The organism is Alteromonas sp. Mac1, from assembly GCF_001562125.1.
In the GTDB taxonomy this organism is placed as follows: Bacteria; Pseudomonadota; Gammaproteobacteria; order Enterobacterales; family Alteromonadaceae; genus Alteromonas; species Alteromonas stellipolaris.
Window position 1 is genome coordinate 2,112,471 of record NZ_CP013932.1, and the last position, 57,671, is coordinate 2,170,141.

The 57,671-nt window shown below is 43.3% G+C and carries 44 protein-coding genes (2 of these 44 cut by a window edge); 25 read left to right on the top strand and 19 right to left on the bottom strand.

Features of this window, described 5'->3' with window-relative positions; translation table 11 throughout:
* The 5 genes from AV939_RS09005 to ffh form a co-directional block, all read right to left on the bottom strand.
* Nucleotides 1–802, bottom strand: the 5' portion of a protein-coding gene (locus AV939_RS09005) for a hypothetical protein (protein ID WP_013784909.1). It extends 419 nt beyond the left edge of the window; 802 of the gene's 1,221 nt are visible here — the first part of the coding sequence; it begins with the start codon at nucleotides 800–802; its stop codon lies off the left edge, out of view.
* Nucleotides 799–1,434: a condensin complex protein MksE gene (locus AV939_RS09010; protein ID WP_013784910.1), complete on the bottom strand. Its 636-nt coding sequence runs from the start codon at nucleotides 1,432–1,434 to the stop codon at nucleotides 799–801. The genes AV939_RS09005 and AV939_RS09010 overlap by 4 nt, the downstream gene beginning before the upstream one ends.
* Nucleotides 1,431–5,171: an ATP-binding protein gene (locus AV939_RS09015; RefSeq protein ID WP_057793013.1), complete on the bottom strand. Its 3,741-nt coding sequence runs from the start codon at nucleotides 5,169–5,171 to the stop codon at nucleotides 1,431–1,433. Before AV939_RS09015 ends, AV939_RS09010 begins: the two co-directional genes overlap by 4 nt.
* A gap of 254 nt (nucleotides 5,172–5,425) precedes the next feature.
* A complete protein-coding gene (locus AV939_RS09020; protein ID WP_057793015.1) occupies nucleotides 5,426–5,836 on the bottom strand; it encodes a hypothetical protein in 411 nt (136 codons plus the stop codon).
* Between the two features lie 240 nt (nucleotides 5,837–6,076).
* Nucleotides 6,077–7,504 (bottom strand): signal recognition particle protein, encoded by a 1,428-nt coding sequence (gene ffh / locus AV939_RS09025; protein WP_057793017.1) that lies wholly within the window; start codon nucleotides 7,502–7,504, stop codon nucleotides 6,077–6,079.
* A 322-nt stretch (nucleotides 7,505–7,826) separates the two neighbouring features.
* Here ffh and AV939_RS09030 point away from each other — a divergent pair, with 322 nt between their 5' ends.
* Together AV939_RS09030 and AV939_RS09035 are read left to right on the top strand one after the other, a co-directional pair.
* Nucleotides 7,827–8,618 (top strand): cytochrome C assembly family protein, encoded by a 792-nt coding sequence (locus AV939_RS09030; RefSeq protein ID WP_057793019.1) that lies wholly within the window; start codon nucleotides 7,827–7,829, stop codon nucleotides 8,616–8,618.
* A 128-nt stretch (nucleotides 8,619–8,746) separates the two neighbouring features.
* Nucleotides 8,747–10,039 (top strand): HlyC/CorC family transporter, encoded by a 1,293-nt coding sequence (locus AV939_RS09035; RefSeq protein WP_057793021.1) that lies wholly within the window; start codon nucleotides 8,747–8,749, stop codon nucleotides 10,037–10,039.
* On the opposite strand, the gene AV939_RS09040 is transcribed toward AV939_RS09035, so the two are convergent.
* Together AV939_RS09040 and sixA are read right to left on the bottom strand one after the other, a co-directional pair.
* Nucleotides 10,036–10,224, bottom strand: a complete 189-nt coding sequence (locus AV939_RS09040) for a hypothetical protein (RefSeq protein ID WP_057793023.1) — start codon at nucleotides 10,222–10,224, stop codon at nucleotides 10,036–10,038. The two genes, AV939_RS09035 and AV939_RS09040, sit on opposite strands and share 4 nt — an antisense overlap.
* A gap of 165 nt (nucleotides 10,225–10,389) precedes the next feature.
* The gene (sixA, locus tag AV939_RS09045) at nucleotides 10,390–10,902 is read right to left on the bottom strand and encodes a phosphohistidine phosphatase SixA (protein WP_231751183.1); all 513 of its coding nucleotides are present in this window, start codon (nucleotides 10,900–10,902) and stop codon (nucleotides 10,390–10,392) included.
* 169 nt (nucleotides 10,903–11,071) lie between these two features.
* Between sixA and AV939_RS09050 the strand changes: the two genes are divergently transcribed.
* The 3 genes from AV939_RS09050 (at nucleotide 11,072) to AV939_RS20265 (ending at nucleotide 18,873) form a co-directional block, all read left to right on the top strand.
* Nucleotides 11,072–13,819 (top strand): insulinase family protein, encoded by a 2,748-nt coding sequence (locus AV939_RS09050; protein WP_057793027.1) that lies wholly within the window; start codon nucleotides 11,072–11,074, stop codon nucleotides 13,817–13,819.
* A gap of 156 nt (nucleotides 13,820–13,975) precedes the next feature.
* Complete coding sequence (locus tag AV939_RS09055) at nucleotides 13,976–18,517, top strand: EAL domain-containing protein (RefSeq protein WP_061997583.1); 4,542 nt, start codon at nucleotides 13,976–13,978, stop codon at nucleotides 18,515–18,517.
* 191 nt (nucleotides 18,518–18,708) lie between these two features.
* Nucleotides 18,709–18,873: a hypothetical protein gene (locus AV939_RS20265; RefSeq protein ID WP_167347518.1), complete on the top strand. Its 165-nt coding sequence runs from the start codon at nucleotides 18,709–18,711 to the stop codon at nucleotides 18,871–18,873.
* Between the two features lie 188 nt (nucleotides 18,874–19,061).
* On the opposite strand, the gene AV939_RS09060 is transcribed toward AV939_RS20265, so the two are convergent.
* The 3 genes from AV939_RS09060 to fadI all read right to left on the bottom strand — a co-directional run bounded on the left by AV939_RS09060 (nucleotide 19,062) and on the right by fadI (nucleotide 22,933).
* Entirely contained in the window at nucleotides 19,062–19,259 is a 198-nt protein-coding gene (locus AV939_RS09060) for a hypothetical protein (RefSeq protein WP_061997584.1), read from the bottom strand.
* A gap of 205 nt (nucleotides 19,260–19,464) precedes the next feature.
* A complete protein-coding gene (gene fadJ / locus AV939_RS09065; RefSeq protein ID WP_061997585.1) occupies nucleotides 19,465–21,603 on the bottom strand; it encodes a fatty acid oxidation complex subunit alpha FadJ in 2,139 nt (712 codons plus the stop codon).
* Nucleotides 21,604–21,622: 19 nt separating this feature from the next.
* The gene (gene fadI, locus AV939_RS09070; RefSeq protein ID WP_013784923.1) at nucleotides 21,623–22,933 is read right to left on the bottom strand and encodes an acetyl-CoA C-acyltransferase FadI; all 1,311 of its coding nucleotides are present in this window, start codon (nucleotides 22,931–22,933) and stop codon (nucleotides 21,623–21,625) included.
* 305 nt (nucleotides 22,934–23,238) lie between these two features.
* Between fadI and AV939_RS09075 the strand changes: the two genes are divergently transcribed.
* The 17 genes from AV939_RS09075 (at nucleotide 23,239) to AV939_RS09155 (ending at nucleotide 44,574) form a co-directional block, all read left to right on the top strand.
* A complete protein-coding gene (locus AV939_RS09075; protein WP_057793039.1) occupies nucleotides 23,239–24,195 on the top strand; it encodes an AAA family ATPase in 957 nt (318 codons plus the stop codon).
* A gap of 3 nt (nucleotides 24,196–24,198) precedes the next feature.
* Nucleotides 24,199–25,161 (top strand): DUF58 domain-containing protein, encoded by a 963-nt coding sequence (locus tag AV939_RS09080; protein WP_057793041.1) that lies wholly within the window; start codon nucleotides 24,199–24,201, stop codon nucleotides 25,159–25,161.
* Complete coding sequence (locus AV939_RS09085) at nucleotides 25,161–25,733, top strand: DUF4381 domain-containing protein (protein ID WP_057793044.1); 573 nt, start codon at nucleotides 25,161–25,163, stop codon at nucleotides 25,731–25,733. Before AV939_RS09080 ends, AV939_RS09085 begins: the two co-directional genes overlap by 1 nt.
* The gene (locus tag AV939_RS09090) at nucleotides 25,726–26,760 is read left to right on the top strand and encodes a vWA domain-containing protein (RefSeq protein ID WP_061997586.1); all 1,035 of its coding nucleotides are present in this window, start codon (nucleotides 25,726–25,728) and stop codon (nucleotides 26,758–26,760) included. The genes AV939_RS09085 and AV939_RS09090 overlap by 8 nt, the downstream gene beginning before the upstream one ends.
* Nucleotides 26,760–28,757 (top strand): VWA domain-containing protein, encoded by a 1,998-nt coding sequence (locus AV939_RS09095; RefSeq protein ID WP_061997587.1) that lies wholly within the window; start codon nucleotides 26,760–26,762, stop codon nucleotides 28,755–28,757. The genes AV939_RS09090 and AV939_RS09095 overlap by 1 nt, the downstream gene beginning before the upstream one ends.
* A complete protein-coding gene (locus tag AV939_RS09100) occupies nucleotides 28,758–30,515 on the top strand; it encodes a BatD family protein (protein ID WP_061997588.1) in 1,758 nt (585 codons plus the stop codon).
* A gap of 153 nt (nucleotides 30,516–30,668) precedes the next feature.
* Nucleotides 30,669–32,522 carry a DUF885 domain-containing protein gene (locus AV939_RS09105; RefSeq protein ID WP_061997589.1) on the top strand — a complete coding sequence of 618 codons (1,854 nt, stop codon included), beginning with the start codon at nucleotides 30,669–30,671 and terminating at the stop codon, nucleotides 32,520–32,522.
* A gap of 172 nt (nucleotides 32,523–32,694) precedes the next feature.
* Nucleotides 32,695–33,252 carry a sigma-70 family RNA polymerase sigma factor gene (locus tag AV939_RS09110; protein WP_057793054.1) on the top strand — a complete coding sequence of 186 codons (558 nt, stop codon included), beginning with the start codon at nucleotides 32,695–32,697 and terminating at the stop codon, nucleotides 33,250–33,252.
* On the top strand, nucleotides 33,245–33,949 hold the full coding sequence (locus AV939_RS09115) for a DUF3379 family protein (protein WP_057793056.1): 705 nt from the start codon (nucleotides 33,245–33,247) through the stop codon (nucleotides 33,947–33,949). The genes AV939_RS09110 and AV939_RS09115 overlap by 8 nt, the downstream gene beginning before the upstream one ends.
* Before the next feature lie 255 nt (nucleotides 33,950–34,204).
* Complete coding sequence (locus tag AV939_RS09120; RefSeq protein ID WP_057793058.1) at nucleotides 34,205–36,214, top strand: GGDEF domain-containing protein; 2,010 nt, start codon at nucleotides 34,205–34,207, stop codon at nucleotides 36,212–36,214.
* Between the two features lie 150 nt (nucleotides 36,215–36,364).
* Nucleotides 36,365–37,873: a sodium/proline symporter PutP gene (gene putP / locus AV939_RS09125; protein ID WP_057793060.1), complete on the top strand. Its 1,509-nt coding sequence runs from the start codon at nucleotides 36,365–36,367 to the stop codon at nucleotides 37,871–37,873.
* Nucleotides 37,874–38,159: 286 nt separating this feature from the next.
* Nucleotides 38,160–39,074, top strand: coding sequence for a sulfate adenylyltransferase subunit CysD (gene cysD / locus AV939_RS09130; protein ID WP_013784935.1), 915 nt, complete (start codon nucleotides 38,160–38,162; stop codon nucleotides 39,072–39,074).
* A complete protein-coding gene (gene cysC / locus AV939_RS09135; protein ID WP_057793062.1) occupies nucleotides 39,074–39,670 on the top strand; it encodes an adenylyl-sulfate kinase in 597 nt (198 codons plus the stop codon). Before cysD ends, cysC begins: the two co-directional genes overlap by 1 nt.
* A 17-nt stretch (nucleotides 39,671–39,687) precedes the next feature.
* Nucleotides 39,688–40,470 (top strand): 3'(2'),5'-bisphosphate nucleotidase CysQ, encoded by a 783-nt coding sequence (gene cysQ / locus AV939_RS09140; RefSeq protein ID WP_057796271.1) that lies wholly within the window; start codon nucleotides 39,688–39,690, stop codon nucleotides 40,468–40,470.
* A 1-nt stretch (nucleotide 40,471) separates the two neighbouring features.
* On the top strand, nucleotides 40,472–41,887 hold the full coding sequence (cysN, locus tag AV939_RS09145; RefSeq protein WP_013784938.1) for a sulfate adenylyltransferase subunit CysN: 1,416 nt from the start codon (nucleotides 40,472–40,474) through the stop codon (nucleotides 41,885–41,887).
* Between the two features lie 19 nt (nucleotides 41,888–41,906).
* Nucleotides 41,907–43,637, top strand: coding sequence for an SLC13 family permease (locus tag AV939_RS09150; protein WP_057793064.1), 1,731 nt, complete (start codon nucleotides 41,907–41,909; stop codon nucleotides 43,635–43,637).
* Nucleotides 43,638–43,872: 235 nt separating this feature from the next.
* Complete coding sequence (locus AV939_RS09155; protein WP_057793066.1) at nucleotides 43,873–44,574, top strand: YIP1 family protein; 702 nt, start codon at nucleotides 43,873–43,875, stop codon at nucleotides 44,572–44,574.
* A 56-nt stretch (nucleotides 44,575–44,630) separates the two neighbouring features.
* On the opposite strand, the gene AV939_RS09160 is transcribed toward AV939_RS09155, so the two are convergent.
* Nucleotides 44,631–45,515 carry a DUF3025 domain-containing protein gene (locus tag AV939_RS09160; protein ID WP_057793068.1) on the bottom strand — a complete coding sequence of 295 codons (885 nt, stop codon included), beginning with the start codon at nucleotides 45,513–45,515 and terminating at the stop codon, nucleotides 44,631–44,633.
* A 69-nt stretch (nucleotides 45,516–45,584) separates the two neighbouring features.
* Between AV939_RS09160 and AV939_RS09165 the strand changes: the two genes are divergently transcribed.
* A complete protein-coding gene (locus tag AV939_RS09165; protein WP_063457191.1) occupies nucleotides 45,585–47,273 on the top strand; it encodes a M28 family metallopeptidase in 1,689 nt (562 codons plus the stop codon).
* Nucleotides 47,274–47,368: 95 nt separating this feature from the next.
* Here AV939_RS09165 and AV939_RS09170 read toward each other — a convergent pair whose 3' ends face one another.
* Nucleotides 47,369–48,151 carry an RMD1 family protein gene (locus tag AV939_RS09170; protein WP_013784943.1) on the bottom strand — a complete coding sequence of 261 codons (783 nt, stop codon included), beginning with the start codon at nucleotides 48,149–48,151 and terminating at the stop codon, nucleotides 47,369–47,371.
* Between the two features lie 391 nt (nucleotides 48,152–48,542).
* Here AV939_RS09170 and asnB point away from each other — a divergent pair, with 391 nt between their 5' ends.
* Complete coding sequence (gene asnB, locus AV939_RS09175; RefSeq protein WP_057793070.1) at nucleotides 48,543–50,216, top strand: asparagine synthase B; 1,674 nt, start codon at nucleotides 48,543–48,545, stop codon at nucleotides 50,214–50,216.
* A gap of 118 nt (nucleotides 50,217–50,334) precedes the next feature.
* Here asnB and AV939_RS09180 read toward each other — a convergent pair whose 3' ends face one another.
* Together AV939_RS09180 and queE are read right to left on the bottom strand one after the other, a co-directional pair.
* Nucleotides 50,335–51,195, bottom strand: a complete 861-nt coding sequence (locus tag AV939_RS09180; RefSeq protein WP_057793072.1) for a hypothetical protein — start codon at nucleotides 51,193–51,195, stop codon at nucleotides 50,335–50,337.
* A gap of 31 nt (nucleotides 51,196–51,226) precedes the next feature.
* Nucleotides 51,227–51,877 (bottom strand): 7-carboxy-7-deazaguanine synthase QueE, encoded by a 651-nt coding sequence (gene queE, locus AV939_RS09185; RefSeq protein ID WP_057796275.1) that lies wholly within the window; start codon nucleotides 51,875–51,877, stop codon nucleotides 51,227–51,229.
* Nucleotides 51,878–51,994: 117 nt separating this feature from the next.
* Between queE and queC the strand changes: the two genes are divergently transcribed.
* Nucleotides 51,995–52,651 carry a 7-cyano-7-deazaguanine synthase QueC gene (gene queC, locus AV939_RS09190; RefSeq protein ID WP_013784947.1) on the top strand — a complete coding sequence of 219 codons (657 nt, stop codon included), beginning with the start codon at nucleotides 51,995–51,997 and terminating at the stop codon, nucleotides 52,649–52,651.
* A 16-nt stretch (nucleotides 52,652–52,667) separates the two neighbouring features.
* Here queC and AV939_RS09195 read toward each other — a convergent pair whose 3' ends face one another.
* The 5 genes from AV939_RS09195 to AV939_RS09215 all read right to left on the bottom strand — a co-directional run.
* On the bottom strand, nucleotides 52,668–53,075 hold the full coding sequence (locus AV939_RS09195) for a hypothetical protein (RefSeq protein ID WP_061997590.1): 408 nt from the start codon (nucleotides 53,073–53,075) through the stop codon (nucleotides 52,668–52,670).
* Nucleotides 53,072–53,410: a hypothetical protein gene (locus AV939_RS09200; protein ID WP_231518478.1), complete on the bottom strand. Its 339-nt coding sequence runs from the start codon at nucleotides 53,408–53,410 to the stop codon at nucleotides 53,072–53,074. The genes AV939_RS09195 and AV939_RS09200 overlap by 4 nt, the downstream gene beginning before the upstream one ends.
* 104 nt (nucleotides 53,411–53,514) lie before the next feature.
* Nucleotides 53,515–54,441, bottom strand: a complete 927-nt coding sequence (locus AV939_RS09205; protein WP_057793076.1) for a LysR family transcriptional regulator — start codon at nucleotides 54,439–54,441, stop codon at nucleotides 53,515–53,517.
* A gap of 171 nt (nucleotides 54,442–54,612) precedes the next feature.
* Nucleotides 54,613–56,628, bottom strand: coding sequence for an excinuclease ABC subunit UvrB (gene uvrB, locus AV939_RS09210; RefSeq protein ID WP_057793078.1), 2,016 nt, complete (start codon nucleotides 56,626–56,628; stop codon nucleotides 54,613–54,615).
* A 28-nt stretch (nucleotides 56,629–56,656) separates the two neighbouring features.
* On the bottom strand, nucleotides 56,657–57,671 hold the 3' portion of the coding sequence (locus tag AV939_RS09215; RefSeq protein WP_082604948.1) for an MATE family efflux transporter. It continues 275 nt past the right edge of the window; only the last 1,015 of its 1,290 coding nucleotides appear in the window; its start codon lies off the right edge, out of view — the gene reads right to left on this strand; it ends in the stop codon at nucleotides 56,657–56,659.

Below are 57,671 nucleotides of genomic sequence, written 5' to 3' on the forward strand. Positions count from 1 at the left end.
TCACGCTGCTTGATTGATTAAACAGTACTGGCACTTGCGTCAAGTTAGTGTAGTTACCCGGCGCAAAGTCAGGGTGTTGCTCCATGTGTAGCAAGTAGCCCTTAAGCAAGCGAGTACGACCTTGGAATTCTCGAAACCGGCCAAGTAAATCTATCAAACGCGCTTGCACCACCGAGAGTTCTTGCGCGGCTTTTGAAAAGCGCTGCTGCAAAGACACCACCAGCAAATGGCGAAGTTCGCGGTTTGAACCCGCTATTTCACTTAATTCATCGAAGCGGAAACATTCCAGCTGTGATAGCAAGTCAGTCACCTGCCCTTGCGCTAGTTCATTTTCACGAATTTTCGCATCTACCGACGACACATAACCAAACTCATTAGTAATGCGCCCGAACAACACACGTACGCTGTTCGATAAAGACTCTGACAGTTGATACACATGCTCGGTTAAATCGCTCATGTGCGCAGCGGATTCGTTGTATTTATTGTAATGCAGGGCTTCTTTATAATGCTCTGCTAAGGTTTTTAAACTCGCGAGCGACGCACCGATATTGGCATTAATGGTGCGGTTTCTTTCATCTTGTAAGCTACCTTCTAGTAACGTACGAACTGCACTTTTAAGTCGTAATTCACTTTGCGATTCAGGGCGCCACAGCACACCAAGCTGCACCAATTGCTCTAATACCTTAGGGCTGTGGTTTTGCTCATCAACCGTGCCGTTTATATAAACCTGCATGATAAGGTCGCTGTGCTTACCCAATGCATTTAGTAAGCGAGCACCTGTTTGAATAAGCGCTTGGCTCATAACAAACTACCCTGGGTAATAGCAGCATCAGCTTGCTCAGATAAACTTAACGCTTCTGTTTCATCAATAAAACGCAGCATTTCATACAAGTGCTCTACTTTACCGGTGGCAAGGTAAATCTGCTTTTCTGGGTTTGGCTTGGTTAAGTAACCCATTTCGGTTAAGCGTTTAAATACCTGCTTTAACTGGCCATCTAAATTCACGCTGGTAGAACCAAACATGCGGTAACGAGAAATTTTCTCTAGTTGCTCGGCATACGCAGGGGTATCTTCAATAGTAGTTTGCAGTTCGTTTAAGCGAATAGCGTTGCCCATAGTCACCGGCATATCAGACTCATTGGCTTGTTGTACTAACAACAACCATTCCACCAGCGGCACTAAGTTCGACGCAGTATCCTGAAACTGTTGGGTTAGAATTTTGCGCTCTGCCTCACCAATGGTTAAGTAACTGGCAAAAAAAACATCGCCTTCAGCTGTGCTTGAAAGTGTGCGGTTTAGCAATGCTAAATGAGGCTCTAATTGCTGAGCTTTCTCACGGTTTTTCAAAAAGCGCCATGCTTCTTCGTCAGTAACCTGACAAATAAAAGTCCCTTGCAATAGTGCGCTTAACACGCGGCCTTGTTCCGTCATCATGATAATGTCTCCTGGCTAGCGGCATTCCCTTTATCTTGTGCTTTTTTAGCCTGTAGGCGAGCAGCAATACCACTGGTTCTCGGCTGAACTACCTGCAACTGGCGGGTGACTTTGTCAATAAGGTAGCGATTCTCAAACAAAGTCAGTACTTCCGATTCAGGGTTCGGGAATGCGCCTACAACACTAATATTGTTGTTCTGACAGGCATCGAAAATTTTCTTCACGTTGCTTTGATGCAGTGTACCCAACTCATCAATGGGCCAGTGTACGGTTGCTTCTGCATCGCCTCGCAATAAACGGGTAAAGGCCAGTAAGAACTTACATAAAATAAGGTAAGCCATACCATGACTAGACGATTCATTTAACTGGCGATCGGTGCGAATAACCAAGTCGCTCTTGCCTTCACGTAAATGAAGTTCGATATCAAGCAATTTACTGATGCCGCCAGTAAGTGCAGCGCGCCCTAAAATGTCTAGCACACGACGCATACTTAGCCCGTACTCTTCATCAGGCAAGGTATTTGCGCCCTCTTCCATCCAGTGCTCGTACAGCTTTCTAAACTGCTCTAGTTCTGGCCAAAATTCTAGCTCGCTAATGCGAGAGCGAATCTTCACCGCAGAATCAGACACACCATCTAGGAACAATTCACCGTCAACTTCTTGAGTAATTCGGCGGCTTTGCGACACAATACGCTTGTCTATATCTGCAAGTACAAAGTAGTACTGAGACAAATCGGCACCGAATATTCTGCCTTGCTCACGTAAGCCTTGTAGTTTCTGCGGCACTATTACATTAAGCAACTGAGATAAGTGAGATACCATACGGCGATGGTCGAAGCTCTTTACCCCGTGGGCGTTAATAGTGGCGCATTCTTCACGCGCGCGTTCCCAGGTATCAGACAGCCCAGTTCCAGCTTGCGCTGCAATTAGCTGATCGAATCTTTCTACATAAGCACGAATATCGCTATAAAGGGTGTCTCGTTCTTGCAAATGCCCTTGTACTTCAGAAATACGCTGGTTCACACTGACATCGTCATGCTTAATTTCAGTAAACTCTTTTGCAGCTTGCAGGGTAAGCTTACTGAGTGATTTGCTTAACGTACGAACTTGTTCTAGTTGATCTGTTGCAGTTTTCAGCCTAGTTTCAAGTGAAGCCTGCATCTCAAGTAGTTGTTCACGCGTCGCTTTATATTCACTTTGCTTTTGAGCCAAACCGCGCTCAGATTCCCCTAACGATTTCCGCGCTTTTGCCAGTTCGTCTTGCCATACCACTTTTTGTTTAGTGAATATGGTAGTGTACCAACGCTCATAATCGGCCACTTTATGGCGGTGGGTTTCGGTGCGGTTTATATCTTCTTTCAGCTTATTAATTTGCTTCTTAAGCTGACCTATTTCGTCGATGTCTACACCGCGATTATTCAGCTCATTTTCAAGCCACTTTTGCATATCTTCACGGTCGCGAGCGGCATTCGCTTTTGCCTGCTGCATGTCTTTATCAATTTGAGAAATACGCCCTGTGCTATCGGCAATTAGCTGTTGCCAATGGAAGCTATGTTCTGTTTCCGACTCTCGCTGCTGATCTTTTATTTCGTCACGGCTAAGTTCATATTGGGCTTTGGCTTGTTTTTGGGCTTGAAGATTAGCTTCAAGCTTTGTTTTCGCCTTTTGCTTGCGTGCGGAAAGCGCCTGCTGATATTCACTTAACAGGCTATCACGGTCTTGTTGAGCGCGCTTACGGCTAGCTTCAGCACTTTTAACCGCATTGTCTTTTTGCGTCATCGACAATTCAGCATTGCGAACATCTTCATTGGCTTTAGCTAAGCGCGTTTCGCATTCATTCTGCGCAGCAAGGGATGCCGCTTGACGAGTTTCAGCTAACTGAAGCTGTTGCTTCAAGGCTTGTTCAGTTTGCGCGTATTCTGGCGTTTCAAGCTCTGAGAGGGCTAAGTTGATGCCCATCAGCGAAGTGCTAGTTCCGCTGGTGTCTGATTTAGCGTCTTCGGCAGCTTTAGTCACGCTGGGGCTTAAGTCGTTCCGGTCTAACAATTCAGGGCGAAGTACTTTACCTAGGGTTAATTCCCAATCATCAACATTGGCACGTAAGAACTCTAGCAATGAGCCCTCACCTGGGTACAGCAAGCTATTGATTTTTGAAACTGCACTTTCTTCTTTTTGAAAGGCAACGCGCGCTTTATCAAGGGCGTTTGAAGCATCTTGCCTAAACTGCACCGCTTTACTATGGGCTTGCTGAGTTTGTCGGTAAGCCGCTCGAGCTGCATCTTCGTTAACTGACGCTTCTTTAGTGGCGGCATCAAGCAAATCTAATTGCGACTGCTCAAATTCGTTGTAACCCGCGTTAGATAGCGAGGCCTTTAGTTCAGCTTCCGCGACTTTAAGTTCACCAGAGGCGGTTTGATAATTTGCTTGTAAGGTGCTGAGCTGGCCTGCGTAATCATCGCGAATGCGGGCAATGGCTTCATGTTCTTGTTGCGTTTGCTCTGCTTTGGTTTCCGCTGCCTCTTGCCTAGCCGCTGATAGCGACTCTAAGGAAAGTGACAACTTATCGCCTAGTTCAGCCAATCGCTTGTTATAGGCTGATTCTATATCTTGGTGTTTTTCGGTAAGTAATAGATAGCGGCTGTCGGCCAATTCACGGGCGTTTTGCCATTGCGCTAAATTAGCAACGTCTTCTTTTAACTGGTCGATATTCTGGTCTTGCCATTTATCGAATTCACGTTCAACGGTATCCAGTTCACTGGTGTATTTTTCAACATCGGCCCGGGCAGACGAAATAACTTGATTAAGATGATCCCGCGTATCGTGCCACTGACTATCAGTTTGTTTACGCTGGAAGGTATTCTCGTCTAATTCGTTTTTAGTGGTATCAACGCGAGTAGATAAGTGTACCTTATCAAGCTCAAAGCTATGCTTTAAGTTGGCTAACAGTTGCTCAATGCTGCTTAACGCCATATCGGCTTGTTCAAGTTTGCTGAACTCAGGGCGAATATTGTCGAACTGTTTAATTAACTGGCACTCTTTAATCCAGTCATCAACACGATTACGGCTTAAGCCTGATGTAGGCGGTGTTACCCCATCTTCTTCCAAAATAGCGGCAATCATGGCTTTGATGGTTTCCATCTTGCCTTCTTTTGAATGCACTGCTTTTGCAAGCTTTTCAATATGACGCATATGCTTGCTGGGCTCGCACAGGCTGAATATTTTGGCGTAACCTAATAGTTCTCGACCGTTACCGCTTTGGTTTAATACACCATGATCGTTTTGTACAATCGCGCGGAAATCTTTGGTGTTCAGCAAACTGGTTACCATCACGTTATTGCGTTTCATTGCGCGAGCAAGTTCTGCACTGCTTACGCTAACGTGTTTACCACTTTTTTGCTTAATTAAGTAATCGTCAATATCGAACGGTTTACCTACTAAGCGATAGTTAACGCCCGTGCCATTAGAGCTTAAAACCGCTTGGCATATATCACCGTCGGCGCGGGCATACTCATAAATAATAAAGCTAGATAAACGAGGTAAGTACCAACGTTCAAAACTGTCACGGGTGGCTGGTACTACACGACTAGGATATTCGCCGTAAAAAACTGGAATGAGCCGCTGCAAAGTCGTTTTACCCGATGCATTCGTACCACAGATGTTGGTATGCCCATCAAGCTTTAATTCAACCACACCCGGCAAATGGGTATCGATGAGAACAATACGTTTTAAGCCTGCCATTCAGTATCCTATTATTTTGAGTATCAGCACACAGCCCCCTTTGGAGCTTGAAGCACATTTATCTATTTTAAACGTTGTATTTTTACAATTAACAAATTGCACCTCAGATGCTACTTGTAAATCGATTAATGAGCCGTTCAGTGTATTATGAAATGAATGATTTGCACAGGCAGTATGAAGAGACAAACACAGTAGAATGAATGACTGCTGTTTTTTTACGCAATGGTGATAAGTGTTGTACTAAAAAGGGAAAGTTAAGCGACTACCTTGGCAGTAGTAACGTGGAAACCATGCTTAGTAAGCCATGCGAAACCTTCGCTCGAATTCTCGACATGACAAATATTGTCCTTGTGTTTCTCTGCATCTAACATGCGATTAAGCTGGTACGTTTTAAGTGCGTGATCTTTATAGACCCTTGCAGTATGTGTCATATTATTAACTTGTGCCCAAACAAGCATTTCATTAATGACAGGCTCTACGTCTGGGGTAGACAACGCCCATTCGTCAAAATAAACAAGGTGTGCCCAAGGAGTATGATTAAGCTGTCGGCCTACTTTTTTAAATTCTTGGCTAAATTTCTCTGCAATAGCAAGATCCCAAGCGCCTTTGACATGCACAATCACCACATTATTGTCTGTTCTAATGAAGTAGTTCGCTTTGATCATTATGGTCTCGTATCAAAAACTAATCGCGTAAGACTTTATTATAGCTCACGGTTGTCTAAACCATAATTTTACTAACTGATAAAATTCACTTAATTAGCAATACAGGAGCGGTGATAGACGCGAAAACTGCTTACGTTCTGTCACTTAAACCAAACGACTCGCCTATAGAATTTGATGCAAGAAAATAAAAAAAGCCCCATCTTAAAGGATGAGGCTTTCAACATAATTAATTTTTTTAGGCTATCTTGGAGGGAACATACCACCACCGCCGCCGAAGCCACCAGGGCCCCCACCACCAAAGCCACCTGGACCGCCCGGCCCACCAGGAGGCATCATGCCTTTCATCTGGCGCATCATTTTCTTCATGCCGCCACCAGACATTTTCTTCATCATTTTTTGCATTTGAGTAAACTGCTTAAGTAAACGGTTCACATCCTGAATCTGAGTACCAGAACCTGCAGCAATACGACGTTTACGAGACCCTTTGATGATATCAGGGCGAGAGCGTTCAGCGGGTGTCATCGAGTTAATGATGGCTTCCATCTGATTGAACTGCTTGTCGTTGGCTTGCTCTTTGATTTTTTCAGACATACCGCCCATACCCGGCAGTTTGTCCATCATTCCCATCATGCCGCCCATGTTCTTCATTTGCTCAAGCTGATCTTTAAAATCTTGAAGATCGAAGCCTTTACCTTTTTGAACTTTCTTGGCCAGTTGTTCCGCTTTGTTACGGTCAACTTTACGTTCTACTTCTTCAATTAAGCTGAGTACATCACCCATACCTAAAATACGTGAAGCGATACGCTCTGGGTGGAATGGCTCTAGTGCATCTACTTTCTCGCCCATACCGATAAACTTAATAGGTTTACCTGTAATATGACGAACAGAAAGGGCAGCACCGCCTCGCGCATCACCATCGGCTTTCGTTAAGATTACACCGGTTAATGGTAGTGCATCGTTAAAGGCTTTTGCTGTATTTGCCGCATCTTGCCCTGTCATGGCATCAACCACGAACAAGGTTTCAATTGGCTTAACAGCAGCGTGTAAGTCTTTAATCTCGTCCATCATGTCATTATCGACATGCAAACGACCTGCGGTATCAACTAGCAGTACATCAAAGAAGTTTTTCTTCGCTTCATTAATGGCGCCTTCAACAATGTGAATAGGCGTTTGCAAAATAGTTGACGGGTGAAAAGATACATTCACTTCACTAGCAAGGGTTTCCAATTGTTTGATCGCCGCTGGGCGATAAACATCGGCACTTACTACCATAACCTTTTTCTTTTCACGCTCGGTTAGATATTTAGCAAGTTTAGCCACTGAGGTGGTTTTACCCGCCCCTTGAAGGCCTGCCATTAAAATAACTGCAGGAGGCTGAGTGGCAAGGTTTAGCTTTTCGTTCGCTTCACCCATTACCGCTTCTAGCTCAGACTGAACAATCTTAATAAAGATTTGCCCAGGCTTCAGGCTCTTAGTGACTTCAGTCCCTACTGCACGTTCTTTAACTTGTGCAACGAAGGATTTGATAACCGGTAATGCAACATCCGCTTCAAGTAACGCCATGCGCACTTCGCGAAGCGTTTCTTTGATGTTGTCTTCTGTAAGACGCCCCTTACCACTGACATTTCGTAATGTCTGGCCTAAGCGTTCTGATAAATTTTCAAACATAGTATGAAACTTCTATTTATTTCAGACGTAATGCGCCTATTGTAACGTAAAAGGGCGACTTAACGTACCGTCTAGTGAAGGAAATTTCTTTCCTCTGTCTACTGCTCATGCATACAAGCCTGCCATGAGCCGCCATTAAACTAATTCAGATGGTTATTGTCTCATCTCGTAGGCTTGCATGCGAGGGAATTAAACGAACTCTATTGCCCCAATACATGGTACTTGCATAAAGAAAAACAAGGAGACGGTTGAATTTAAGCTCAACTTCCAGTATCAATACCGCCAGTATTGGTGATAAACACCATTTTTTACAGGAAACATCATGAACACCGCTTTCGCCATTGCCGCCGCTGCGCTTTACGCTATGGCCGCCATTGTTTTACTTGGCAAGTTTGTACACCAAGAAGGCCCGAACAAACGCTTAGGCTTAGGCATTGCTAGCTTAGGTGTTGTTGCGCACATTGCGTTTTTGCTTAACGTTATTATAGTAGCGCCTGGCCAAGACATGAGTATTACCAACGTGCTTTCATTAGTAGCTTGGATAATCACCACCGCCATGCTGATATTTGCTCGCGCTATTCCCAATCTTATTTTGCTTCCAGTGGTGTTTGGGTTTGCTAGCTTATCGGTACTAGCCTCGTTGTTTATTCCCGTGTCTTATATTATGCATATAGAGTTGCAACCAGGGCTAGTGGTGCATATCAGCTTATCTTTGTTTGCTTATTGCACACTGGTTATTGCCTTTCTTTATGCCTTGCAGATGTCATACATTACCTATCGATTGAAACAAAAAGGCGCAACGCTGTTACATTCATCTTTGCCACCTTTGATGTTAGTAGAAGGCATATTGTTTAAGCTTTTGCTGGCAGGAACGTGCTTGCTATCTGTGTCACTTCTTAGCGGGTTTGTTTTCTTAGATGATATGTTTAATAAAACGTATGCGCATAAAACGGTGCTATCAAGTGCCGCGTTAGTGGTGTACTTAATATTATTGATAGGTCAGAAGCTTCGAGGATGGCGCGGAAAACAAGTGATATTCATGACAGTACTCGGTGTTATTTTACTGTCACTTGCGTACTTCGGTAGTAAATTAGTTCGAGAAATATTGCTATAAATCGCCATTAATCCAAATGAATTAGTCAAATTTACGTGCACACCTTGCGTATGCTGCGTATATTGCACATGTAGACCCAATTTCAAATTACAGTATTTGAACATCAATAAATGATAGGAACCCAATAGTTGGACGACATATCTACGAGTACGCTGTTTATCGCGCTCGGCGTACTCATATTACTTTCTGCGTATTTCTCTAGTTCTGAAACAGGCATGATGTCGATAAACCGATATCGCCTTAAGCACCTGCAAAACGAAGGCAATAAATCTGCCCAACGGGTTCAAAAACTTCTCGACCGCCCCGATAGACTTATAGGTCTTATCTTAATAGGGAACAACCTTGTTAATATTGCCGCTTCATCGTTAGCGACAATTATTTGTATTCGCTTGTTTGGCGATTATTGGGGCTTATTTGCAGCCACCTTTGGCTTAACTTTAATTTTGCTTATTTTTGCTGAAGTTACCCCGAAAACATTAGCTGCGCTTTACCCAGAAAAAGTGGCCTTCCCAAGTTCGGTAATACTATTACCCTTGTTAACGATACTTTATCCGTTCGTGGCTTTTATCAATGGCATCACCAATGGCATTTTAGCGCTGCTCAAAATTAGCCCCGCAGATGGCAATGACGACTCTTTAAGTCGCGAAGAATTACGTACCGTTGTTTATGAAGCCGGAAGCCTTATTCCCAAAAAACACCAAGATATGTTGGTGAGTATTTTGGATTTAGAGAGCGTAACAGCGGAAGATATTATGGTGCCAAGAGCTGAAATTGTTGCCATAGATATTAACGACGAATGGAAGCGAATTCAGAAGCACCTTACCCACGCTCAACATACCCGTGTGTTACTTTACCGCGATAGCATTGATGATGCAGTAGGGTTTGTACATGTGCGCGACGCCCTTCGCTTGTTGTCGAAAGACCAGTTCACTAAATCGAGTCTGCTTCGTGCGGTAAGAGAAATATACTACACGCCAGAATCTACGCCATTACATACGTTGATGTATAAGTTCCAAGCAGAAAAAGAACGTATCGCGCTCGTTGTCGACGAGTATGGCGATATTATGGGTTTGGTTACATTAGAGGATATTCTCGAAGAAATCATCGGTGACTTCACCACCAGCATGGTGCCTGATCACAGTAAAGAAGCGCACGTTCAGCAAGATGGCTCTGTATTGGTAGATGGCAGTGCTAATATTCGTGACCTTAATAAAGAAATGGATTGGAACTTGCCTACTGAAGGGCCGAAAACATTGAATGGGCTATTGCTAGAGTATTTAGAAGAGATTCCAGAGAACAAAGTGAGTGTTCGCTTGGCAGGTTACCCGTTAGAGATTGTGGATATTACAGAAAACATGATCAAAACGGTTCGCATTATGCCGGAGTACTTCAACGCCCCCCAGTCTGGCGCTTCAGACTAGATTTTATCTACTGCTTTTTGAGCACGTTTGGCAAGCACTTGCGCTTTTGCAGCCGCAACCTTGTCAGACAACGTAGTCAATTTTGTAATAATGTCCTGCATCTCCTCGTCTTCGCGCAAATCTGCTTCCGCCATATGCGACTGCAATGAACGCTTGAGGAGTTCAGGAATAGATTTGCTGGTCATTCCCCACCCTGCTTTCGAATAAACTTTGACACTCTCAATAATTATTATCGGTCAAAAACAAAACTTCTGAAGCAAAATCCACAAATAAATCTTTAGTCTAATGTAACCATTGTCATTCAAGCCAGATACACCACGTGTATCGACCTTTTATCGCTATTTGAACCTTCAGCCTTGGTAATGTGTTAGCAAGGTGCCTTTTTGTGTTCTGAGCGAATAACGGATGACGGCGATGGAAGCAGTAGCGAATAAACTGGTTGTGTAAGACTGGCACAATGCGTCAACCAAATAGCTAACTAACGGCATGTGGCTAACCACCAATATTCGTTTGAGGGGTTGTTTAGAATTCACAGCACTGTGAATGCGCGCCGACAAATAATCGCTAACCAATTCTGCCGAGCCGTCGGGAATAATATCTTCATTAACTTCGACTTTATCAGCGACGATATCGAGGGAGACCATATCAAGGGTTTGACGCGTTCTGCGATAAGGGCTGATTAGCGCCAAATCCACGGCGTTATCAGGACAATAATTCGCACACAACCACTGCGTAGCGGCCAACGATTGCTGTCTACCAACTTGAGTGAGCTGCCGACTTTTGTCATCCAAACGCGGTGCTTCTGCCTCTCCGTGGCGCATGATAAATAAAAAAATGTCGTCGTTGCTACTTTGACCTGACATAACATTACGCATACTATGTTTTAAGTGCAGTTACGATAACAGAGTGCTTTAATTACGCATAGCACAAAACCTAAATAGTGGTTATTAAACTGTATTATTTCATTTCAGGGATTGTGAGTAGTTTGTGGTTTCCTGACAATTTTGTCTTGAGTTTTTACAATGAGATCATGTGACTAACGTTCAAAAATTTGACAATGCATATCACTTTACCCTGCCTAACGGCCTTAGGGTTATGTTATGCCACGAGCCACAATCCAGCACCTCCTATGTTTCTATGGCGGTTCGTGCGGGTCATTTTTACGATCCAAGCGATTGTCAGGGGTTAGCCCATTTACTAGAACATATGCTCTTTATGGGAAGTCGACATTTTCCAAACCCAAATAGTATCAACGGGTTCATCGAGCAACATGGCGGTAATATTAACGCGTGGACAGGTACTGAATATGCGAATTATCACTATCAGTGTGACGGTTCTGCGATTGCACAAACCCTTCCGGCCTTTGCCGATATGTTGCGCCAGCCCATCTTAAATGAAACCGCGCTTATAAACGAAATCAAATCCATTGATGCAGAGTTTCAGTTTAAAATTAAAGACGATTTACGCCGGCTTTATCAAATTCACAAAGAAACGTGTAATCCCGCTCACCCCTTCTCTAAATTTTCTGTTGGCAATGCTGATATATTTTCAAAACACGAAGTTAACAGCCTTCGCGAGGCATTAAGAGCTCTGCACAAACAGTATTATTGTGGGCGCAATATGTGTTTGTGTATTTCAAGCCCTGTTCCTATTGCTCAGCTAGAAGCGTTAATAACGCAGAGTTTTTCAAGTTTTGAGGCCGGCGCGTTAGCCAGTGATTCTTGGCCTGCGCTTTATTCCTCTTCTCAGCTTGGCATTCAAATTAATATCAAACCGCTGCAAACAGCGCGGCGAATGATAGTAACCTTTGCATTACCAGGCATTCACAATGATATCGATACCAAACCGCTAAATTATATTAGTCATTTACTTGGCGATGAAGGCGAAGGCAGTCTACTTGCCTACTTAAAGAGCCAAAACTGGGCGGTAAATCTAATTGCTGGTTCGGGTATTGAAGGCGACAAATTCAAAGACTTCAATATTAGCTTTCAGTTAACAGAGCTTGGGTTAGCAAACCAACACCATGTGGTAATGGCACTATTTAGTTACTTAGAATTGGTTAAGCTTTCTATTAATGATTCATGGCGATTCGAAGAGAAAGCACAACTTACCGCACTAGCTCTAGAATATGAAGAGAACGTCAAGCCGCTAACGATGGTTAGCGAATTTGCTCAGCATCAGTTTTTATTCACTCCGGAGCAACTAAGAAAGCTTCGCACGAGTATCGGTAGCTACGACGGCGCAGTCATGAAAGAGGCCTTGTCGTTCTTTACGCCGTTTAACATTCGATTAAAGGTAATCTCTCCGGATGTAGAAACCGACAGAAGCTGCGCATATTACAATGCAAGATACCGTGTTCAGCCTATTGCTGAAGAACAATTGAACGCCTTTGCGTCACCAATAACGATTGAAGCATTATCGCTGCCCCCTCCGAACCCTTATTTAGGGGAAAGCTACGCGTTAGTGTTACCAGAAACAGGATTCGATAACCCTACGAAATTGGTTGATAAAGACGGCGTGCGCTTCTGGTTTGCACAAGACCAACAGTTTTTTAGCCCCAAGGGCGACATTTATGTCTCGTTTGATATGGTGCACTTTTCTGATTCTTTAACCGCGGTTGCTGCTAAGCGAATTTGGTTAAGTGCATTAAATGACTACTTGCAAGCCAAGTATTACCGCGCCGAAATTGCGGGGCTGCATTATCGAATTTATGGCCACCAAGCTGGCTTTACATTGCATACCCGAGGCTTTACCAATCAGCAGATGTTATTAGCTGAGCAGTTGCTAGAAGCGGTCTTATCGTTTAAACCATCAGAGTTTAATTTTCAGCATTACAAACAAATGCAGCTTCAAAATTTACAGAACTCATTGTTGAACAAACCAACTAACCGCTTGTTCTCTAGGCTGAGTGTGTTGATACAACGTAATACTCAAGCTCCTGTGGAGTTATTGCAAGCGGTAGCCAACACTTCCTATGAAGATATGATTAAAGTGCGTGACACTGCATTTGACGATTATTTCATAGAAAGTTTTGTGCATGGCAATTGGGCCAGCGAGCAAGCGATGGGATTCGCACACACTATTGATAGTAAATGTGTTAACACTAGCGGTGCACCTTTGTCTCGCGCGGTATCGAAACTTCCCGTTGGCGAAGCTTTTTATCATCAAGTCAGTTGTGAGCACGACGATGCGGCTGTTGTGCTGTATTTACAAGCCCCTACTGCAGGCCTACACGACACTGCACTTTGTATGGTGTTAGAGCAAATGTTGGCGGCACCATTTTTCAATGCGCTTCGAACAGAACAGCAGTTGGGCTACATTGTGGGAACCGGCTATGTTCCCCACAATCAACACCCTGGGATGGCATTTTATGTGCAAAGCCCTAATAACAGTGCCAAAACGCTACTTGATGCCATGACCGTATTCCTGTTTCAGCAGTTAGAAGAAATCGAGTTTTATCGTTTTTATTGGTCTACTATCAAACAGAACTTATTAAAGCAACTTGAAGAACGTGACCTTAATTTGTCGATGAAGTCGCAAAGACTATGGATAAGCTTAGGTACTCAAGATTTAAGCTTTAATAGAAATACACAACTTGCTGAGTGTATTAGTGCGTTAAGTTTTGAAGATATACAAAGTTACGCCCATCAACTTGCCAAGCGAGAGCGTTGCGGAGAGTTGATTCTGTTTGCAGAAGGAAAGCACGAAAAACTAGAAACGCCAAAGCACAGAACCATAAATGGAATTTCAGAGTTTAAATCCCAAATTCCTTATTACTAGCAAAAGATGGTTAACAATTGAACCATCACCCTCCTATAACTAAAAATCGCTTGTAGAGCCCGCGTTATTTCGGCATATTTATTATTCTGGCTGTTAGGGATGCGGCCAGCCTAACTATAAATTATAATGATAAGGCGTAATGCCAAAGGTGTGTAGGTGCGCTCAACCCTAGCTTACTCAGTTATAGTCATATGGCTTCAACTGCTCGGAGTAATTTTCTCCGATGCGGCGGCCATAGAAGTTGCTGATTTACAATTTACTGAGTTAGATAACCGAGATGGGTTATCAAGTACTGTTGTCCTCGACATTGCCGAAGACGACAAGGGGTACATATGGCTTGCGACACCTAACGGGCTTAACCGTTACTCTGGTTATGAAATTAATCAGTATCACCCGTCAGATAACGACCCCCATGCCCTTCCTAGTGGATTTATTCAAAAATTATTTGTTGATTCTGATGGCATCCTTTGGATTGCGACTCACTCAGGGTTAGCCCGCTACCGACCCGAAAGTGATGATTTTGAAACATTTTCCAAACAAAACTCTGTCATCAAACTCGATGTAATCACAACAATTAGTGAAGGTATTGACGGTAGTATTTTGTTTTCAGACCATAAATACGCTTATTCCCTTTCCAAATCGCAAGACAATCAAATAAAAATACTTGCTCAGGTATATAAGACCGATAGCACCATAAAGTTAATATATGATGAACCATCTCGAATCTGGTTTGGCTCTAACGAATTAGGTGCGAAGATTTTAGATAAGAATACCAATGAAGTTTTTGATTTAGGTATGGTCAACCCATGGGGGATCAGTCTAGACACAGGGGCTTTGCATGATATTACAGTAATAGAAGGCAATTATTGGTTGGCCACTAATGAAGGCGTATATGTTATCAGTGCGAATGGCGGCCAACTCAAGCATATAAGTAAAGAGTTAATGAACCTTGATGTCGACGTAAATGTCACCTCTATCATAGAGTTTGATGAGCATGTTTGGTTCAGCTCAGACAATGGCCTTTTTATCATTAATACCAATATTGAATCACCAAAAAATATATCTTCTGCAGACATTGCCCATTTAAGTTCAGATAAACAAAATATAACTAAACTCAGTCAAAAAATCATTTTTGGTATCACCAAAGATAGATCCGGTGCGCTGTGGCTGGGCACTATGCAAAATGCGTTCAAATTCCACTCAGAATTTTCAGAAATACGCTTTCATTCTAGTGCGTTAAAAGGCACAGACAGTGACGAAAACTCAACGATTTGGGGTTTAGCTCAAGACTCTTCCAATGACATATATTTTGCTTCTCAACAAAATGGAATTGGAAGACTAGATAGTGTCACAGGCGATTTCGACTATTTATATTTCGATGAGGAAATATCGCCTGGCACTAGCTATTGGGATGTTGAAATTGATAAAGAAGGGTATTTTTGGGTTGCTAGTTCAGGTGGTTTAAGTGTCTATAAGCGCATAGAGAACAAGCTCGAATTATTAGAGCGTTATTTCCCTGGGCAATTTGTTGACTATATTTATAAAGGGAAAAACAGAGTTTGGGTTTGGCTGGAAGACAACGGCCTGTATTCAATTGACACTTCCATAGACGCAGAACCACCTCTACCGGTGCATCACGAAGTAGATAATACCTCAACGATTCTACTCCCTATCTTTACTGACAATAACAATCGCCTATGGCTTAGACAAGAAAGTGGCATTCTTCTTTACTCCCTCTCTAGCAACACGGTAGTAGATCGAATTGGCAAAGAAAAAGGCCTCTCGTCCCCCGTGTACGGCGTATATGAAACACCTGACGCGTACTGGTTAACCACCCGCTCGGATGGCGTGCTAAAAGTAGATAAAAAAACACTGAAAGTCGTACAGCGGCAAATTCGTGATGATGGAAATGGGTTCATCTTTTCATCTATCGGTACCCACGACAGTATTTGGTACGCAGATAGTGCGGGGGTCCATCAAATAGATTTATCTACATTGAGTGAAATATCTAAAGTTTCGAATGCCCAACTTGAATTTAATTCTTTAGGGGAAAGTGCAGTTTTAGCAACTTCTAATGGCGATATCTATTTTGGTGGCAACAAAGGCTTCAACAGAATATCGAAAGCACATCAGATATCTTCGATTGAAGAAAATCAAACTAGCATGCCCGAACTATTTGAATTTAGAGTATTTGGTGAGTCAAACCAAGCCAACACAGGGTTGCTAGGTACAGATAAAGTAGTTGGGGAAGATAGCTTACTCGCAAATATTACCTACGAAAATGAGAAACTACTTGAATATTTTGAATCCAGATTCAGCATTTCTTTTGGTTTAATAAACGCTGTCTACCCAAAAGAGGTTTCATATCGCTATCGTCTAAAAGGCATGGATAATCTGTGGGTATACAACGAAAATGTCAGAACTGCTCAATTTAACAACATTTCGTTTGGCAATTATATTTTTGAAGTCCAAGCTATCGAGCCAGGGAAACATTGGTCTAAAAGTCGCGAATTAAGAATCTATATTAATCGCCCGCCATGGTTACATTCAGTTGCATTAGTTTTTTATGCACTTTTACTTACCATTGTTTTGGCCTTTATCATTCGACAATACCAATTACGTAAATCTAATCAACTTTCCATACGTGAATCAGAAGAGCGACTCAAACTTACCTTATGGAGTTCTGGCGACGAGCTATGGGATTGGGATGTATACCGTGGTCAAGTATATCGAGCAAACACTTGGGGCACGTTAGACTTCCCGCAAGACGATATAAGAACCACTGGCGCCTATGATGCGAATATTCATCCTAATGATATAGGCCGTGTTAGAGACGCCTTACGCAGCCATTTAGAAGGTAAAAGTGACTTCTATGAGCTTGCCTATCGCGCTAAAACCTTCAAAAACCAATGGATATGGTTACTCGATCGCGGAAAAGTGGTTGAACGGGATCATAACCAGCAACCGGTTCGTATGACTGGAACCTTGAAGAATATTAACCACCTAAAAGAAGCTGAAGAGCAACTAAACCTGTTTAAGCGTTCAATTGAAAATATTTCTGAGGGTGTGTTTATTACCACCACACAGTTTAAATTTATTTCAGTAAATAACGCTTACTGTAGCTATACAGGTGAAACTAGAGAACAAGCCCTTGCAAGCTACCTGCATTTCCATTTGTATCCCGATGCGTTTACAGAAGAGATTAAAAAGACCCTGAAAACGAAAGGTAATTGGTCGGGTGAAGTAGAATCAGTTCGCGTTAATGGTGAACGTTATGAAATGGAACTAAACATAGATGCAGTGCACGACGACGACGGAAAGATAAGTCACTTCGTTGGTGTATTTAGTGATATCACCTCACGTAAGAGTACCGAAAAAGAATTACTTAAGCTGGCTAATATTGACCCGCTAACTGAACTACCTAACCGCTCTTTCTACCAAGCAAGTCATCAGAACTTAGTTCGTAAAGGCGCCCCTCACACCTTGCTGTGTTTGGACATGGACAACTTCAAGAAGATAAATGACTCGCTAGGCCACCAAACTGGCGACATTTTAATTAAACAAATTGCCAAACGCCTACAACGCATTACGGGTAAAAATGCGACTTGTTATCGTCTAGGTGGTGATGAGTTCAGTGTCTTAATGGAAGATAGTGCAGATATTCATACTGTCACCCATTACGCGCAAAACTTACTAGACACCCTTGCTCGCCCGTTCATTATCAATAAGCAAGAGTTTGTGTTGGGCGCAAGCCTAGGGATAGCCTTCTTCCCTGACGACGGCAATACGCCACAAGAAATGCTAAAAAATGCCGACACAGCCATGTACTTTGCAAAAAATAATGGTGGTAATAGCTATCAATTCTTCAGCGGTGAAATGAACCAAAATGCGGTTCGTCAGTTGCAAATCGAAAACTTAATTCGCCAAGGCATTAAAGACGACTTATTTACGGTTTACTACCAACCGAAAGTTGATATCGCCTCTGGCAAACTGGTGAGTATGGAAGCGTTAGTGCGCTTCGAACACCCGCAGAAAGGCATAGTGAGTCCTGGGCAATTTATTCCCCTTGCTGAGCAAACAGGTCAGATCATCGAAATTGGTGAACAGGTATTACGTAAAGCCTGTATAGATACCAAACGCTGGGTCTCTCAAGGCTTATTTACTGGCCGAGTAGCCGTAAATATCTCTGTTAAACAATTCGAACTTCCAGATTTAGACGACAGAATTAACCGCATTTTAAGCGAAGTAGGCCTTTCTCCACTGCACTTAGAATGTGAAATTACCGAAGGGACCTTAATGGAAGACCCTGAAAATGGTCTTCGGATGATGAGCCGATTGAGAGAGCGTGGTATACACCTTGCCCTTGATGATTTTGGTACTGGGTACTCTTCCTTGGCCTATCTGAAGCGATTCCCACTCAATACGCTTAAAATAGATAAAGCCTTTATTGACGATATCGCTAAAAGTAGCGTAGATCGTCATATGGCAGCAGCAATAATTAATATCGCCCACAACCTAGGCTTAAAAGTAGTGGCTGAAGGGGTTGAGGAAGAAGAGCAATTAAATATCTTGCGCCGCTATGATTGCGAGATGTTGCAAGGCTTTTTATACAGTCGCCCCCTTAACGCAGAGCGATTTGAAAAATTACTGACTGAAAATCAAAAACTTCACAACCTGCTTGGCCATTCAAATATCTGACTATTTTTTGGCGCTTACTACTTTTGACTAATTCAAGTGTCAAAAAATGCACCGAAAACAAATTAAATCACCATATATCAACAACTTAAAAAGTTGGCACATCTCTCGCAATATCTTCTGTAACCGGTAAACATCCTTTCTATCGGTTTTGTTTGTTCGTTCTTAAAATAAAAAATCAGAGGAATATTAAAATGTTAAAAGAGTATGCTGTTGCATTAGTACTATCTACCGCTACCCCTGTTGCTGCTGATAACCAAGAAGGCGCTAAGCAAGCCCCTGAGCAGCAAAAAGAGTCGGTTACTCAACCTCAAAACTACCGCCCTAAAACCGGCAACGGTTACGGCGTAGGCTTATAATAGCCTTCAAGAATTCCAAAAAAGAGAGCATAGACTCTCTTTTTTTATACCTGAAATTCAGCTGTGCGCCTAATACATAGGCTTAACGAGAAATAGAGGGGGTTATCCTTGCTTTAAAAGCTTTAACGGCTTCAAAGGCTTTAAGCGTTTTAAACCTAACAGGGCTTCTAAAGCCTTTCTGTAGCCGGTTAAGCTTCTACCATTAGATTATTAAACCCTACAGCCCTGCGCCAATGTATATGTCTGGCAATACCGAACAAAGGGAATACAAAAGGCCCTATCACTAACGCAAGCGCTGCCCAGTACTTAGCATTCATTCCCCACTTCACCGCCTCTACATAAAAGAAAACACCACTTAATAGACTTAACGATATTAAAACAAACAAAAAGCTCTCCTACTTAGCTCAGTAATTAAGGAAACTGAAAAACTCTTTTTAATGCAACGCCAAAATTTTGACTGGTATTTTTTAAAACTGCGGGATTGTACTGAAAATTGACTAGTAAACCACCAAAATTATTCATTACGCACAAAAAAGCCGGGAACCCTTCATAATTTTTCAGGAGCCCGGCTTTTTATCTATTGCTTACATATTAATAAAAGGAACTGTTCTCTTCAGCCATCTTCACCAATACATCAGCAGGTGCGAATTTATCACCCACGGTGCTAGCGTAATGATTCAAGCGCTCAACAACATGTTTTACTCCCAACGTGTCCATATAACGGAAAGGACCGCCTAGGAAAGGTGGAAATCCGATGCCAAAGATAGCACCAATGTCGCCATCACGGGCATTGCGAATAACACTCTCATCTAAACAGCGAGCGGCTTCATTAAGCATCATAAGCACGCAGCGTTCAGCCACTTCTTTTTCACTCAATTTAGTTGACGGTGTTAAACCCAGAAGTGAGTAGATACTTTCATCCACTTCTTTACCTGGCTTCTTGCCTTCGTAGCTGTAAAAACCTTTTTGGTTCTTTTTACCTTTACGACCATCAGCCAGTACTTTATCGAAAGCAGATGGCGCCGTAAAACGCTCTCCAAAGGCTTCTACTAGGAAAGGAATGATCTTAGTACCAACATCAATGCCAACCTCATCAAGCAACTTCACAGGACCTACAGGGAAGCCAAACTTAACGAGAGACTTGTCGATGTGCTCGATAGGCTCGCCTGCAAGAATTAAGCTAGCCGCTTCATTCATGTAAGGTGCTAAAATGCGGTTAACGTAAAAGCCTGCGCCATCTTTAACAACGACGGGTGTTTTACCCTGCTTTTTCGCAAATTCAACAGTAGATGAAATAACTTGATCCGACGTAGTTTCATGAGCGATAACTTCCGCCAATGGCATTTTATCTACAGGTGAAAAGTAGTGAAGACCAATCACGTTTTCAGGACGAGCAGCTTTGGCAGCAATTTGGGTAATTGGAATAGAAGAAGTGTTAGAGGCAAAGATAGTGTTCTCTTTGCAATTTTCTTCAATATCCGCAACCATTTTTTGCTTAAGATCTAAATCTTCAAATACCGCTTCAACTACAATATCGGTATCTTGATAGCCGCTATAGTCTAAGGTGCCAGTGATAAGCGACAGTTGCTTTTGCATTTCGCTACTACGCATGAAGCGCTTTTTCACTTTCTTATTTAAAATGTCGTAGCTATATTTCATTGCATTAGCAATGCCTTCAGGGCGAACATCTTTAATACGCACAGGTACGCCAGCTTTAGTAGAGGTTACAAACGCAATACCGCCGCCCATTAATCCCCCGCCTAGTACGCCAACTTTCTTCATTTTCTCTGGCGCTACGCCTTCAATACCGTTTTCTTTCTTCATGTCGGTAGTCGCGAAGAAAATTTGGCGTAACTGGAAAGATTCAGGCGTCATCACCAACTTTCCGAATGCTTCAGCTTCGGCTTTAAGACCAGCTTCAATGCCATCACGCATGCCAGTTTCGATAACATCAATGATGTAACCGGGCGCAGGATAGTTACCTTTCGTTTTTGCAAACGTCGCTTCGCGCGCTTTTTTGAACATCATGCCACGGCCTGGGCCGGTATTTTCAAGCATTTTGTCCATTACGCTTTTTTGCGGCGCTTCACGCTCAGGCTTGCGCTTAAGGGCAAACTGTTCAGCCACTTTAAGCAAAACGCTTTGCGGTACTACATCATCAACAATGCCGTACTTTTTAGCTTGCTTCGCGCGTGCTGGCGCACCAGTAAGCATCATTTTCATAGCTTGCTGTATACCAATCAAACGAGGTAATCGTTGTGTGCCACCACTGCCAGGCAATAAGCCAAGCTGAACTTCGGGCAAACCCACCTGAGTGCTTGGTGAATCGGTACAAATTCGATAATGACACGCAAGGGCAAGCTCTAAACCACCACCGAGCGCAGGGCCATTTATGGCTGCAACAAAAGTTGCTTTCATGCGTTCGATACGGTCAAAAATAGCTTGGCCGCCTGCTGCAATCGTCGTCGCGTCTTCTGCGGTATTACACGCAGCAAGCATGCTAATATCCGCGCCGGCTACAAACGAGTTTGCTTTGCCACTCGTTAGCACAACACCTTTAATACTGGTATCTGCATCAATGTCATCCAGCATGGCAGATATTTCATCGCCAAAAGCTGCTTTTAGCGTATTCATAGACTCACCAGGTACATCCATGGTGAGTATGGCTACGCCATTGTCTTGTTTGGTTAACGTAAAGGCACCAGATGTTGCTTGAACGTCATTTGTCATTGTTGTGTCCTGACTCATATTATTCTGTCTCCACAATCATAGCTGCACCTAAACCACCCGCTGCACAAGCGGTTAGTAGACCAGTACCACCACCTCGGCGATTAAGCTCGTTAAGCATTTGAGTAATCATTCGCGTACCTGTCGCCGCAAACGGGTGACCATAAGCAATAGAACTTCCCATAACGTTAAATTTGTCCATATCAATTTCACCGGTCGCTTTCGCGCGGCCAAGCTTTTCTTGGGCAAATTTATCGCTGGCAAACATCTTCACGTTAGAAAGGGTTTGCGCCGCAAAGGCCTCATGCATCTCGATAAGCGTAATATCGTTTAATGTCATGCCTGCACGGTCTAGTGCGATTGGGGTTGCGTAAGAAGGCCCCATTAACATGTCTTCCCAAACGTCGATGGCTGAGAATGCGTAACTTTTGAGATAACCTAATGGCTTATAACCCAACTCTTTCGCGCGGCTCTCCGTCATCATAATAACGGCTGAAGCACCATCAGTTAGCGGGGTGGCGTTAGCTGCCGTTACCGTACCGTATTTTTTATCAAAAACGGGACGAAGCTTTGCGTAGCCTTCAAGCTTAGAATCGAAACGTACGTTGTTGTCACGAGATAACGCACCTTTGTAGGGTTCTGCATAAGCGGTCATCACTTCACTGTCTAGCTTACCTTCTTCCCAGCTTTGCGCCGCAAAACTGTGTGAACGATGTGCTAGTGCATCTTGTTCTTCACGTGAGATGTGGTGCGACTTCGCCATTTGCTCAGCAGTTTGTCCCATAGACAAACCGGTTGAGTATTCTGCAACCGCTGGCGGCACAGGGGCTAGATCTTTAAGACCTAAACGCTTAAAGATATTAAACTTCTGACCCAAAGTTTTGGTTTTTTGAAGATCAACCAATGCACGAGCTAGGTTCTTAGATACACCAATTGGCGATACAGACGTAGAGTCAGCACCACCAGCAATACCTACCTGAACGTGGCCAGCCATCATACTTTCGGCAATATTCACAGTGGACTGGAAACTAGTGGCACATGCGCGAGAGACGCTATATGCATCGGTGTGCACATTCATGCCAGTACCCAATACAATTTCACGGGCAATATTTGGGGCTTCAGGCATTTGAACAACTTGACCGTAGACAACCTGATCAACCCATTCTTTTTGTATACCATGGCGTACGAGCAGTTCGTTAACGACCATTTTACCTAAATCGACAGCGGGAACGCCGTGGAAATATGTCGCCATTTTTGCAAACGGAGTACGTAACCCCGCCACAATGGCGATGCGATCACCCTCGCGGGTAGTAACAGATTGTCTTGTTGACATAATGCACCTAAATTAATGACCACGTGAAATAAGTGGTCTGACCTGTAATAAACCCAATTTTTACAAACAATGAACAAAATAGCAAATTATCAACGTTCACGAACAGTTTTCAGCCTATTTGTTTCGAATAAGCGTCGCCTATCTGAAAATTAGATGTTTTTAACGACTTGAACTAGACGACAAGGGAACCATATAAGAAAAACATAGTCTGTTTTATGCCAATTTATCTACTCGCGACACACATTTGGGCGAGTTAATTGGTTTACTTTTCCTGATAACTAGAATTTCAACGGAATAATTGCATTATGGCAGCGGAACAATTTCAGCAACTGCAGAAGTATTTAGATCAGCAAATTATTGGTCAAAGTGCACTTACGAAAAGCCTTCTTATTGCGCTTTTAGCCGATGGCCACCTTTTAGTAGAAGGGCCTCCAGGTTTAGCTAAAACACGAGCAATCAACGCGCTTGCCAATGGTATCGACGGCGACTTTCATCGCGTTCAATTTACCCCAGATTTATTACCTGCTGATTTAACCGGCACGGATATCTACCGTCCTGAAACGGGTGAATTTGTTTTTCAAAAAGGCCCACTATTTCACAACTTAGTTCTGGCCGATGAAATTAACCGTGCACCCGCTAAAGTTCAATCAGCGCTGTTAGAAGCCATGGCAGAACGTCAAATAACGGTTGGCAGTAAGACCTACCCGCTTCCGCCATTGTTCTTGGTTATGGCTACACAGAACCCTCTTGAACAAGAAGGGACTTACCCATTACCAGAAGCACAGCTCGATCGCTTTTTGATGCACGTCGACATTGATTATCCAGACGCAGAAACAGAGTTAGAAATTTTGCGATTAACCCGTGGTGAAGCGCTATCAGTACCGCCAGTAACACCGCCTAAATTAACTCAGCAAGATATATTCTCTTCACGTAAAGAAGCCCTAGCGCTTCATATGGCGCCTGAGCTTGAGCAATATTTGGTGCAATTGGTCATGGCCACCAGACAACCAGCTAAGTTTGACGCCAACCTTGCCGAATGGATCGCTATGGGTACTAGCCCTCGCGCCACCATCAGCTTAGACAGATGTGCACGTGCACACGCGTGGCTAAGTGGGCGAGATTTTGTTGGCCCTGATGATATTCAAGCGGTTGTACATAACGTACTTCGCCATCGCATTATTTTGTCTTATCACGCAGAAGCACAAGGCATTACTATGAACGATGTGCTGAACCAAATTGTTGCTACCGTAGCTGTTCCATAAACGATGAGTGATGTTCATTCGCAGTTAGCGCTACTGCAAACCAACGGTGTTAATTTGTCCACTGCTGAGCTTTTACGTTATCAGCAGTTGGCTAAGCTATTTAGTCTTGCGCCCAAGCGCTCGCCTCAAGCTCGCCTTGCCGGTAGCTATTTGACCAAACATAAAGGTCGAGGCATGGAGTTTGACGAAGCTCGGCACTACCAACCAGGCGACGACATTCGAGCAATCGATTGGCGCGTTACCGCTCGTACGGGTAAAACTCACACCAAAATATATCGTGAAGAACGTGAGCGTCCTGTATTTTTGTTTTGCGACTTCTCGCCATCAATGATGTTCGGAACACGGCTACTGACTAAATCTATGCAGGTTGCCCACATCTGTTCGTTGATAAGTTGGTCTGCGGCAGCGCATGGCGATAAGGTAGGCGCGTTGTTGTTTAACCAAAGCCAGCACAAAGAAGTGAAACCCCTTGCTCGTAAGCGGGCTGTTTTGCACATTTGTCACGAGTTGATGGATTTGCATGCCACCAGCCATGAGCAAGTGGCGAGCACTGAGGACGATACTCAAGCTTTTGCAGACGCATGTGCTCGACTTCGTCGTTTAGCTCGCCCAGGTAGCCTCGTTTATCTACTTTCTGATTTTCAGCATTTAGGTAGTGCAGCCCAGCAACATTTAAGTCAGCTTTCGCGCCATTGTGAAGTTAGAGCAATTATTGTTGACGATCCTATTGAACATAGCTTGCCCCAAACACGCTCCATTCAACGAGTAAGTGTTTCTGATGGCATTAATCAACAACGATGGTTATTAGGCGATAGAAAAGAAGAAGACACCTATCAACGTTGGCGTGAACAACAAAACAGTGCAATGGAACAATCACTTAAACAAGCAAATATTTCTCGCTACCACATTTCTGCGGGACTGCCTCTTGATACCCAAATTCAAGGCATGCAACAGGAGCGCTTTTGATGCAATCAGCCCAAGGTATGCCGCAAACCGATCCTCTTGCACAGCTTAAAGATATACATGTTCCTGACAATGTAGCAGTTTGGCCTCTGGACTGGGGCTGGTGGTGCTTAATTACGTTATGTTTAGCAGGCACAATAAGTCTCATTATTTATCTTGTTAAAAAGCGTAAATTCAACAAGCCCCGTCGCGATGCACTAAAGCTACTAGCAAGTATTTCGTCTTCTGACGACAACTGGCCTATGCAAATCAATAATGTATTAAAACGTACCGCGGTGACCTATTTCAAACAACAAGAAGTAGCAGGGCTTTATGGTAACAGTTGGCATGAATTTCTATTGAAAACGCTGCCAGAAAAACGTAAAAATAATATGAGCGATTCACTATCAACACTGCATTCTCAGCAGTACGCGCCGAAATGCGACAACAAACATTTTGACGAATGTAGTAAAGCAGCAAACGCGTGGGTGAAGCACTTTAAAGTCACCTCCCCTTCAAATAGTAAAGGAAAGCTGGCTTCACAAAAACCTTCATCCTTTAATCAGCAAAAAAGTCAGGAGGCAACCCATGCTTGATTTCGCATGGTGGTGGGCTTTGCTCCTACTCCCCCTCCCTTTACTTGTTCGATACCTAGTGCCAGCGAAGCCACAACATGTGATGGCGGCCTTACAGGTGCCTGCATTAAGACCGGGCATTCAAGACACTCCCTCACCGCTTAAAAGCAGCAAAATCCCAGTTCTACTTGCATCGCTAATTTGGCTCTGCGTGGTTATTGCCGCAGCCCGCCCCCAATGGTTGGGGGAGCCAATAAGCATTCCAAGTGAAGGCCGAGAGATGATGTTGGCGGTAGATTTATCTGGCAGTATGAAAATTGACGACATGGAATTAAATGGCAGACAAGTGAATCGACTGACCATGACAAAGTCCGTGCTGTACGACTTTATCCAGCGCCGCGTGGGTGACCGCTTAGGCTTAATATTGTTTGCCGATACCGCTTATCTTCAAGCACCACTCACTTATGACAGAGATACGGTTTCTACTTTACTGAGCGAATCTGTGATTGGTTTGGTGGGAGAACAAACTGCAATCGGTGATGCTATTGGCTTAGCGGTTAAACGGTTTGATGCAAAAGATGAATCAAACAACGTGCTTATTTTACTTACCGATGGACAAAATACCGCAGGTTTTATTACCCCTGAGCAAGCAAAAGAATTGGCAGTAAATAAAAAAGTGAAGGTTTACACCATTGGCGTAGGCGCAGATAAAATGCTGATCCAAAGTTTCTTTGGTAGTCGACAGGTGAATCCTTCTCAAGAGTTAGATGAAGACATGCTAAGTGACCTTGCTACATCTACCGGTGGGCAATATTTCCGAGCTAGAGATGTAAAAGAGTTAGAAGCCATTTACGCCAAGTTAGACGCACTAGAACCAATACAAGGTGAAGCGAGAAAAATGCGACCGCTAACAGCCCTCTTCTACTTTCCATTGGCGGTAGCCTTTGTTTTGTCTGCCTTATGGGCATTAATAATGATTGGAAGTACGTTGATAACATCACTGTCACGCACTCACGTTTCATCGAGCGACAAAAAGGAAAGTGTGTAATGGAAGATTTTATTACCAACTTCCACTTTTTGCGACCTGAGTGGTTTATAGCGCTTATTCCCGCGCTTATTCTTTATATAGCTCTTAAGCGAAATACGTCGAAAAAGTCGGGTTGGCAATCGGTTATTCCCTCACATTTATATCAGCATATGGTGGTAGGGAAATTAACAAAAGGGCAGAAGCCTCCATTTTGGTTGCTTGCATTCGGGTGGCTGCTTGCCGTTGTTGCCTTAGCTGGTCCAACATGGGAGCGCCTCCCACAACCTGTTTATCAACTAAAGATGGGGCATGTCATAGTCATGGATATGTCATTGTCGATGCGCGCTACTGACATTACCCCAGATCGACTTACCCGAGCCAAATACAAAGCCATCGATCTTGTTAACCAAATAGGTGAAGGTGAAATGGGTTTAGTGGCTTATGCGGGTGATGCATTTGTGGTGAGCCCGCTTACCCAAGATGCCGCTAACATAACGACACTCTTACCAAGTTTATCACCCGAAATTATGCCGGTGCCCGGCAGCGACCCATTGTTAGGCGTTGAGACCGCTGCTGAGTTGTTAACAAACGCGGGCTACAGTAAAGGTATGATTTACTGGATAACCGATGGCGTTGATTTACGCCAGCAACAAGAGTTACAAGAGTACGTTGCTGACATGCCTTTTACGTTGAATGCACTTGCTGTAGGAACAGATGACGGTGCTCCTATCAGGCAAATCACCGGTGAATTACTCAAAGATAGAAGTGGCGCTATTGTGATACCTAAACTTAATAGCGGTGCAGTAAATGCAATTGTCCGTGCTAGCGGCGGTAAATTTAGTGAAATTACCACCAATGATGATGATATTACTGCACTCGCTTCCTTGTCGCTACTCGATAGAGACAGTGAATCAGAGGAAGATGCGAATAATACTGAAGGCGACCAATGGCGCGAGTTTGGCCCCTATCTTTTATTGGCTCTGCTTCCGCTAATGGCGCTTGGATTTAGGCGCGGATTAGTGTTTGCTGTTATAGCAGCTATCTACATGCCGATGAGCAGTGAATCAGTGATGGCGCAATCTGTTACCCAAGAGCCGCCGTCAGAGAGTTCAACTTCCTCTTCTGTGTCATGGTGGCAAAAGCCATTTTTAAATGCCAATCAAGAAGGCTTAGCAAACTACTCGGATAACGCCTTTGATCAAGCCGCGTCTACATTTGAAGACCCTGCTTGGCAAGGTGCGGCGCATTACAAGGCCGGCGACTACGAACAAGCACTTGCCGCTTATCAACAACAAGGCGGTATTGAAGGTTTGTATAACCAAGGCAATACACTGGCTCGTTTGGGCAAGCTAGATGAGGCCATCGCCAAGTATGACGAAGTACTAAAGCAAGATCCTAACTATCAAGATGCTGCGGCAAATAAAACCTTATTGGAACAGTTGAAACAGCAGCAAGAAGAGCAGGAACAGCAAAACCAAGAAAATCAGCAATCGAATGAGGGTGAAAACCAACAAGATTCTGGCGAAGGTGAAAATCAAGAAGGTAGCGACGATAGTAGCCAAGATAGCCAAAATAATGATGGTTCAAACAGTGAAGATACATCTGAAGAAAACGGTGAGCAGAGCGCGTCTGATAACCAGAATGCTAACGATGAAAATGACAGTCAAAGTGATCCCCAGTCTTCACAAAATGAAAGGGGTGAACAAGATGATAGCAAAAACCAAAATGAGTCGGAGGCGCAAGATGGTGCCAACGGTGAAGAAAACGACAAAGAAGACGCAGGCGCCCCACAAAATACTGGGAATGAAGAAAGTAGCGATGAAGCCCAGCAAGAAAGTGATGCCGCCATGGCTCAAGCTGGCGAGATGACAGATGCTGAAAAAGAACAACAGCAACGTCTTGAAAATTTAATGCGCAGAGTACCAGATGACCCCGCGTTCTTATTAAAACGAAAAATGCAATTAGAAGCGCAGAAGCGCCAAAGACAACGCATGCCTTCAAATCGGAGTGATTGGTAGATGAAAGCAATTTTATTCACTACAACCCTTTTCTTACTTTTACGCAGCATGGTTGTGCTGGCAGATGTGACTTCAGTTGAAGCCACTATAGATAAAAATCCGGTAATGCTTGATGAGGCTATTCGGTTAACCGTTGTGGCAAATGGCGGCGCAGACCGTGAGTCTTTTGATAGCTCAATATTATTAAAAGACTTCGTTGTTGGTAGAACGTCGGTGAGCAGTCAAACCTCTATTGTGAACTTCGATACCAAGAAAACCACCACCTGGACTACCACCTTGTTTCCGCGTAAAGAAGGTACCTTCACCATTCCTGCTATTAGTATAGAAGGTAAGCAATCTGCGCCAATGTCGGTGAATGTTATTCCCGTTCAACAATCTGAGAACGTTGCCCGCGATTACTTCGTGACTACTAGTATTGATTTAAAAGAAGCCTATCTAAACCAACAACTTTTCTACACCATAAAATTGCATCTTGCGACAAATATCGAGCGCGGCAGCTTGCAATCGCCCACCATGCAAAATGCAGAAATAAAGCAGTTAGGTGACGATAAGCAATATACCGACATTGTAAACGGTCGCCGTTACCAAATTATCGAACGCCAATTTGCCATCGTGCCCCAAGCATCAGGCGAATTTACCATTAGAGGGCCGGTATTTACTGCTGAAGTGGCTGCCGCTAATACGAATCAACGTTTCGGGTTATTTAATAGAACTCAACAAGTGAACCGTGTTGGACCCGATATTACGGTAAATATCAAACCTATCCCTGCTGGTATTGACTACCCATGGTTACCCACTGAATTGGCGCGGGTTGATGAAGAATGGCCCCAAGGCGATGCCTTTGTAGTCGGTGAACCTATCACTCGTGTGGTAACACTTACCGCACTAGGTGTAGTGGAAGAACAGTTACCAGAAATACCAGAGTTTTATCCTCCTCACTTTAAATTGTATCCAGATCAATCCTCTACCACCACAGTAGAAAAAGACAGCACCTTGATTGCACAGCGTAAGAGCTCGCTGGCGGTAATTCCCACTCAAGCAGGCAGCTTTGTATTACCTGAAGTGACTATCCCTTGGTTTAATACCTTAACCGAGCAAACAGAGTATGCGACTATCCCTGCCCGTACAGTCACTGTTCAACCAGCTACTGCTGCCACGTCGCCCACTCAGCCAGGTTTCGACAATCAAGCGGCGAGTAGCGCAACTTCAGTACCTACTAATCAAGCCGGCCAAACTGAAAGTGGTGGCGAGCTAAATAGTGAACCACAAAGTGGATTAGCTAATAGCGGTGAAGCACAAGCTCCTCATTACTTAACTTGGCTATTTGCAGGTCTCTGGGTACTCACGGTTATCGCTTGGGTAGTGACTTATGTAATTCAAAGAAAGCGAAAACCAAATTATACGGCGACTACCGCCAATACTGTTTTAGTAGCGAATTCAGGTGATGAAACGGCGGCCTTTAAATCATTGATGGCGTCAGTAAAAGCGAGTAATACAGCGGCTATTGCTCCAGCATTGCAAAACTGGTTGAAGTGTTTATATCCCCACCACAAAGGTTTTATAAATCCATCCGACCACGGCGCAACTAGCGAGATCCAGTCTCATTTAAATGCATTGCAGCAAACACTGTTTAGCCAGTCGAAAAGCGACTGGAAACCCGAATCAATGCAAAACGCGATTAAAAAAGCCAGAGATACTTGGTTAAAAAACAAGAAGTCTGGTAAAAATACCTTAACTAATTTGTACCCCTCTACCTAAATACTGCGCAAAGGAAAGGCGCTTTATTTGGACTGCTTGGCACGAGTAACTTTAAAAAAGAGGCATTAACTCGTGCTAGGGGTACAAATTTAAAGATAAAGCTAAAAATTAGACGGTAGAAATACTACCGCGACCACCTAACCAGGAGAATTCATGAAAACACCACTGCTATCGTTATCACCAATTGCTATTGCAATGCTTGGGCTAATGGCATGTTCACCCGCACCTGAAACAAGCCAAACCACTCAACAAACGCCGCCAGCAGTAGAAACTGAAAGCCAAACTGATTCAGCACGAGTTAATGCTTTTTTTGAACGCACTTTCGAAGAAGATCTCAAAAGCTCGCCTATGTTTCAAAGCTACCTAGGCATCAAGTGGGACTATGATAAGTGGAATGATGTTTCTGAAGAGCAAAAAGAAAAAGACATTGCCAAAGCAAAAAATCGCCTTGAAACTATTGAAAGTTTCGATACAACTAAGCTGAGCGAGCAAGAAAAATTAAGCCTTCGTTTATATAAATTGGGTATTGAAAGAGATTTAGCTAACGATGAATTTCGTCATCACAGCTATGTAGTACACCAATTTCGTGCCGCCCATACCCAAGTGCCTAGCTTCTTAATTAATATTCATGGTGTAAAAAGCAAAGAAGACGCACAAGCCTACATTAGCCGTCTAGACAATGTGAGCGAATATTTTAAACAAGTTATCGAGCAGATGAAGCTACGTGAGCAAGCAGGCGTATTTCCCCCTGCTTGGGCTTATGAGCAAATGATTGCAGCATCACAAAATGTGGTTACTGGCGCACCGTTTGATACCAGTGATACCCCCTCCACTATTTGGGAAGATTTCAATACAAAGGTCGATAACCTTGAGCTTGATGATGTAGAAAAAACCACCCTACTAGGTGAAGCGAAAGCCGCGCTAGTTACGTCTGTAATGCCGGCTTACAAAGACTTTATTCAAGAATTAGAACATCAAAAAACCATTACCCCTGAAGGTGACGGTGTATGGCGCTTGCCTGATGGCGATAAGTGGTATCAAAACCGCTTAAACTGGTTTACTACCACTGATTTGACCGCTGATGAAGTGCATCAGATAGGCCTTGATAATGTTGAGCGTATTCATGCTTCTATGCGCGACATTATGAAAAAGGTGGAGTTTGAGGGTACGTTGCAAGAGTTCTTCGTTTTCATGCGTGAAGATAAGCAATTTTATCTTCCTGCTACCGATGCCGGACGTCAGCAGTACCTAGATGATGCAACCAAAGCCATTGACGACATGCGCGATGCTTTGCCAGATTACTTTGGTATTCTCCCTAAAGCGCCTATGGTAGTTAAGCGTGTTGAGGCGTTCCGTGAGCAATCAGCAGGTAAGGCCTTTTACCAAAGCCCAGCGCAAGATGGCAGCCGCCCTGGTACGTATTACGCGAACCTTTACGACATGAGCGCCATGCCAACTTATCAACTAGAAGCATTGGCGTACCATGAAGGCATTCCTGGCCATCACATGCAGCGCGCCATTGCACAAGAACTTGAAGGTGTACCTCAGTTCCAAAAATTCCTAAGCTTTACCGCGTACACCGAAGGATGGGGGCTATATTCCGAAGAGCTAGCTAAAGACATGGGTTTTTATCAAGACCCATACTCTGACTTTGGCCGACTTGCGATGGAATTGTGGCGCGCATGCCGACTGGTTGTTGATACCGGTATTCATGCTAAAAAGTGGAGCCGTGAAGAAGCGGTGACCTATTTAGTTGAAAACACGCCTAACCCAGAATACGATGCACAAAAAGCAATCGAGCGTTATATCGCCATGCCGGGCCAAGCCACAGCCTACATGATTGGTAAGCTTAAAATTATGGAGCTACGAGAAAAAGCCATGACTGAGCTAGGTGATAACTTTGACTGGGCCGGTTTTCATGATGAAGTGCTTAAACATGGGCCTGTTCCACTTTCAATTTTAGAGGAAAATATTAATACTTGGATAGCCAGTCAGAAAGCTAGCTAGTAGTTCATTCAAGAATTAAACGGGTTCTGTTAATGAACACGGTCGTTATTGAAACCGTTATCTACGCGATTTAATAGCCAACAGTTATGAAACTTAAAGCAGCCTTAAGGATAACCTTCCGGCTGCTTTTTTGTGTCATAATTAACAAAATTAAAAAAATGTGGGATTTTTTATGTTTGCACGAAATAGATCTGGAAGCAGTCGGGTCTTATCCAACATGAAAGCAAAACACAAACGATACGAAGCGCTCGTCAATGCGTTTCATGCAGATATATTTCGCTATGCATACTGGCTGGTTAAAGACCGCTCGGTTGCGGAAGATATTGTGCAAGAAACCTTTTTAAGAGCATGGCGCTCACTCGACTCACTCAACGATGAAAAAGCGGCCAAGTCATGGTTAATTACCATACTGCGCCGTGAAAATGCTCGTCGTTTCGAACGTAAACAATTCGATACTGTCGATATTGATGATGTGTCGGTGCATGATGAAACCCAAGATGCAGAAGTCGATGTACAAGACAGAGAGCTGCATCGTCTATTAGGCGGGTTGAGCGACGAATACCGCGAGCCCCTTGTTTTACAACTTATATTTGGGTTTAGCGGTGATGAAATATCACAGCAACTGAATTTAAATAAAAATACCGTAATGACACGATTATTTCGAGCAAGGAACCAATTGAGAGAGGCATTAGAAAGGCAAAATGAACAGAGAGGTCAGGCAAATGGATGAATTAGAATTTAGGCGTCGAATTTACGCCGATCCAGAAACCACTGACAGTGATGTTATCGCCGCAGCGAAAGCTGATGAGAGCAAACGTAAGTTCTGGAATGAACAAAAGCAATTCGATAAGCAGTTAAAACAAGCTGTAAAAGTAGATGTGCCTGAAGATTTAAAGCACAAACTTATTTGGCAGCAATCGGCGAATGAATTTGCAAGCTATCAGAAGCGAAGCCGCTGGTATGTGGCTATGGCTGCAAGCGTTGCCTTTACCGTGGGGATAGGTTTTACCATGTGGTACCACCAACCGGTTAGCATTGGCGGGCAAGCACTTGCTCATATGCAATATGCGGAAACGGAGCAAGCTCACACATTCTTGCCAGTAGATTTAGAACAGGTAAATGCGAAACTAGCCAGTTTTGGTGGCAGCTTTACTGACATGATTGGGGATGTTGAAGTAGCCAATTACTGTCACTTAAGCACAGTAAGAAGCTTGCATCTTATCGTTGACACCCCACAAGGTAAAATGTCTGTATTTATTGTACCTGAACGCAAAGATGTCAGAGTACCCGCTGAGTTCGAAGACAAGCAATACCATGGCGAAAGCATAAAAATGCAGCATGCAAATATTATGGTAGTGGGTAATAAAGGCGCCGATTTAACTGAAATGAAAAAGGCCGTTGCCGACAGAATTCACTTTTCTGCTTAGCGTATGCTATACCAAAACAGCGGTGTCAGCTTTTTTAAATAGCGTTACACCACTATTTAGATTTACAATTTATAATCGGCCCTCGCGGCCGATTTTTTATACTAATGTATAAGATAAAATAGCGTTGCTATCGAGTAGGAATATTTAAACACTGCATAGTTTACTTTATACTATCGTCTAATAAAAATAACATCTGGTTTCGTTTTCGCTGTCTTGGTTTCACTCTTGCGGTAATAAGAAAACGCGTATTCCCCTATGAATAAATGCTTTAGCTGTGCTGTTCCCCCCTTTTGTTACTATTTTTTTCAGAAAGCCCTTACCTGTCTTTTTGCGTTACTAATTACCCTTACGTCAGTGAATGCGGTTGCTAACAACGTATTAAGCGAAGAAGAAAAATTTCGTCAATTAGGCAACCTCGTTAACACCATCATGTACATGTGGAATAGCCCTTCTGGTTTGAGTGATGATGAGATTACAAAATTAATCTTAGCTAGCGAAATTCAGCAGGATTCATCAGAGATTGGCAAGGTAATCAAAACTGTTCTTTATCACTTAGATGGTTCTTTATCGACATCAGATTCAAAAATCCCCCTAGATTTGGCTGAGGAAGCATCGCCAGCTGATTGGGCGTACCTTAAGAATATTAATGTAAGCCGGTATATTGCTTTAAAAGCGGTCTTTATTATGTATAAAACTGCGAATGCTCATTTAGATACTGGTGAACGTCTAGAGTACAGTATTCCCCTACTCTATTCGCTTAAACAAGAAGCCTTAAAAACTTCGGATCATCACGCAGTCGCCATAGCGAGTATTTGGCTTGCTATGGAATACTCGGAAATAAATCAAATGAAAGCGGTTGTGGAAATCGAGTATGCACTACCTTTCTTAAAACATATTGACTTAGAGAACGGCCTAGAGACTTCACTTAATAAAAGAATGGCGCACTCATGGCTCGCCGATGCCTATACCACCCTTAATGACTACAGTCGCGCTGTCACTCATCAGCAATTTGTCATAGAAGATAGCAAGGAACACGACATTGCTACGTCATATGTCTACATTGGAGTAATCAATAGTCTAAACCACTTACAGCGATTCGATGATGCTTTCACAATGGTGGATGAGGCTGAACAAGTTTCTATAAAAAAACAAAGTGCTCCACAAACTCTATTCAGTTTATGGTTGAAAGTAAGTGTTTTTTTACACCGAGATGAGCCGAACGATCGAGAGCAAATAATAGCGTTAACTGAGAATTTGTCTCACTTTGAAGGCATTGCTCTTCCAACCAATATAAACCTATTACCCGTACTTTCCGCACTCAAGACAACTTATTTAGCACTTGAAGGCAGTGACGCTGAATTTAAAAAGGCGATGGACACATTAACTTCGGATTTTAACTCACAAGCCAAGCACTCTTCTTACAGCACATCAATTTTGTTGAGTAAGCATGCTCATCTTAGCGACCTATATAGATTAAGAGGTGATTTTAAGAATGCTCTTCTCCACCAACATGAATACGATTTTATTAGAAGCCAACCAAATGGATCATATGCCCACTTGGATGAGTTAAACATCGATTCAGCGTTGCAGCGAGACATCACAATTAACATATTGCAAGAAATGGCTCGGCTAAAAGACAAACAAAACCTAAAATTAAAGGCTGATCGTTTTCAAGCCCTCTCATTTGCTTTGGTTGCCGTAATGTCGACGTTTCTGCTTTTCTGGTTTTGGCGTAGACAACGCTCCCGTGCTAAAGCCAGTGAAATTGATGATTTAACAGGCGCCCTTTTTCGACGCGCAATGTTTAAAGAAATCGCAAAGCCCATGTCCAATAAAATTGCATCTTGTTTAGTGCTTATTGACCTCGACCACTTTAAGCAAATTAATGACAGGTACGGTCATGTGGTGGGTGACGAAGTGCTAACAAAATTTGGACAAGTCGTTCGCCAACGTATTAGAAAGACAGATAAGTTCTGCCGTTACGGCGGTGAAGAATTCTTGTTGTATTTACACGATACAACAGAAGAAAACGCGAACGCCTTGCTTGAAGATATAAAAATATCGTTAGAGAGCCATCAAAACTGGTCAAATACTGAAGCGACCTTCAGTGCCAGCTTTTCTGCCGGCGTCATTCAGGTAAAAGGTGAGCGCAATATCAATAAGATTATTAAGGCATGCGATAACTTACTCTATCGCGCTAAAAGTACCGGCAGAGGTAAGATAGAAACCATGTCGTTCACCGCTTATTTGAACGAAAACATATAACATCTGCTTTCATTTTGACCTTGATAGGTTTCTACATTTAGAAAACTTTATCGAGCTTTGCACGTACTCAACATATTCAAGGTTAATGACTGACGTAGAGAGTCTTTGCTATTGATGTTAGCATTGCATGAAAAAACATAGGGAATTTATATGGCTACGGGTACGATCATTTCATTGGGACTCTATTTTGCTGTCATGCTGGGTATCGGTCTTTTCGCTTACCGCCAAACAGATACTAATGTAGAAGGCTACATGTTAGGTGGCCGGCAACTTGGTCCAGCCGTAACTGCATTATCAGCCGGTGCATCAGATATGAGCGGATGGATGCTCATGGGTCTTCCAGGTGCAATGTACGTTTCAGGCCTTTCCGCCGCGTGGATAGCCGTTGGTCTTGTTCTAGGTGCATTAGCCAATTACATTTTAGTCGCACCTCGTTTAAGGGTTTATACCGAGGTGGCTAATAACTCCATTACCCTCCCCGATTATTTTGAAAATCGCTTTGCTGACAATTCTCGCTTACTTCGCGTGATTGCCTCTGTGGTGATTGTTATTTTCTTTACCCTTTATACTTCTTCTGGCGTCGTCGCCGGCGGAAAGCTTTTTGAAACTTCATTTGGTCTATCCTACGAAACGGGTTTATATGTCACTGCGGGTGTAGTGGTTGCTTACACACTGGTAGGTGGCTTTATGGCGGTGAGCATGACCGATTTCGTACAAGGCTGCATCATGTTTATATCCTTGGTACTCGTACCTGCAGTGGTTATCACTGAACTTGGTGGCATAGGCGCTTCTATTAATGCACTCGACACTATTAACCCAGCACTGTTCAATGCTTTTATGGACGCATCGACCAATGAAGCTATCTCGGTAATTGGTATCATATCTTTGATGTCTTGGGGTGTAGGTTATTTCGGACAGCCACACATTATTGTACGCTTTATGGCAATCCGTTCGGTAGAAGATATTCCTACCGCTCGCAGAATTGGTATGAGCTGGATGATTGTTTCTATTATTGGCGCGCTAATGACAGGCTTGTTTGGCCTTGCTTATGTTACGGGCAATGGAAATAACATCGACCCTGAAACTGTCTTTATTTACTTATCTCAAATTCTATTCCACCCGCTAATTGGTGGCTTCTTACTTGCCGCTATTCTCGCGGCCATCATGAGTACTATTTCATCACAGCTATTGGTGACATCAAGCTCGTTAACTAGCGATTTCTATCAAACCTTTGTTAGACGTGATGCGTCGGATAAAGAACTGGTCATTGCCGGTCGCGTTAGCGTAGTGGCGGTCGCCCTTGTTGCTATCTTCTTAGCCTACGACAGAGACAGCAGTATTCTAGATTTAGTGAGTAATGCATGGGCTGGTTTTGGTGCGGCATTCGGACCACTGGTATTGTTTAGCTTGTTCAAACGAGAAATGACTCGTCGTGCAGCCCTTGGCGGCATGATTGTGGGCGCTGTAACCGTATTACTGTGGATTTACCTACCGGTGACAATTAACGGAGAATCGTTAGGTAGCTGGATGTATGAAATTGTTCCTGGGTTCATTCTATCTAGTCTGACCATTCTAATACTGAGCAAATCAGGTACGCCTCGTGAAGGAGTGCTTGAAACCTTTGATGCCTTTCAAAAGAAACTTGAATCGCATAAGTAGCCGATAGATAGTTATTTAAAGCCCCGTTTTACGGGGCTTTTTTGTAAGTTTAATTTCTTAATTGTTGCACTATTTACTGATAGTTTGAGTATGCAGTAGATGCGACTGATGCCTTAAATTTCGTCGCTTATGCAAAAATTGTATGACAGTTTTATTTCTTGGAATAAGGTGGCTATTTTAAATAGCTAAATCGCATACTACATTAGTAAATAAATGTGTTATTGTTCTATGCATAAAAATAACTCGTATATAACTTTATCTTATATAACATAAATCGGACTCGAAAATGACTGCAAGTATCCCGTCTGTTACGCATCTGAAACAACTCGAAGCCGAGAGCATTCAAATTTTCCGTGAAGTTGCTGCGGAATTTGATAATCCGGTCATGCTTTACTCTGTCGGAAAAGACTCTTCGGTGTTGTTGCATTTAGCGCGCAAAGCTTTTGCCCCAGGTAAAATTCCATTTCCATTGCTTCACGTAGATACTACGTGGAAATTCCAAGAAATGATTGAGTTTCGAGACCAGCAAGCTAAAAAGCATGGTTTCGATCTGTTAGTACACATTAATGAAGAAGGTGTTGAGCAAGGTGTTGGTCCATTCTCGCATGGTTCAGCAAAGCACACTGATATCATGAAAACGGCCGCACTTAAGCAAGCGTTAAACAAATATAAGTTTGATGCAGCCTTTGGTGGTGCACGTCGTGACGAAGAAAAATCTCGTGCAAAAGAGCGTGTTTATTCGTTCCGTGATAGCAACCACCGTTGGGATCCTAAAAACCAACGTCCTGAGCTTTGGAACATTTACAACTCTCAAGTTAACCCAGGTGAAAGCATTCGTGTGTTCCCAATGTCCAACTGGACTGAGCTTGACATCTGGCAGTATATCTACCTAGAAAACATCGACATTCCTCAGCTTTACTTGTCGAAGCCTCGCCCTGTTGTTGAGCGTGATGGTGTATTAATTATGGTAGATGATGAACGTATGCCAATGAACGAAGGCGAAACGCCTGAAATGCGTTCAGTACGTTTCCGTACCCTTGGTTGTTACCCATTAACAGGTGCTGTTGAGTCTACTGCGGCTACCTTGCCAGAAGTTATTCAAGAAATGCTACTGACCAAAACTTCTGAGCGTCAAGGCCGCGTGATTGATCACGATAGCTCTGGCTCTATGGAGAAGAAGAAAATGGAAGGGTATTTCTAATGGCCACCGACAACGTTGTTTGGCACAAGCACGAGGTGAATAAAACCACCCGCGCTGCAAAGCTGAATCAATCGCCTCGCGTGTTCTGGCTTACCGGCCTAAGTGGTTCTGGTAAGTCTACTCTGGCCAACTTGCTTGAGAAAAAACTTCACGAGCAAGCCAAGCACACTTACCTATTAGACGGTGACAATGTGCGTCATGGCTTATGTGGCGACTTGGGTTTTAGTGATAAAGACCGTGTAGAAAACATTCGCAGAATCAGCGAAGTTGCAAAACTGTTTGTTGATTCTGGCACGCTGGTTTTAACGGCCTTCATCTCTCCTTTTAAAGCGGATCGCGACTATTGCCGTGGCCTTTTAGAAGACGGCGAATTTGTTGAAGTGTTTATCGACACACCTATCGAAGTGTGCGAAAAGCGCGACCCGAAAGGGCTTTATAAGAAAGCGCGTAGCGGTGAGATTAAAGATTTCACTGGTATCGACTCTGCTTATGAGGCGCCGGAAAAGCCTGAGATACATTTAACGTATCAAGATGAACCTGCAGAGCAAACTGCTGAACGCTTATATGCGTTACTGCAAGAAAAAGGACTTGTGTAATGGCCCAGGCTAATACAATGACTAATACACTGGCACAAACCATTCTTCGCATTGCTAAAGAAGCAGGCGATAAAATAATGGCGATTTACGATAAAGATTTCGCCATTTATGAAAAACAAGATACCAGCCCGCTAACCGAAGCAGACTTAGCGGCGCACAACGTAATTGTTGATGCCCTTGAAAAAGAATCTGACCTTCCTATTTTATCGGAAGAATCGGCAGATATTTCATGGGATGAGCGCAAGCAATGGCAGTCTTACTGGCTTGTTGACCCGCTTGACGGCACGAAAGAATTCATCAAAAAGAACGGTGAGTTCACGGTAAATATTGCGTTGATTGAAGACGGCAAACCTACTATGGGTGTGGTGTACGCACCAGCACTTAACAAAAGCTATGTAGGTATTGTGGGTGAAGGCGCATGGACTGAAGTAGACGGCGAATTTACTGCTATTTCTGCACGCAAGCACGATGGTGCACAAGTATGGAAGATAGTCGGTAGCCGTTCTCATCAAAGCCCCGAAATTCAAAATTTACTGTCTCAATTAGAGGGTGAAACTGAATTAGTGGCCATGGGAAGTTCATTGAAGTTATGCCTAGTGGCTGAAGGTGAAGCTCACCTTTATCCTCGTTTAGGCCCTACTTCTGAATGGGACACAGGCGCAGCCCATGCTGTAGCCTTAGCTGCAGGTGCAAATGTGACTGTGCTAGACCCTAACGATCCGTTAAATGACAACGCCGACGCTCTTACTTACAACCAAAAAGAGTCTGTGTTAAACCCCTTTTTCCTTGTGAGCGCATAACATGAACAACGAAAACAATTTATTAAAGCAAGACATACTGTCTTACCTTGAGCAGCACGAACAAAAAGACATGCTACGTTTCCTTACATGCGGAAGTGTAGATGACGGTAAAAGTACCCTAATTGGTCGCCTACTTCATGATTCAAAAATGATTTATGAAGACCAACTTGCTGCTATCACTAAAGACAGCAAAAAATCGGGTACTACTGGTGAGAAAGTCGATTTAGCCCTATTGGTTGATGGCCTTCAGTCAGAGCGCGAGCAAGGTATTACGATTGATGTAGCATACCGCTACTTCTCTACTGATAAGCGTAAGTTTATCATTGCTGATACTCCAGGACACGAGCAGTACACACGTAACATGGTAACTGGCGCATCTACATGCGACCTTGCCATCATACTTGTTGACGCCCGTGGCGGTGTAAAAGTACAGACTAAACGTCACTCATTCCTAGTATCTTTGTTAGGTATTAAGCACGTTATTGTTGCTATCAACAAAATGGACTTAATGGATTACTCTGAAGAAGTGTACAACCAGATCAAGCAAGACTATCTGAAGTTTTCAGAGCAATTGGATATTCCAGATATTCAATTCGTACCACTTTCTGCACTTGAAGGTGACAACGTAGTAAACGTGAGCGAACACACACCATGGTTCGATGGTATTCCGCTTATGCAGATGCTAGAGAACACAAAAATTGGTGAAGACGATAATCATGATGATTTCCGTTTCCCTGTTCAGTACGTGAACCGCCCTAATCTAGATTTTCGTGGGTTTGCCGGTACGGTTGTATCTGGTCAAATTGAACCAGGCGATGAAGTCACTGCTCTTCCTTCTGGTAAAACGTCGAAAGTAAAATCGATTGTGACTTTTGAAGGCGACCAAGAGCGTGCTTATGTACCTCAAGCGGTTACCCTTACACTAGAAGATGAAATTGATATTTCACGTGGCGACATGATTGTTAAATCAGGTAACTTGCCACTACTTTCTACCCAATTTAAAACGCATTTGGTATGGATGGACGAAGAACCACTTATGCCAAACAAGCAGTTCTTGTTTAAGTTTGCTACCAAGTCAACGACAGGTGTTGTGTCTCATATCGATAACCAAATTGATGTGAACACCCTTGAAGAAAAAGATGCGATGCACCTTAACTTGAATGAAATTGGTGTAGTAGATGTGAAGTTCACCCAAACCGTAGCGTGCGACCCATACAAGCGTAACCGCCCTACGGGTTCTTTCATCGTTATTGATCGCATGACTAACAGCACTGTTGGTGCAGGTATGATCATTGATGAACTTGCTAAAGATGCACAACACGCTTCTCCAGACTTCTCAGAGTTTGAATTAGAGTTTAATGCTCTAGTACGTAAGCACTTCCCTCATTGGAGCGCTGTGGACATTAGCAAGCTGTAAAAGCAGGACTGGAAAATATATGGATATTAACCAGTTTATCGTGCTGGCGATTTTCGCCAGCACGATTTTTGCGCTGATTTTTTCAAATCAGCGCCCGTCTACTGTTTTTTCAGGCGCCGTGTTATTACTATTGGTTTCTCAACAATTGTCACTTGATGACATTTTGTTGAACCTAACCAACAAAGGGTTAATCACCCTTGTCTTGCTGCTGTTAGTCAGTAGTGCAATTGACAAAACTGCGTTAATAAAGCGTATTGGTCGAAAGCTCGTGAGTACAAGCTTCTCTAAATCGTATTGGAAACTGTTTTCACTCACCTTCGTCTCATCAGCGTTGTTGAACAATACGGCTATAGTGGCCAGCCTTATAGGGCCTATTAAACAAAACCAATATCACCCCGCTTCCCGCTTACTTATTCCGCTTTCTTATGCCGCCATACTTGGTGGAACGGTGACCTTAATTGGTACCTCGACCAACCTGATTGTCGATAGCTTTTTACAAGAGCATGGTCATCCTGGATTTAACTTTTTTGATTTCACACTATATGGGCTAGTTGCCGGTTTAAGCTGTGGCGTACTGATGTTTGTGCTCACGCCATTACTGCCTAATATTGCGAACAAGAACGACAACTACCAAGAGTACATGGTTGAAGCGAAGGTAAACTCAGGTTCAGAGCTAATTGGCAAAACCGTTGAGCAAAACCACCTTCGTAATTTACCTGAATTATTTTTGGTTGAAGTGGTTCGCGACGGTAACCTTATTTCTCCCGTTGGTCCCGACTTAGTGATTGCAGAAAACGATAAACTTATCTTTACCGGCAATGTGCAAAAGCTTGATAACTTAAGCCACATAAAAGGGTTAACCACCTTTGCTGAAACCGACGGCATTTTGCGTGAAAGCTTAACCGAAGTGGTGGTAGCAAACCGCGCTCAAATTATTGGGCAAACCATTAAAAACCTCGGTTTTAGAGCATTGTTCGATTCGGCCGTAGTGGCGATTCGCCGTGACGGCGAGCAGTTATCAGGTAAGTTGGGTGAAATAAAACTTAAAGCAGGTGATTTTCTATTACTTGCCGCTGGGCCAGATTTCAATACTCGACAAAATTTAAGTAAAAACTTCTTTATATTGTCTGAGCAAAAAATCTCTCGCCCGCTAACTAACCGACAGGAATGGATAACCCTTGGCGGTTTTCTAACTGTAGTAACGTTAGCCGCGGCTGATATTATTTCACTCGCGATGGGTCTGTTGTTTTTGGCTGCCGTATTGATTGGTTCCAAGGTAACAAACAACGGTGAGATGAAGCGTAATTTACCGCTTAACCTAATTATCGTGATTGTTGGGGCGTTAAGCTTAGCCACGTCGTTAGAGTCTTCAGGGGTTATTGCCATTTCTACTGCGCAGTTAATTCCGTATTTGGCCGACACCGATTGGTTTATTGCGTTAATCGTAGTGTATTTCGCTACCTTACTGTTGACGGAATTTGTGACCAATAACGCAGCTGCTGCGCTCATGTTCCCTTTTGCTTATGGACTAGTTGAAATCATAGGCGCACCACTTATGCCATTCGCATTAGCGGTTGCCTTTGCGGCAAGTGCTAGCTTTATATCGCCGTTTGGATACCAAACTAACTTGCTAGTATTCAATGCCGCTAATTATAAATTTAGCCACTTTATTCGAATAGGGTTACCTATCTCGTTACTGTATAGCGCTATCGTGCTCTGCTTATTGAACTTAACGTATTTAAGTCATTAACAGGTAAGCACGCGATTGACGAGGTATAGTCGTCATTAAAGGGCCAGTATTCATTCAATACTGGCCTTTTTTATATGTGCGGCATTACTATAAGTACAAATAAGCCCCTCTACTACGCATTCGACACAAGTTTTTACTAAAAACAGGTACAGTTCTTTAAGCAGCGCCTGTACTTAGCTTCGCTATATCAGTAACCTAAACAAAACTAATATAATATTTCATCTCGGAGCAACGGATGCATTCAGTATCAAACCCCTTTCAAGCGTGTAACGATATATTCTTTCGGCCTAATGGCGTATTTAAAGCTGTTGGTGAGAAAAACAACTGGAGTTGGTTTCCTTTTATTATTGTTATGATGATGACCTTGTCGTCTCAATATTTGTACGTAAACTTCGTTGATATTGAATGGTTTGCGAATATTAATATTGCAGCCCAAGATGCAATGAGTCCGGCAGAAGAAGACCAAATGCGCGCCTTTTTCACTAGAAACACCCTCATGCTTTCCCAGTTAATAGGTGCATTCTTTGCACTTACCGTGGTTAACGCTATTTTTGCCGTTTATTTAAATTTAACAACACGCAGTGACGACAGTCATGTTTTCGGCTTTACGGATTGGTATGGCTTTACGTGGTGGGTGTCTATGCCTTACGTGGTAACGGGTCTTATTGCTGCTGCACTTATTATGTTTGCGGGCGATCACCAAATATCCCCTGCCATACTTGCTCCACTGTCACTTTCTTACATACTAGGTATTGAAATGACATCACCATGGTTCGCGTTTGCACAGGCTATTCGCGTTGAGTTGTTCTGGACTATCTATCTTACGATGGTAGGTATCACTCAATGGACCTCGTTCTCTACGAAAAAGGCAGCAATTATTGCTTCCGCTCCTTACGCCGTGATTTACGGTATTTGGGGTGTTTTCGCACTTATTTAAGTTCTGCACCACTTTCAATTCACTTCTTACACCTAAGTTTGGTGTAAGAAGTGAGTTCAAACCGTCGTTATGTCGAAAAGCGGTAACTGAATAGAAGGTTTTGCTCCCGGCCTCAAAGGCCTAAAGTACTCGCTATTGTTATAGAAATTTTCATCTTGTTCTTCGTACCACCCTGGTACACCTAGCAAAGGAATAGGTTTTAGTAGCGGAGATTTGTTGAACGCATCAAGCTCAGTGATACGTTTCACCAATGATTTGTCTACCTCTTGGCGTTGTTGCCATTTATTCATATTACTAAACCCTTTAGGCACACTCACTGCCAACCACTTCCCCGTAAGCCCGATAAAAGGCGAAAGCATCATTTCAAGGTTTGCATGCCCGAAAATAAAGGGGGTTATGTGGGTTCCCCACTCGTGCCTATGGGTTAAAAAGCTATCCTGCCACTGATGTTGGGCTAACGTATTCAACAACATGTTTGATTTATTGGCATCCCCTTCTTCTAGCGCGAGTACCACGCCGCATTCATCAAAATGCGTAATGCGGTTTCGTCGCTCGGTTCTTGGGTGTGTGCCATGGTGAGCAATATCTTGCATGTGCATGGTGTTCAATAATGCTTTTGTACTGGGAAATTGTATCCAGATAAGAGCATTGAACAAATCATGCCAGCTATTTTCACGAGTGGGGACACTGTTGTCGCTCGCGATTATTTCTTCATAGTAACGGCTGTGGTTTGGGTCACTTTGCTTATCAAGTTCCCCTTGCGCTACAAACATAGGGCCCTGCCATTGGGGCTGAAACGCTTCACGTAAAAGATTAAGCCTTGCAGCACTAGGAAAGTCAGTGTCGTCTAATAACATGAATTCATTCAACAGCGTATGTACTGGTAAAGACGCATTATCTTGAATATGGTGTTTACACCAAGGAGTAACAGGTATTGGCATACTTAATATTGGTTCATCTTAAGGTTTTCTCTATACTGGGCGATATTGTAGAGCAAACAGAGACTAACAATGAAAAAAATGTTTTTGCCCTTGCTGGTAACTGCCGTATCAGCGGTAAGTGCTTGCAGCCCCAATAACGCGCCTGACGACGCGCTTGATAACGACACTGCGCAATCCGAAACGCAAAACCAAACAAAAGAAATTGCTTCGAACTTCGACTCAGTTTACGCCAGCATTTCAGATGCAGATATTCGCGAACCATTAAAAATACTGTCATCTGACGAATTTGAAGGCCGCTTGCCCACCACCATCGGTGAAACAAAAACGCTGGATTATCTCACCCGAGAGTTTGAAAAAGCAGGGTTATCACCGGGGAACGGCGATAGCTACCTTCAGAAAGTGGCGTTAATGGAAATTACCGCTAGCCCTGAAATGACCATGACGATTGGCGACAATAGCTTTGTGTATAAAGAAGACATGGTTGCTTCATCTAAACGCGAGCAAGAAACCGTATCACTTGAGAATTCAGAACTGGTATTTGTTGGCTACGGTGTTAACGCACCTGAATACGACTGGAACGATTATGAAGGCTTAGATGTTACCGGCAAAACTGTGGTGATTTTGGTAAACGATCCAGGTTTTGAGAACCCCGAAAGTGGGAAGTTCCAAGGCACGACTATGACCTACTATGGCCGCTGGAGCTACAAGTATGAAGAAGCTAGCCGTCAAGGCGCTGCAGGTGCGTTAATTGTTCATGAGACTGCCCCAGCCTCTTACGGTTGGTCAGTAGTAGCGAATAGCTGGAGTGGCCCTCAGTATGGGTTAGTATCTAAAGACAAAGGTGCTAGCCGTGTTGCCATTGAAGGTTGGTTAACATTAAGCGCCGCTGAAAAAGTGTTCGCAGATGCAGGTTTTGACTTTCAAGAAGAAAAGAACCAAGCCAAGCTTGGGCCTTATCATAAAGCAATGGATATTAATGCATCGGTAACCGTGCAAAACACGTTTAAAAAATCTGAAAGTCACAATGTCATTGCCACACTACCTGGCTCAGAGCTACCAAACGAGCATGTTATTTACACCGCGCACTGGGATCATTTAGGAAAAGATGAAACCAAAGAAGGCGATAATATTTACAATGGTGCACACGATAACGCCACAGGAAGCGCTGCTATTTTGGCGATGGCTAAAGCCTACGCACACTTAGATATTTCGCCTAAGCGTTCTGTATCGTTTTTAATAGTAACGGCCGAAGAACAAGGTTTGTTGGGCAGTAAATACTACGCAGACAACGCCGTCATCCCACTGGAAGATACTGTGGCCAATATTAATATGGATGCCATGAACGTACTTGGAAAGACAAAGAACGTAGCCGTGGTAGGCATGGGCAAGTCAGACTTAGAAGATTACCTTAAAACTGCTGCCGATAAACAAGGTAGAACCATTACTCAGGAAGACCGCCCGGAAGCAGGTTATTACTATCGCTCTGACCACTTCAGCTTTGCGAAAAAAGGCGTGCCTGCACTTTATGCAGAAGGGGGTAACGAGCCTGCTGACGAGACAACTGCTAAATACCGTAAACGCATGAATGTGATTGTCACAGGCTGTTATCACCAAGTGTGTGACCAATACCGTGACGATTGGGATTTAAGCGGTATTGTACAAGATACCCAGCTATTGTTTGACGTTGGTTTTAACGTTGCGAATGCAGAGCAGTGGCCAGCCTGGAAAGAAACCAGCGAGTTTCAACGTAATAATTGAGTTTAGTCTCAGATAATACAAACATTTAAAAATAATAAGCCCTGTGGATACAGGGCTTTTTTATTGCTAAAACAACGCACGTTATATCGTGCTTCTTACATGAATAACCCTTTAAGCTCTTCAGCACCAAAGGTCGCTATTTCAAACGCGATCAAGATAATAATTATCCACTCTAAAAACGATGAATGTTTATGATTTAATTCTTCTGCCAACATCTCGAACAGCTCATGAATAACATTTAGCTTGTTTGAAAGCACATCTACCCTAGGGCGAATATCTAGATATCGGGCTGTGGCATTATAAGCATGCTCATATTCTGGGTATTCCCAAAAGAACTCTGGTGTATCAAGTAACCCATAATGCAAAAAGATGTCGCTCTTTGTACTAAACAAATGCCCACGAATCTTTGCCAATGCGGGTCGACGTAATGTTATCTTGCCCGTTTCGGCCAACGCTTTCGGCAAATACGCATAGCGAGTAATGGTGTCTTGCGCTTTATGCTCGTATTCATTGAGCTTAATTGACTGGGCTAACCCATGGCTGATTGATAGCCGAAGTAATGGATCGTCAATCGATAAGGTAATTAAGTCCCGTTGTAGCCTAAGCACATCGCTTGTAAACGCAAACTGTAGATGCTCTTGGTGAATACCAGACAATAATTTAGGGCTCACCTGTAACCTATTTAACAAGGCAACACGCTCTTCTTCTACCACGCCCCAAAAAACCACCACGCCATACTCGAAAAGCCAAGCTTCACCGCCGGTCACTTCAATGTGCATGGCATCACGATAGCGCGAACCCTGAACACTTGCGTCCATTTGAAGGCTATCTACATCAGGAATAACATATACCGAAACTCGGTCGTTTGAAAATTGCATACCCTTTACCAGGTGTTGAAAAAACCGGCAGATTATGCGCTCAAACAAGGTAAAGAGATACAAATATAAATCATTTAAAATCAGTAGCTTATAAAATACATTTTGATATGGATATAGTGAGAAAAAATCGCATTCTGCCTACTATTTGTACGACCTATTTTCTGTTGCACCTAATAACAGCGAAACTTTCACCTAAGAACCGTGAGTTTTGGAATAACAATTTCCATTTTCTCATCATATTGTACTTGCAATTTCCTGTCAGACTGGCACATTCAAGGCATGCGAAAGCGCGATTAAAAAAAACAACAATACCTTCGCCAACTCGTTCGCGAGTACCCGACAGAAAAAACCTCAATTATTTTTCAACAAGTGAACAGAGAGAATCCGTTTTATGTGTGGTATTTTCGGTATCCTTGATATCAAAACCGATGTGTCTGAACTCAGAACCCAAGCCCTCGAATTAACAAAATTATTGCGCCACCGTGGCCCTGACTGGTCGGGAATCTGGAATAATGACAATACCATTCTTTGTCACGAAAGATTGGCTATTGTTGATGTGGACACCGGCGCTCAGCCGCTTATCAGCCAAAATGGCAAACAAGTTTTAGCCGTAAATGGCGAAATTTATAATCATAAGCAACTCGCTGATGATTTAGCAGAACCTTATCCGTTTAAAACTCGCTCAGATTGCGAAGTTATTCTTCCGCTTTTTCAACAAAAAGGTGTGAGCTTTGTTGATGAATTAGAAGGCATGTTCTCATTTGTTCTTTATGACGACGAACAAGATGCTTATTTAATTGCTCGCGACCATATGGGTATTATTCCTCTATACACAGGTTACGATGAGCACGGCAACTTCTACGTTGCTTCAGAAATGAAAGCGTTGGCACCTATTTGTAAAACCATCAGCGAATTTCCTCCAGGTCATTACCTGTGGAGTAAAGACGGTCAAATCACGAAGTACTACAAACGTGATTGGATGGAGTACGATGCAGTAAAAGACAACACCACTAACCTTGACGATTTACGTGTAGCGTTTGAAAAATCAGTGAAGTCTCACATGATGTCAGACGTACCATACGCAGTATTATTATCAGGCGGTTTGGACTCATCATTAGTCTCTGCAATTGCAGCTAAGTACGTTGCAAAACGTGTAGAAGACGAAGATAAAACAGAAGCATGGTGGCCTCGCCTGCATAGCTTCGCGGTAGGCCTTGAAGGTGCACCAGATTTGAAAGCTGCTAAAAAAGTGGCTGATATGATTGGTACTGTACACCACGAAATTCACTTCACTATTCAAGAAGGGCTTGATGCCATTCGTGACGTGATTTTCCACCTAGAAACCTACGATACCACTACCATTCGTGCGGCAACGCCAATGTACCTAATGACCCGTAAGATTAAAGCTATGGGTATTAAGATGGTATTGTCTGGTGAAGGTGCTGATGAAATTTTTGGTGGGTACTTATACTTCCACAAAGCGCCAAATGCGAAAGAGTTCCACGAAGAAACGGTACGTAAACTAGATCGTCTTCACTTGTTCGATTGTGCTCGTGCGAACAAGGCAACTTCAGCATGGGGTGTTGAAGCCCGTGTTCCATTCCTAGATAAAAACTTTATCGACGTGGCTATGCGCTTAAACCCACAAGATAAAATGTGTCTTGATGGTAAAATGGAAAAATGGATTTTACGTAAAGCGTTCGACAACGGCGATACTCTGCCTGCCGAAGTGCTATGGCGTCAAAAAGAACAGTTCGGTGATGGCGTAGGCTATTCTTGGATTGATTCTATCCGTGATTTCGTTGAGAACGAAGTATCTGACCAACAATTTGCTTCTGCTGAGTTCCGCTTCCCAGTGAACACACCAGATACCAAAGAAGGTTACTACTACCGTACTATCTTCGAAGGTTACTTCCCGCAAGAAAGCGCGGCCCGTTGTGTACCTAGTGGCAAATCTATTGCCTGTAGTACGGTTGAAGCGCTTGAGTGGGATGAAAGCTTTAAGAACAATGCCGATCCTTCAGGTCGTTCAATGAAAGACGTGCATTCAGGTGCCTCTGACTAGTTCTAGTCACCTGAACTTTTAAATAAAAAACGCGGCTCTTGCCGCGTTTTTTTTATGAGTTCTATGTATGTTATATAAGGGCTGTAGATAAAGTCTAGAGCGAATTGTAAGCCCTACTTTACTGTTCAATTACGTACCAAAGCCGCTCGTCGGCTAACGGTGTTTCAGGCGGTAATAAGGGGTTATCAAGCGTATAGATTCGTCTGTTTTTGATGTCTAACTGCTCTAAAATGGCTTCATTAGAAGATTTAAATAACGCTTCAAAAGAGCCGTCCTCAATTGCACGATTTAATCCTGTTTCAATTAGCCGTGCTAACGTTGGGTTACTCTTATTAACGAAGTAGTACATGGCAGTTGGGTAATAAACTGCCATATCAGGCTCTAATTTAAGTGATGCCGATCGCCCTTCAAGTTCAGCTGATACCTCGATAACCGAGCGAGGAAAGAAATCCCCTTTGTTTTGAAGCAATAACGAATAGGCATCTTTAAAGTTAGGGACTGTAGCAACATTAAAGCCGTTGGCTTGCAGTATTTTAGTGTCTGGCCATTCTTCACCTTGTAATGGTGTGAAGTTCATTAATTCACTTTTTGATGAAACCCGGGCAAACTCCGCTTCCCTGTCTACATTGATAACAAATACCCGCAGGCCAATAAGTCCTTTCGCAATGGGAATTCGAATAGGGAGAAGATCTTTTTCACGTTGGCTGTCCGTCATGCTCCACACCACGTTCACTTCACGATTTTCACGCAGTTGACGCAATGCCTTTGAAGACAAAAGAATGCGATCTGATGGCAATAACTCGTAATTTACACCCGTTTTATCAAGGGCAAGTTTAAGCAAGGCAATGGGGTATTCGGCGCGAGCGTCAGAGTCATCTAGCGGTTTAGGGTAGTTAATTGTCCACAATGCCGCGGCACTTTGTGTTGCTACAAGCAACGAACACAAAAGCAGTGCCGTTTTTACATACTTCAACGCCATTATCGAACTCCTTTGCTCACGCTTATGTAATTTATTCTATACCAATATATTTATGTGTTTGTAAGGATAGTCGCCAATTACGGGCTATGCAGGTTTGTACTGCAAGTTCGGTCGCCCGTGGTTGCTGACTTATCGGCTGTAAACAAACCTGCTTACCTGCTAACGAAGAGACATCGGCTAGCAGCGCATCTAACTCATCAATGTGTTTTTGCATGGCAATAGGGTGTTTAATCTCATTCGCACGCTCAAGGGCGCTTAACAAAACCGGCATCCCTCCTTTCATATTGATTTTAGGCGAGACCGTCACGTAAGTCCTATCATCACATAACACTTCATACGTGCCACTCGTTTCTATTTGCGTGGAAAAGCCGCTGTCATGTAACAGAGTGGTAAGCGGGCGCAAATCATACATGCATGGCTCACCACCGGTGATAACCACATGCTTTGCCACATAACCTTGTTCAGAAAACAGCGACAACAATTTGTTTTCATCGATTTCAAAAAAATGCTCAGACTCATTAGTCTTATCAATAACCTGTTGTGCCGTGGTTACTAAAGCGTTGTCCAGCGTCCAGGTATGTTTGGTATCACACCACGGGCAACCCACAGGACATCCTTGTAAGCGAACAAAGATAGACGGGATACCGGTATGTGCCCCTTCTCCTTGGATGGTTTCGAACATTTCATTGATGTTCAGCGTGATTAATTTCGACAAAATGTCACCCTTTAACGATTGTATGTTTCGATTTTACCAAGGATCACATAAAATTCGGGCATAATTTCTCAAAACTTTAAAACTATGTCAGAAAACGTTGTTGTTATCTATTCAGGTGGAATGGACTCATTCACAGTTTTACACAAGGCCTTACGTGATGGTAAGACCGTTCACGCCCTTTCTTTTGATTATGGTCAGCGCCATAAAAAAGAACTGGATTATGCGGCAGCGGTGTGTAAATCGTTAAACGTGCCTCACAAAATTGTGGATATTAGCGCTATTAATAGCTTAATAGGTGGCTCATCGCTAACCTCTGATATCGATGTACCAGAAGGGCATTACGAAGAGCCCAGCATGAAGCAGACCGTAGTGCCTAATCGTAATATGATTTTACTGTCGTTAGCGGTGGGTTATGCCGTAAGTTTAGAAGCAAACGAAGTGTATTATGGTGCTCATTCGGGCGATCATGCTATTTACCCAGACTGTCGCCCTGAGTTTGTGGAAAAAATGAGTGATGTTTGTCGCATTGCTAACTACACCCCTGTTGAGATCGTAACGCCCTATATTAAAGACAGTAAAACGGCAATATTAACCGATGGCTTAAAAATGGGCTTAGACTACGGCGAAACATGGACGTGCTACAACGGAAGAGAGAAAGCGTGTGGTAAATGCGGTGCCTGTGAAGAGCGCTTAGAAGCTTTCAGAGAAAATCACTGTACTGATCCACTTAGCTACGAATAATCGGTTTGGCGCCTACTCAGGCGCCTTTTAGCTTAGTCACTGCCATACGGAATGAGTGGCTTATAGCCACCGAAATAAAAGCGCTACACCCGAGTGCACCACCAATCCCTTCTAGCAACGGCAGTAGCACCATAAAAATAATGGCAAAGCATAACGATGAAATTGTGAGCAAGTAATACGAAAACCGATGCGGTGCGCTCATACCTACAAAACTTCCCCCGAAAAATACGGTGGCCCAAAATTCAGCGGTTTCTGATGAACGACTTTCGCTCATTAGCACGTTCTCGATAAGTAGCACTGAAAAGTAAAATAAAATTGTGAGTAAACTGGACGCTCGAATTACATTAAACTTTGGCAGCTTCGCTAATCGGTAGGTGGTGAATGCACCGGCAAGGGTAATTAAAATAACTAATAACGCCGTCAAAACAACGCCCTTAAAAGAATAAGGCTACTGACTGCGGTAAATGCAATAGCCCCTAGCCGACCACCAAAACCTTCGAATATATTGCGCGTAAGGGTATATACCCCAGCCCCTACAACAGAAATAAATACTAACGCTTCCCACCCAGTAATAATGGCACTTGAACACATACCTGCGAAGGCACCAGCATAAATAGCAGCTTGAGGATGATTGCCGTACTTTTTAGGCCAATGCCAAAAACTGCCGACCAAACCAGTAAAGGCGGCAGCCAATACCACGGGTACATCAAAATGATGATGCAGTGAAAAGCACAAATACGTTCCGAAAAAGAACGACACTAATTTAACTAGAAAGAAAATAAACCATTCCTTTTGGGTGAAACGAAAAACGCCCTGTTTTCACAAGGCGTTTTCATACAGTATTTGATTTTCGCGTACCCAACCTACTTTTGACTTTCGCCTATAAAGTAAGTGAGTTCCTTAATGCAGTGCCGTAACACTGGATTTAATCGCGTGTTTTTACCATTCATTACAAACAAATCATGGCTAAAGTTATACAAGCTGCCATTAGCAATAGGCACTAATCCTAGCGCTGCGCCCTGCTCTTTGGCCATATAGTCTGGCAATAAGCCAATATACTCGCCCGTCATAATAGCTGACATTGCGGCATCGAAAGAGTCTGAGAAAGTTTGAATAGCAAGGCGAGACTCATTATCAATGTAGTTTGCCGATGATAAACCAGAAATACCAATGGCCGGATAATCTTCAATTTTTATATTTTCAGGTAACGCAGTATCACGATACTTCGCTAACGGGTGTGTAGGTGAACAATACAAACGCCCATCTGTGGTGATCCCGATAGGATGAAAAGTCACAGATTCAGGTTTTACCATATCGTAGGTAGATACCACCAAATGACATTCGCCGGATAAGGCAACATGCTCTACTTCATTGTATAAACGGGTTTGGATATTAACGTGAATATCATCAAACTTTTTCATGGTGCTTTTAACCGCTTTACTCACGGCTAAATGCATTGAAAGCGGCAGGCCAGCCATAAGCACTAGCGTAATGTGACCTGAGTAGTCATCGTGTAATGATTTCAAATTGAACACAAAATTATCGAAGGCATTGAAAATACGCTTGGTTTCTTGAAAAACCACTTCGCCCTCTTTTGTCATTTGAAAGCCACCACGACCCCGGTGGCATAATACTAAATCGAGACGTTCTTCAAGTTTCTTAATTGCAGCACTGATATTAGGACGTTGCATACGCAGCACGGGTTCTGCAGCAGTAAAACCATTACAACTTGCTACTGCATAAAACACGCGTAACAACTTAATATCCGACTCTTGAAGACGATTCAGCATAAAGGCACCATTATAGGTATAGTTATAGATACTTAAGTATCAACTATATGCAACTGGCGCCCCGATTACAACGACAATTTAAGGCGAATTTCTGCAATAAACAAACTGTTATAAACGACTGAAACAAAATTGCTGAGATTGTTTTGTCATCAAGAACGTTTAATTGGTTTATTAAGACAGTGCAACAACCTGTTTTCGGAGTGCTTCCACATCATCTCTTAACGAGGCCGCCTTCTCGAATTCAAGCTCTCTGGCATATTCAAACATCTGCTTTTCAAGCTCGGAAATTTGCTCCATTAACTCTGTCGCACTTGCTGCTTTCTTCTGTTTCTTCTTCTCTTCTACTTTGCGAAGCCTTACTTTGCCGGAGGCAGGATGAGCACCTTCGCCCAAATCCATAATATCGGTAATCGGCTTATTCAAACGCATCGGCGTTATATTATTGGCTTTGTTGTACTCAACCTGTTTTTCACGGCGGCGTTCAGTTTCATCCATGGCTTTTTTCATAGACTTTGTGATTTTATCGCCATATAAAATGGCGCGCCCGTTAATATGACGTGCGGCTCGACCTATGGTTTGAATAAGTGAGCGTTCGGCTCGTAAAAAGCCTTCTTTATCGGCATCTAAAATCGCCACCAGAGAAACTTCAGGCATATCGAGGCCTTCACGAAGTAGGTTAATGCCCACCAGCACATCGAACTTACCAATACGCAAGTCGCGAATAATCTCAATGCGTTCTACCGTGTCGATATCAGAATGCAAATACCGTACTTTAACGCCATGCTCATTTAAGTATTCACTTAAATCTTCGGCCATACGCTTAGTGAGTGTAGTAATAAGTACCCTTTCATCAAGCGCTACTCGCTTGTGAATTTCCGATAATACGTCATCCACTTGGGTAGCGACGGGGCGCACTTCAATGATGGGATCTAATAACCCTGTTGGGCGCACCACTTGCTCTACAATATCACCATGGGTCTTTTTAAGTTCGTACTCACCGGGAGTGGCCGATACGTATACCGTTTGTGGGCAAATTTGCTCAAATTCTTCGAATTTAAGTGGACGGTTATCTAGTGCTGATGGTAAACGGAACCCATATTCCACCAAGGTTTCCTTTCTAGAGCGATCCCCTTTATACATGGCACCAATTTGAGAAACCGTTACGTGGGATTCATCAATGAACATAAGGCCATCAGCAGGAAAGTAATCTAATAAGGTTGGGGGCGGCTCACCAGGTGCGCGACCCGATAGATAACGTGAGTAGTTTTCTATGCCCGAGCAATAACCAAGCTCCATCATCATCTCAATATCAAATTGAGTACGCTGAGAAATTCGCTGCTCTTCGATTAACTTATTAATTTCTAGCAGCTGCGCCTTTCGAGACTTCAATTCTCCTTTTATATGCTCAATGGCATCAAGGATTTTTTCTCTTGGGGTAACATAGTGAGTTTTCGGAAAAACCGTTGCACGCACAACTGTTTTGTCGACTGCGCCTGTTAGCGGATCGAACAAACTAATTTTATCTATCTCATCGTCAAATAGCTCAACACGCACTGCTTGCTTTTCTGAGTCTGCAGGGAAGATATCAATCACGTCACCACGTACGCGAAATGTACCCCGTTCGAAGGCTAAATCGTTGCGTTTGTATTGAAGCTCGGCAAGTCTGCGCAAAATATCGCGCTGATCCATGGTATCGCCCTGTCGCAAATGCAAAAGCATTTTCATATACGACTCGGGATCACCCAAACCATAAATAGCAGACACACTGGCGACAATCACAACATCTCGGCGCTCCATCAATGCTTTTGTGGCAGACAAACGCATTTGCTCGATGTGATCGTTTATCGAAGCATCTTTCTCTATAAAAGTATCAGTACTAGGTACGTATGCTTCAGGCTGATAGTAGTCGTAATAAGAAACAAAGTACTCAACGGCATTGTTAGGGAAAAAATCTTTCATTTCCCCGTATAACTGTGCCGCCAAGGTTTTGTTATGCGCCATAATCAGCGTTGGCCTTTGAACTTCACTAATAACATTCGCCATGGTAAAAGTTTTACCCGAACCGGTAACCCCTAACAGGGTTTGCGCTGCTAGGCCACTTTCTAACCCATCAACCAGGGTTTCTATGGCAGCAGGTTGATCGCCGGCTGGCTTGTAGCTTGAATGAAGTTCAAAACCTTTACTCATTAATCAAATACCTTATTTACCTTGCCACCTAGGTAGCATGTTGTTCCTGTTTAAATATCGAGAGCGAATTTTTGAATACGACAAAAGACACGGTCGCCATGGCAATGTTTGCCACTACCGTTCCCCAGTACAATCCTGTTAAACCGAAAAAGTAGCTTCCCGCAATACTTATTGGCACAAAAAATACAAACAATCTGATAACACTCAAAGCCAATGCGCTCAAGGGGCGGTGCATCGCGTTTAACGAAGAGTTCGTTAAAATAATAAGCCCCTGCATGCCATAACCTAAGGGCACTATCATCAAAAACAATTGAATGAGGCGGCTAACCTCGGGTTCACTGGTAAAGGCTACGGCAATCCAGCCAGAACACACCCACATAACAACGAATACGAATAACTGCCAAAAAAGCACAAATTTTAACGACACCATATAAGCGCTATGCACTCTATCGAATCTATTTGCACCAACGTTTTGGCTAATAAACGGTGGTAATGTCATAGAAAGTGCAAGTACCACTATACTGGCAATAGACTCCATTCTGCTCCCTACTCCCCACGCCGCCACAGCTTCTGCCCCATAACCGGCCACCACCGCGGTCATTACACCACCGGCTATTGGCGTAAGCATATTAGCCCCAGCGGCTGGCAGGCCTATTTTTAAAACGTCCCCGCTAATTGCTTTTAGCTCTATTATTGAGAGCAACCGAGGCAGAATTAGATTTCGTTTAACCGCCAATAAATAAAGTATCCACGCAGCGCCCACCATCCACGCTAATAGCGTAGCCAGCGCAGCGCCTTGAATGCCCATTGCGGGAACCGGACCTGCGCCAAAAATAAATAAAGGGTCGAGAAGTGCATTTAAACCACCTACGGTTGCCATCACAATACTCGGGGTTCGGGTGTCGCCACATGCTCTTAATACGCTGTTACCCACCATTGGTAGCGACAGAAAAATACTCGATGCGTACCACAAGGCCATATAGTCCCTTATATAAGGTAACAACGTTGGCGAGGCGTTCAGCAATGTAAATATGGGTTCAATG

Excerpts from the sequence above, each read along its gene's own strand:
- AV939_RS09010 (WP_013784910.1), bottom strand. The coding sequence starts at position 1,434 with ATGATGACGGAACAAGGCCGCGTGTTAAGCGCACTATTGCAAGGGACT.
- AV939_RS09015 (WP_057793013.1), bottom strand. The coding sequence starts at position 5,171 with ATGGCAGGCTTAAAACGTATTGTTCTCATCGATACCCATTTGCCGGGT.
- AV939_RS09020 (WP_057793015.1), bottom strand. The coding sequence starts at position 5,836 with ATGATCAAAGCGAACTACTTCATTAGAACAGACAATAATGTGGTGATT.
- ffh (WP_057793017.1), bottom strand. The coding sequence starts at position 7,504 with ATGTTTGAAAATTTATCAGAACGCTTAGGCCAGACATTACGAAATGTC.
- AV939_RS09030 (WP_057793019.1), top strand. The coding sequence starts at position 7,827 with ATGAACACCGCTTTCGCCATTGCCGCCGCTGCGCTTTACGCTATGGCC.
- AV939_RS09040 (WP_057793023.1), bottom strand. The coding sequence starts at position 10,224 with ATGACCAGCAAATCTATTCCTGAACTCCTCAAGCGTTCATTGCAGTCG.
- sixA (WP_231751183.1), bottom strand. The coding sequence starts at position 10,902 with ATGTCAGGTCAAAGTAGCAACGACGACATTTTTTTATTTATCATGCGC.
- AV939_RS20265 (WP_167347518.1), top strand. The coding sequence starts at position 18,709 with ATGTTAAAAGAGTATGCTGTTGCATTAGTACTATCTACCGCTACCCCT.
- fadJ (WP_061997585.1), bottom strand. The coding sequence starts at position 21,603 with ATGACAAATGACGTTCAAGCAACATCTGGTGCCTTTACGTTAACCAAA.
- fadI (WP_013784923.1), bottom strand. The coding sequence starts at position 22,933 with ATGTCAACAAGACAATCTGTTACTACCCGCGAGGGTGATCGCATCGCC.
- AV939_RS09075 (WP_057793039.1), top strand. The coding sequence starts at position 23,239 with ATGGCAGCGGAACAATTTCAGCAACTGCAGAAGTATTTAGATCAGCAA.
- AV939_RS09080 (WP_057793041.1), top strand. The coding sequence starts at position 24,199 with ATGAGTGATGTTCATTCGCAGTTAGCGCTACTGCAAACCAACGGTGTT.
- AV939_RS09085 (WP_057793044.1), top strand. The coding sequence starts at position 25,161 with ATGCAATCAGCCCAAGGTATGCCGCAAACCGATCCTCTTGCACAGCTT.
- AV939_RS09090 (WP_061997586.1), top strand. The coding sequence starts at position 25,726 with ATGCTTGATTTCGCATGGTGGTGGGCTTTGCTCCTACTCCCCCTCCCT.
- AV939_RS09095 (WP_061997587.1), top strand. The coding sequence starts at position 26,760 with ATGGAAGATTTTATTACCAACTTCCACTTTTTGCGACCTGAGTGGTTT.
- AV939_RS09100 (WP_061997588.1), top strand. The coding sequence starts at position 28,758 with ATGAAAGCAATTTTATTCACTACAACCCTTTTCTTACTTTTACGCAGC.
- AV939_RS09105 (WP_061997589.1), top strand. The coding sequence starts at position 30,669 with ATGAAAACACCACTGCTATCGTTATCACCAATTGCTATTGCAATGCTT.
- AV939_RS09110 (WP_057793054.1), top strand. The coding sequence starts at position 32,695 with ATGTTTGCACGAAATAGATCTGGAAGCAGTCGGGTCTTATCCAACATG.
- AV939_RS09115 (WP_057793056.1), top strand. The coding sequence starts at position 33,245 with ATGGATGAATTAGAATTTAGGCGTCGAATTTACGCCGATCCAGAAACC.
- AV939_RS09120 (WP_057793058.1), top strand. The coding sequence starts at position 34,205 with ATGAATAAATGCTTTAGCTGTGCTGTTCCCCCCTTTTGTTACTATTTT.
- putP (WP_057793060.1), top strand. The coding sequence starts at position 36,365 with ATGGCTACGGGTACGATCATTTCATTGGGACTCTATTTTGCTGTCATG.
- cysD (WP_013784935.1), top strand. The coding sequence starts at position 38,160 with ATGACTGCAAGTATCCCGTCTGTTACGCATCTGAAACAACTCGAAGCC.
- cysC (WP_057793062.1), top strand. The coding sequence starts at position 39,074 with ATGGCCACCGACAACGTTGTTTGGCACAAGCACGAGGTGAATAAAACC.
- cysQ (WP_057796271.1), top strand. The coding sequence starts at position 39,688 with ATGACTAATACACTGGCACAAACCATTCTTCGCATTGCTAAAGAAGCA.
- cysN (WP_013784938.1), top strand. The coding sequence starts at position 40,472 with ATGAACAACGAAAACAATTTATTAAAGCAAGACATACTGTCTTACCTT.
- AV939_RS09150 (WP_057793064.1), top strand. The coding sequence starts at position 41,907 with ATGGATATTAACCAGTTTATCGTGCTGGCGATTTTCGCCAGCACGATT.
- AV939_RS09155 (WP_057793066.1), top strand. The coding sequence starts at position 43,873 with ATGCATTCAGTATCAAACCCCTTTCAAGCGTGTAACGATATATTCTTT.
- AV939_RS09160 (WP_057793068.1), bottom strand. The coding sequence starts at position 45,515 with ATGCCAATACCTGTTACTCCTTGGTGTAAACACCATATTCAAGATAAT.
- AV939_RS09165 (WP_063457191.1), top strand. The coding sequence starts at position 45,585 with ATGAAAAAAATGTTTTTGCCCTTGCTGGTAACTGCCGTATCAGCGGTA.
- AV939_RS09170 (WP_013784943.1), bottom strand. The coding sequence starts at position 48,151 with ATGCAATTTTCAAACGACCGAGTTTCGGTATATGTTATTCCTGATGTA.
- asnB (WP_057793070.1), top strand. The coding sequence starts at position 48,543 with ATGTGTGGTATTTTCGGTATCCTTGATATCAAAACCGATGTGTCTGAA.
- AV939_RS09180 (WP_057793072.1), bottom strand. The coding sequence starts at position 51,195 with ATGGCGTTGAAGTATGTAAAAACGGCACTGCTTTTGTGTTCGTTGCTT.
- queE (WP_057796275.1), bottom strand. The coding sequence starts at position 51,877 with ATGTTCGAAACCATCCAAGGAGAAGGGGCACATACCGGTATCCCGTCT.
- queC (WP_013784947.1), top strand. The coding sequence starts at position 51,995 with ATGTCAGAAAACGTTGTTGTTATCTATTCAGGTGGAATGGACTCATTC.
- AV939_RS09205 (WP_057793076.1), bottom strand. The coding sequence starts at position 54,441 with ATGCTGAATCGTCTTCAAGAGTCGGATATTAAGTTGTTACGCGTGTTT.
- uvrB (WP_057793078.1), bottom strand. The coding sequence starts at position 56,628 with ATGAGTAAAGGTTTTGAACTTCATTCAAGCTACAAGCCAGCCGGCGAT.